The sequence below is a fragment of the Pseudomonas sp. AC193 genome (genome assembly GCF_979258075.1).
The window spans coordinates 5,280,001-5,334,661 of the sequence record NZ_OZ409832.1 but is presented as its reverse complement, the minus strand read 5'-3'; the positions used below and the strand labels follow the sequence as shown (position 1 = coordinate 5,334,661).

General features: G+C 59.4%; 54 protein-coding genes and 5 pseudogenes (2 of these 59 running past the window's edge). 22 read left to right on the top strand and 37 right to left on the bottom strand.

Going from position 1 to position 54,661, the window contains the following annotated elements:
- Positions 1-716: the 3' portion of a homoserine kinase gene (locus ACZZ0D_RS23930; RefSeq protein ID WP_463554445.1), read on the top strand. It extends 238 nt beyond the left edge of the window; the window shows 716 of its 954 coding nt (coding positions 239-954); its start codon lies off the left edge, out of view; it ends in the stop codon at positions 714-716.
- Between the two features lie 101 nt (positions 717-817).
- Here the strand turns inward: ACZZ0D_RS23930 and ACZZ0D_RS23925 are convergent.
- Positions 818-1,739 (bottom strand): annotated as a pseudogene (locus tag ACZZ0D_RS23925) (zinc ABC transporter substrate-binding protein).
- A 66-nt stretch (positions 1,740-1,805) separates the two neighbouring features.
- Here ACZZ0D_RS23925 and ACZZ0D_RS23920 point away from each other — a divergent pair.
- The 4 genes and pseudogenes from ACZZ0D_RS23920 (at position 1,806) to ACZZ0D_RS23905 (ending at position 4,603) form a co-directional block, all read left to right on the top strand.
- Positions 1,806-2,288: a Fur family transcriptional regulator gene (locus ACZZ0D_RS23920; protein WP_053125415.1), complete on the top strand. Its 483-nt coding sequence runs from the start codon at positions 1,806-1,808 to the stop codon at positions 2,286-2,288.
- The gene (gene znuC / locus ACZZ0D_RS23915) at positions 2,288-3,073 is read left to right on the top strand and encodes a zinc ABC transporter ATP-binding protein ZnuC (RefSeq protein WP_053125416.1); all 786 of its coding nucleotides are present in this window, start codon (positions 2,288-2,290) and stop codon (positions 3,071-3,073) included. The genes ACZZ0D_RS23920 and znuC overlap by 1 nt, the downstream gene beginning before the upstream one ends.
- A pseudogene (gene znuB, locus ACZZ0D_RS23910) lies at positions 3,066-3,852 on the top strand (zinc ABC transporter permease subunit ZnuB). The gene znuC and the pseudogene znuB overlap by 8 nt, the downstream one beginning before the upstream one ends.
- A 37-nt stretch (positions 3,853-3,889) precedes the next feature.
- On the top strand, positions 3,890-4,603 hold the full coding sequence (locus ACZZ0D_RS23905; RefSeq protein WP_053125422.1) for a PA5502 family lipoprotein: 714 nt from the start codon (positions 3,890-3,892) through the stop codon (positions 4,601-4,603).
- Between the two features lie 104 nt (positions 4,604-4,707).
- Here ACZZ0D_RS23905 and katE read toward each other — a convergent pair whose 3' ends face one another.
- Positions 4,708-6,849, bottom strand: coding sequence for a catalase HPII (katE, locus tag ACZZ0D_RS23900; protein WP_463554837.1), 2,142 nt, complete (start codon positions 6,847-6,849; stop codon positions 4,708-4,710).
- Between the two features lie 259 nt (positions 6,850-7,108).
- Here katE and ACZZ0D_RS23895 point away from each other — a divergent pair, with 259 nt between their 5' ends.
- From ACZZ0D_RS23895 to ACZZ0D_RS23885, 3 genes are all read left to right on the top strand, one after another.
- Positions 7,109-8,116 carry a methionine ABC transporter ATP-binding protein gene (locus tag ACZZ0D_RS23895; protein ID WP_007911748.1) on the top strand — a complete coding sequence of 336 codons (1,008 nt, stop codon included), beginning with the start codon at positions 7,109-7,111 and terminating at the stop codon, positions 8,114-8,116.
- A 5-nt stretch (positions 8,117-8,121) separates the two neighbouring features.
- On the top strand, positions 8,122-8,832 hold the full coding sequence (locus ACZZ0D_RS23890) for a methionine ABC transporter permease (RefSeq protein WP_172680176.1): 711 nt from the start codon (positions 8,122-8,124) through the stop codon (positions 8,830-8,832).
- A 76-nt stretch (positions 8,833-8,908) separates the two neighbouring features.
- The gene (locus ACZZ0D_RS23885) at positions 8,909-9,679 is read left to right on the top strand and encodes a MetQ/NlpA family ABC transporter substrate-binding protein (protein WP_159813371.1); all 771 of its coding nucleotides are present in this window, start codon (positions 8,909-8,911) and stop codon (positions 9,677-9,679) included.
- Between the two features lie 175 nt (positions 9,680-9,854).
- Here ACZZ0D_RS23885 and ACZZ0D_RS23880 read toward each other — a convergent pair whose 3' ends face one another.
- From ACZZ0D_RS23880 to ACZZ0D_RS23860, 5 genes are read right to left on the bottom strand one after another with little or no spacing between them, the layout of a single operon-like run.
- Positions 9,855-10,490: an SCO family protein gene (locus tag ACZZ0D_RS23880; RefSeq protein WP_463554444.1), complete on the bottom strand. Its 636-nt coding sequence runs from the start codon at positions 10,488-10,490 to the stop codon at positions 9,855-9,857.
- Entirely contained in the window at positions 10,487-11,386 is a 900-nt protein-coding gene (gene cyoE / locus ACZZ0D_RS23875) for a heme o synthase (RefSeq protein WP_038365028.1), read from the bottom strand. The genes ACZZ0D_RS23880 and cyoE overlap by 4 nt, the downstream gene beginning before the upstream one ends.
- On the bottom strand, positions 11,374-12,453 hold the full coding sequence (locus ACZZ0D_RS23870; protein WP_463554443.1) for a COX15/CtaA family protein: 1,080 nt from the start codon (positions 12,451-12,453) through the stop codon (positions 11,374-11,376). The genes cyoE and ACZZ0D_RS23870 overlap by 13 nt, the downstream gene beginning before the upstream one ends.
- A 10-nt stretch (positions 12,454-12,463) precedes the next feature.
- Entirely contained in the window at positions 12,464-13,057 is a 594-nt protein-coding gene (locus ACZZ0D_RS23865; RefSeq protein ID WP_463554442.1) for a hypothetical protein, read from the bottom strand.
- Positions 13,023-13,763, bottom strand: coding sequence for an SURF1 family protein (locus ACZZ0D_RS23860; RefSeq protein ID WP_463554441.1), 741 nt, complete (start codon positions 13,761-13,763; stop codon positions 13,023-13,025). The genes ACZZ0D_RS23865 and ACZZ0D_RS23860 overlap by 35 nt, the downstream gene beginning before the upstream one ends.
- A gap of 71 nt (positions 13,764-13,834) precedes the next feature.
- On the opposite strand from ACZZ0D_RS23860, the gene ACZZ0D_RS23855 reads away from it, so the two are divergent.
- Complete coding sequence (locus ACZZ0D_RS23855) at positions 13,835-14,038, top strand: twin transmembrane helix small protein (RefSeq protein WP_105704780.1); 204 nt, start codon at positions 13,835-13,837, stop codon at positions 14,036-14,038.
- A 9-nt stretch (positions 14,039-14,047) separates the two neighbouring features.
- On the opposite strand, the gene ACZZ0D_RS23850 is transcribed toward ACZZ0D_RS23855, so the two are convergent.
- From ACZZ0D_RS23850 to coxB, 4 genes and pseudogenes are all read right to left on the bottom strand, one after another.
- Positions 14,048-14,935 (bottom strand): cytochrome c oxidase subunit 3, encoded by an 888-nt coding sequence (locus ACZZ0D_RS23850; RefSeq protein ID WP_053125435.1) that lies wholly within the window; start codon positions 14,933-14,935, stop codon positions 14,048-14,050.
- Between the two features lie 25 nt (positions 14,936-14,960).
- Entirely contained in the window at positions 14,961-15,512 is a 552-nt protein-coding gene (locus ACZZ0D_RS23845; protein ID WP_426618736.1) for a cytochrome c oxidase assembly protein, read from the bottom strand.
- Positions 15,513-15,716: 204 nt separating this feature from the next.
- Positions 15,717-17,303: pseudogene (gene ctaD / locus ACZZ0D_RS23840) on the bottom strand (cytochrome c oxidase subunit I).
- 82 nt (positions 17,304-17,385) lie between these two features.
- Positions 17,386-18,516: pseudogene (gene coxB / locus ACZZ0D_RS23835) on the bottom strand (cytochrome c oxidase subunit II).
- A 369-nt stretch (positions 18,517-18,885) separates the two neighbouring features.
- Here coxB and ACZZ0D_RS23830 point away from each other — a divergent pair.
- On the top strand, positions 18,886-19,536 hold the full coding sequence (locus ACZZ0D_RS23830) for a hypothetical protein (protein WP_053125446.1): 651 nt from the start codon (positions 18,886-18,888) through the stop codon (positions 19,534-19,536).
- Between the two features lie 124 nt (positions 19,537-19,660).
- Here the strand turns inward: ACZZ0D_RS23830 and ACZZ0D_RS23825 are convergent, their stop codons facing one another.
- From ACZZ0D_RS23825 to ACZZ0D_RS23815, 3 genes are all read right to left on the bottom strand, one after another.
- Positions 19,661-21,187: a SulP family inorganic anion transporter gene (locus ACZZ0D_RS23825; protein WP_463554440.1), complete on the bottom strand. Its 1,527-nt coding sequence runs from the start codon at positions 21,185-21,187 to the stop codon at positions 19,661-19,663.
- A gap of 90 nt (positions 21,188-21,277) precedes the next feature.
- On the bottom strand, positions 21,278-22,006 hold the full coding sequence (locus tag ACZZ0D_RS23820) for a carbonic anhydrase (protein WP_053116387.1): 729 nt from the start codon (positions 22,004-22,006) through the stop codon (positions 21,278-21,280).
- A 237-nt stretch (positions 22,007-22,243) separates the two neighbouring features.
- Positions 22,244-23,302 carry a PA0069 family radical SAM protein gene (locus ACZZ0D_RS23815; protein ID WP_463554439.1) on the bottom strand — a complete coding sequence of 353 codons (1,059 nt, stop codon included), beginning with the start codon at positions 23,300-23,302 and terminating at the stop codon, positions 22,244-22,246.
- A 245-nt stretch (positions 23,303-23,547) separates the two neighbouring features.
- Here ACZZ0D_RS23815 and ACZZ0D_RS23810 point away from each other — a divergent pair, with 245 nt between their 5' ends.
- Positions 23,548-23,850 (top strand): hypothetical protein, encoded by a 303-nt coding sequence (locus ACZZ0D_RS23810; protein WP_463554438.1) that lies wholly within the window; start codon positions 23,548-23,550, stop codon positions 23,848-23,850.
- A 90-nt stretch (positions 23,851-23,940) separates the two neighbouring features.
- Here the strand turns inward: ACZZ0D_RS23810 and ACZZ0D_RS23805 are convergent, their stop codons facing one another.
- Genes ACZZ0D_RS23805 through ACZZ0D_RS23795 form a run of 3 tightly spaced genes read right to left on the bottom strand, consistent with a single transcriptional unit; the run spans position 23,941 to position 27,767 of the window.
- Positions 23,941-25,221, bottom strand: a complete 1,281-nt coding sequence (locus ACZZ0D_RS23805) for a c-type cytochrome (RefSeq protein ID WP_463554437.1) — start codon at positions 25,219-25,221, stop codon at positions 23,941-23,943.
- 12 nt (positions 25,222-25,233) lie between these two features.
- Positions 25,234-27,018: a GMC family oxidoreductase gene (locus ACZZ0D_RS23800; RefSeq protein ID WP_463554436.1), complete on the bottom strand. Its 1,785-nt coding sequence runs from the start codon at positions 27,016-27,018 to the stop codon at positions 25,234-25,236.
- A 2-nt stretch (positions 27,019-27,020) separates the two neighbouring features.
- Positions 27,021-27,767, bottom strand: coding sequence for a gluconate 2-dehydrogenase subunit 3 family protein (locus ACZZ0D_RS23795; RefSeq protein WP_053116393.1), 747 nt, complete (start codon positions 27,765-27,767; stop codon positions 27,021-27,023).
- 309 nt (positions 27,768-28,076) lie between these two features.
- On the opposite strand from ACZZ0D_RS23795, the gene ACZZ0D_RS23790 reads away from it, so the two are divergent.
- On the top strand, positions 28,077-28,721 hold the full coding sequence (locus tag ACZZ0D_RS23790) for a phosphatase domain-containing protein (protein WP_463554435.1): 645 nt from the start codon (positions 28,077-28,079) through the stop codon (positions 28,719-28,721).
- Here ACZZ0D_RS23790 and ACZZ0D_RS23785 read toward each other — a convergent pair.
- From ACZZ0D_RS23785 to prlC, 4 genes and pseudogenes are all read right to left on the bottom strand, one after another.
- The gene (locus tag ACZZ0D_RS23785) at positions 28,708-30,216 is read right to left on the bottom strand and encodes a M3 family metallopeptidase (protein ID WP_463554434.1); all 1,509 of its coding nucleotides are present in this window, start codon (positions 30,214-30,216) and stop codon (positions 28,708-28,710) included. The two genes, ACZZ0D_RS23790 and ACZZ0D_RS23785, sit on opposite strands and share 14 nt — an antisense overlap.
- Complete coding sequence (locus tag ACZZ0D_RS23780) at positions 30,213-30,755, bottom strand: hypothetical protein (protein ID WP_463554433.1); 543 nt, start codon at positions 30,753-30,755, stop codon at positions 30,213-30,215. Before ACZZ0D_RS23780 ends, ACZZ0D_RS23785 begins: the two co-directional genes overlap by 4 nt.
- 113 nt (positions 30,756-30,868) lie before the next feature.
- On the bottom strand, positions 30,869-31,162 hold the full coding sequence (locus tag ACZZ0D_RS23775; RefSeq protein ID WP_463554432.1) for a YheV family putative zinc ribbon protein: 294 nt from the start codon (positions 31,160-31,162) through the stop codon (positions 30,869-30,871).
- Positions 31,159-33,210 (bottom strand): annotated as a pseudogene (prlC, locus tag ACZZ0D_RS23770) (oligopeptidase A). The gene ACZZ0D_RS23775 and the pseudogene prlC overlap by 4 nt, the downstream one beginning before the upstream one ends.
- A gap of 88 nt (positions 33,211-33,298) precedes the next feature.
- On the opposite strand from prlC, the gene ACZZ0D_RS23765 reads away from it, so the two are divergent.
- Both ACZZ0D_RS23765 and ACZZ0D_RS23760 read left to right on the top strand, forming a co-directional pair.
- Positions 33,299-33,844 (top strand): gamma carbonic anhydrase family protein, encoded by a 546-nt coding sequence (locus tag ACZZ0D_RS23765; RefSeq protein ID WP_400650707.1) that lies wholly within the window; start codon positions 33,299-33,301, stop codon positions 33,842-33,844.
- A 29-nt stretch (positions 33,845-33,873) separates the two neighbouring features.
- Positions 33,874-34,524 carry an HAD family hydrolase gene (locus ACZZ0D_RS23760; protein WP_463554431.1) on the top strand — a complete coding sequence of 217 codons (651 nt, stop codon included), beginning with the start codon at positions 33,874-33,876 and terminating at the stop codon, positions 34,522-34,524.
- A gap of 100 nt (positions 34,525-34,624) precedes the next feature.
- On the opposite strand, the gene ACZZ0D_RS23755 is transcribed toward ACZZ0D_RS23760, so the two are convergent.
- Complete coding sequence (locus ACZZ0D_RS23755) at positions 34,625-35,701, bottom strand: aminopeptidase (RefSeq protein ID WP_463554430.1); 1,077 nt, start codon at positions 35,699-35,701, stop codon at positions 34,625-34,627.
- Between the two features lie 60 nt (positions 35,702-35,761).
- Between ACZZ0D_RS23755 and ACZZ0D_RS23750 the strand changes: the two genes are divergently transcribed.
- Both ACZZ0D_RS23750 and ACZZ0D_RS23745 read left to right on the top strand, forming a co-directional pair.
- Positions 35,762-36,184: a PA0061/PA0062 family lipoprotein gene (locus ACZZ0D_RS23750; protein WP_053116402.1), complete on the top strand. Its 423-nt coding sequence runs from the start codon at positions 35,762-35,764 to the stop codon at positions 36,182-36,184.
- Between the two features lie 40 nt (positions 36,185-36,224).
- A complete protein-coding gene (locus tag ACZZ0D_RS23745; protein WP_008081161.1) occupies positions 36,225-36,644 on the top strand; it encodes a PA0061/PA0062 family lipoprotein in 420 nt (139 codons plus the stop codon).
- A 6-nt stretch (positions 36,645-36,650) separates the two neighbouring features.
- On the opposite strand, the gene ACZZ0D_RS23740 is transcribed toward ACZZ0D_RS23745, so the two are convergent.
- The gene (locus ACZZ0D_RS23740) at positions 36,651-36,890 is read right to left on the bottom strand and encodes a DUF1161 domain-containing protein (protein WP_008081158.1); all 240 of its coding nucleotides are present in this window, start codon (positions 36,888-36,890) and stop codon (positions 36,651-36,653) included.
- Between the two features lie 259 nt (positions 36,891-37,149).
- Positions 37,150-37,581, bottom strand: a complete 432-nt coding sequence (locus ACZZ0D_RS23735; protein ID WP_053116403.1) for an OsmC family protein — start codon at positions 37,579-37,581, stop codon at positions 37,150-37,152.
- A gap of 243 nt (positions 37,582-37,824) precedes the next feature.
- Between ACZZ0D_RS23735 and ACZZ0D_RS23730 the strand changes: the two genes are divergently transcribed.
- The gene (locus ACZZ0D_RS23730; RefSeq protein WP_463554429.1) at positions 37,825-38,826 is read left to right on the top strand and encodes an LLM class flavin-dependent oxidoreductase; all 1,002 of its coding nucleotides are present in this window, start codon (positions 37,825-37,827) and stop codon (positions 38,824-38,826) included.
- 266 nt (positions 38,827-39,092) lie between these two features.
- Here ACZZ0D_RS23730 and ACZZ0D_RS23725 read toward each other — a convergent pair whose 3' ends face one another.
- Together ACZZ0D_RS23725 and ACZZ0D_RS23720 are read right to left on the bottom strand one after the other, a co-directional pair.
- Complete coding sequence (locus ACZZ0D_RS23725; RefSeq protein WP_053116405.1) at positions 39,093-39,317, bottom strand: DUF1161 domain-containing protein; 225 nt, start codon at positions 39,315-39,317, stop codon at positions 39,093-39,095.
- A 128-nt stretch (positions 39,318-39,445) separates the two neighbouring features.
- Positions 39,446-39,661, bottom strand: coding sequence for a dodecin (locus ACZZ0D_RS23720; protein ID WP_053116406.1), 216 nt, complete (start codon positions 39,659-39,661; stop codon positions 39,446-39,448).
- Between the two features lie 157 nt (positions 39,662-39,818).
- Between ACZZ0D_RS23720 and ACZZ0D_RS23715 the strand changes: the two genes are divergently transcribed.
- Positions 39,819-40,145, top strand: a complete 327-nt coding sequence (locus ACZZ0D_RS23715) for an ElaB/YgaM/YqjD family protein (RefSeq protein WP_007911686.1) — start codon at positions 39,819-39,821, stop codon at positions 40,143-40,145.
- Here ACZZ0D_RS23715 and ACZZ0D_RS23710 read toward each other — a convergent pair.
- A complete protein-coding gene (locus ACZZ0D_RS23710) occupies positions 40,118-41,035 on the bottom strand; it encodes a LysR family transcriptional regulator (protein ID WP_463554428.1) in 918 nt (305 codons plus the stop codon). The two genes, ACZZ0D_RS23715 and ACZZ0D_RS23710, sit on opposite strands and share 28 nt — an antisense overlap.
- 114 nt (positions 41,036-41,149) lie before the next feature.
- Between ACZZ0D_RS23710 and trpB the strand changes: the two genes are divergently transcribed.
- The 3 genes from trpB (at position 41,150) to ACZZ0D_RS23695 (ending at position 43,772) form a co-directional block, all read left to right on the top strand.
- Positions 41,150-42,382 (top strand): tryptophan synthase subunit beta, encoded by a 1,233-nt coding sequence (trpB, locus tag ACZZ0D_RS23705; RefSeq protein WP_038365117.1) that lies wholly within the window; start codon positions 41,150-41,152, stop codon positions 42,380-42,382.
- Complete coding sequence (gene trpA / locus ACZZ0D_RS23700; protein WP_159813327.1) at positions 42,382-43,194, top strand: tryptophan synthase subunit alpha; 813 nt, start codon at positions 42,382-42,384, stop codon at positions 43,192-43,194. Before trpB ends, trpA begins: the two co-directional genes overlap by 1 nt.
- Positions 43,195-43,316: 122 nt before the next feature.
- Positions 43,317-43,772 (top strand): anti-virulence regulator CigR family protein, encoded by a 456-nt coding sequence (locus ACZZ0D_RS23695; protein WP_463554427.1) that lies wholly within the window; start codon positions 43,317-43,319, stop codon positions 43,770-43,772.
- Between the two features lie 170 nt (positions 43,773-43,942).
- Here ACZZ0D_RS23695 and ACZZ0D_RS23690 read toward each other — a convergent pair whose 3' ends face one another.
- From ACZZ0D_RS23690 to ACZZ0D_RS23645, 10 genes are all read right to left on the bottom strand, one after another.
- On the bottom strand, positions 43,943-45,904 hold the full coding sequence (locus ACZZ0D_RS23690; protein ID WP_463554426.1) for a DUF7844 domain-containing protein: 1,962 nt from the start codon (positions 45,902-45,904) through the stop codon (positions 43,943-43,945).
- Positions 45,901-46,221 (bottom strand): DUF2388 domain-containing protein, encoded by a 321-nt coding sequence (locus ACZZ0D_RS23685; RefSeq protein WP_007911662.1) that lies wholly within the window; start codon positions 46,219-46,221, stop codon positions 45,901-45,903. Before ACZZ0D_RS23685 ends, ACZZ0D_RS23690 begins: the two co-directional genes overlap by 4 nt.
- Positions 46,222-46,263: 42 nt before the next feature.
- The gene (locus tag ACZZ0D_RS23680) at positions 46,264-46,581 is read right to left on the bottom strand and encodes a DUF2388 domain-containing protein (RefSeq protein ID WP_053116412.1); all 318 of its coding nucleotides are present in this window, start codon (positions 46,579-46,581) and stop codon (positions 46,264-46,266) included.
- Between the two features lie 108 nt (positions 46,582-46,689).
- Positions 46,690-47,007 carry a DUF2388 domain-containing protein gene (locus ACZZ0D_RS23675; protein WP_008081137.1) on the bottom strand — a complete coding sequence of 106 codons (318 nt, stop codon included), beginning with the start codon at positions 47,005-47,007 and terminating at the stop codon, positions 46,690-46,692.
- Positions 47,008-47,383: 376 nt separating this feature from the next.
- A complete protein-coding gene (locus ACZZ0D_RS23670; RefSeq protein WP_053116413.1) occupies positions 47,384-47,599 on the bottom strand; it encodes a DUF1127 domain-containing protein in 216 nt (71 codons plus the stop codon).
- A 322-nt stretch (positions 47,600-47,921) separates the two neighbouring features.
- On the bottom strand, positions 47,922-49,415 hold the full coding sequence (locus ACZZ0D_RS23665) for an acetyl-CoA hydrolase/transferase family protein (protein WP_463554425.1): 1,494 nt from the start codon (positions 49,413-49,415) through the stop codon (positions 47,922-47,924).
- Between the two features lie 213 nt (positions 49,416-49,628).
- On the bottom strand, positions 49,629-51,062 hold the full coding sequence (locus ACZZ0D_RS23660; protein WP_008081130.1) for an NAD(P)(+) transhydrogenase (Re/Si-specific) subunit beta: 1,434 nt from the start codon (positions 51,060-51,062) through the stop codon (positions 49,629-49,631).
- A complete protein-coding gene (locus tag ACZZ0D_RS23655; protein ID WP_003187417.1) occupies positions 51,062-51,382 on the bottom strand; it encodes an NAD(P) transhydrogenase subunit alpha part 2 in 321 nt (106 codons plus the stop codon). The genes ACZZ0D_RS23660 and ACZZ0D_RS23655 overlap by 1 nt, the downstream gene beginning before the upstream one ends.
- Positions 51,383-51,397: 15 nt before the next feature.
- Complete coding sequence (locus ACZZ0D_RS23650) at positions 51,398-52,519, bottom strand: Re/Si-specific NAD(P)(+) transhydrogenase subunit alpha (RefSeq protein WP_463554424.1); 1,122 nt, start codon at positions 52,517-52,519, stop codon at positions 51,398-51,400.
- Positions 52,520-52,953: 434 nt separating this feature from the next.
- On the bottom strand, positions 52,954-53,853 hold the full coding sequence (locus tag ACZZ0D_RS23645) for a LysR family transcriptional regulator (RefSeq protein ID WP_463554423.1): 900 nt from the start codon (positions 53,851-53,853) through the stop codon (positions 52,954-52,956).
- A 158-nt stretch (positions 53,854-54,011) separates the two neighbouring features.
- On the opposite strand from ACZZ0D_RS23645, the gene ACZZ0D_RS23640 reads away from it, so the two are divergent.
- Positions 54,012-54,661: the 5' portion of an acyl-CoA dehydrogenase gene (locus ACZZ0D_RS23640; protein ID WP_159813315.1), read on the top strand. It continues 532 nt past the right edge of the window; 650 of the gene's 1,182 nt are visible here — the first part of the coding sequence; the start codon lies at positions 54,012-54,014; its stop codon lies beyond the right edge, outside the window.

Below are 54,661 nucleotides of genomic sequence, written 5' to 3'. Positions count from 1 at the left end.
ACGCACTGCGCACCACTGACGGTGTGGCGTTGCGCGAGCTGAAAGGCAAACCGGCGCTGCTGCAACCGCGTCTGTCCGGCAAACACATCAAAGTCGCCAATGCCCAGCATTGCGTGCAGGTCGGCGAATTGCAGGCGCATCTGCACCTGGCGACGCAGGGCGAGCGCATGATCAAGCGCAAGACCGATCGTGGCCTCGACTGGATGCTGGAGGAGGGCAACGCGTTTCTCTCGCACCTGAGCGATGAGCCACGGGCCTTGCTGCAAAAGGCGCTGGGTGAAATCAGCGAGCGCAAAGAGAAGATTCTCGCGTTGCCTCGGGCGAACATTCATGCGGATTTGTTTCGCGATAACGCGATGTTCGAAGGCACGCACCTGACCGGGCTGATCGACTTCTACAACGCCTGCTCGGGGCCGATGCTGTACGACGTGGCGATTGCCTTGAACGACTGGTGTTCGGACGAAGAAGGTTTGATCGATGGCCCGCGTGCCCGCGCATTCCTTGGCGCTTATGCGGCGCTACGGCCGTTCACGGCGGTGGAGGCTGAGTTGTGGCCAACAATGCTGCGCGTGGCGTGTGTGCGGTTCTGGCTGTCACGGTTGATCGCGGCGGAGCAGTTTGCCGGGCAGGACGTGTTGATTCACGATCCAAAAGAGTTTGAGCAGAAATTGGCGCAGCGGCAGCAGGTCAATACACCGCTACCCTTCGCCCTTTAAAAGCTTCGCGAGCAAGCCCGCTCCCACATTAGTTCTGTGTCGTTCACAAATCCAATGTGGGAGCGGGCTTGCTCGCGAATGGGTCGACGCCGATGCCGGGGTTACAGAGATTCCAGGCACCCGGCCAAATCATTACCCAACTTTTCCAACACCTGCTCATAGCCCTGAGCCGTCGCCGGGGTGTACCCGCCCAACGCATCCAGCTCAGCGAGTTTCACCGGCAAACCCGCCACCAGCGTCTCCGCCAGACGCGGACGCAACGGCGGCTCGCTGAACACACAAGTTTTGCCGACTTCCTGCAAACGCTTGCGCATCGCCGCGACATGCTGCGCGCCCGGTTGCACTTCGGCGGCCACGCTGAACACCCCAGCGTGCTTCAGGCCGTAAGCCTCTTCAAAGTAATCAAACGCTTCGTGAAAGACGAAGTACGGCTTGCCTTCAACGCTGGCCAGACGCTGCTTCAAACGCTGATCCAGTGCATCCAGACGTTCATCAAACGCCTTGGCATTGCTCTGATAGCGCTCGGCATTGGCCGGATCTGCGGCGCTCAAGTCTGCCGCCATCTTGTCGGCGATCACTCGCGCATTCACCGGCGACAGCCACAAATGCGCATCCAGCGTGCCCGGGCGGTGATCGTGATCATGCTCGTCGGCCTCTTCGGCGTGGGAGTGGCTGTCTTCAGCAAAACGGCGCAGCTTCATCCCCGGCAGATCCTGCACGGCGACGCTCGGCAGCGTACGACCGTTCAGCACGCGTGGCAGGAAACCCTCCATGTCCTGGACCGATCCAGTAGAGCAGATCGACCGATTGCACCTTCCGTACGTCGGATGGCCGCAGCGCGTAATTGTGTGGCGAGGCACCCGGCGGCAGCAGCACTTCGGGAATCGCCACACCGTCCTGCACGGCCGCTGCAATCAGCTGCAACGGCTTGATGCTGGTGAGGACTTTGACCTCGGCCTGAGCCGAACCGATCAGCAGAAAACTGGCGACAAAAGCCACAAAAACAGAAAAAAGTCGGGACACGATGACCACTCAAGGAGGCGAGAACGGGTAACATAATAACGTCTCTATCAAAACTCGTCGCCGCCCATGCCTATTACACCGATTGCCAGCCGTCCCCACGACCACTCACATTGCGTGCACAGCGCTTTGTCCGAGGCCGATACCTTGTGCGCCCAGAAAGGCTTGCGCCTGACCGCGTTGCGCCGCCGGGTGCTGGAATTGGTGTGGCAAAGCCACAAGCCGCTGGGCGCCTACGACATTCTCGCCGTGCTCAGCGAGCAGGACGGCCGTCGCGCCGCGCCGCCAACCGTGTATCGCGCGCTGGATTTCCTCCTGGAAAACGGCTTGGTGCACCGCATCTCTTCGCTGAACGCCTTCGTAGGCTGCGTCCATCCGGAACACGCGCATCAGGGCCAGTTCTTGATTTGCCGTGAATGCCACGCCGCCATCGAACTTGAGCAAAAAGTAATCAGCGACGCGATTATCAACAGCGCCAAAGACGTTGGTTTCATCGTCGAAGCGCAGACCGTCGAAGTCGTCGGCCTGTGCTCCGGTTGCCAGGGGGCTTGATGAGCAATGCGCTGATCCGTCTGGAACAGGTCGCCGTCACGTTTGCCGGGCAGACCGTGCTGGACAACATCGAGCTGAGCGTCGAGCCGGGGCAGATCGTCACCCTGATCGGCCCCAACGGCGCCGGCAAGACCACGCTAGTGCGCGCCGTGCTCGGGCTGTTGAAGCCGAACAGCGGCAGCGTCTGGCGCAAGCCGAAGCTGCGCGTCGGCTATATGCCGCAAAAACTTCACGTCGATCCGACCTTGCCGCTGTCGGTGCTGCGCTTTCTGCGTCTGGTGCCGGGCGTTGACCGTCCGCGTGCGCTGGCGGCGTTGAAAGAAGTCGGCGCCGAACACGTCATCGACAGCCCGGTGCAAAGTGTTTCCGGCGGTGAAATGCAGCGTGTGCTGCTGGCGCGGGCATTGCTGCGCGAGCCGGAATTGCTGGTGCTCGACGAGCCGGTGCAAGGCGTCGACGTCGCTGGGCAAGCCGAGTTGTACAGCCTGATCACACGTCTGCGCGATCGCCATGGCTGCGGCGTGCTGATGGTGTCCCACGATTTGCATCTGGTGATGAGCACCACCGATCAGGTTGTCTGCCTCAACCGCCACGTCTGCTGCTCCGGGCATCCCGAGCAGGTAAGCGGCGATCCGGCGTTTGTCGAACTGTTCGGCAAGAACGCGCAGAGCCTGGCGGTTTATCACCACCATCACGATCACGCTCACGACCTGCACGGTTCGGTGGTCAAAGGGCCGGTGATTGGCCAACCTCACGTTCACGGAGACAACTGCAAGCATGGCTGATTTTCTGTTGTATGCCCTGCTTGCAGGTCTGGCGCTGGCGATCGTTGCAGGTTCGCTGGGTTCGTTCGTGGTCTGGCGGCGCATGGCTTATTTCGGCGACACCCTGTCCCATGCCGCGTTGCTCGGTGTGGCGCTAGGCTTTTTGCTGGATGTCAGCCCGACGGTTGCGGTCACCGTAGGCTGCCTGCTGCTGGCGGTGCTTTTGGTGACTTTGCAACAGCGCCAACCGCTGGCGTCTGACACGCTTTTGGGAATTCTCGCACCGAGCACGCTCTCTCGGCCTGGTGGTACTAAGCTTCATGCATGAAGTGCGGATCGACCTGATGGCTTATCTGTTCGGCGACCTGCTGGCGATCAGCCCGACTGATCTGGCGTGGATCCTCGGCGGCAGCGCGGCGGTGTTGGTCTTGCTGGTGACGTTGTGGCGGCCATTGCTGGCGATCACCGTGCACGAAGAATTGGCCAAGGTCGAAGGCCTGCCGGTCGCCGGACTGCGCATGGCGCTGATGTTGTTGATTGCGGTGGTGATCGCGGTGGCGATGAAAATCGTCGGTGTGTTGCTGATTACTTCATTGCTGATCATTCCGGCGGCTGCGGCACAGCGTCACGCCCGTTCGCCGGAGCAAATGGCGGTCGGCGCGAGCCTGCTGGGTATGGTCGCGGTGTGTGGCGGCCTTGCTTTGTCATGGTTCAAGGACACCCCGGCAGGCCCGTCAATCGTTGTGACGGCGGCCGCACTGTTTCTGCTGAGTTTTGTTCTGCCCCGTCGTGGGGTGTAGACTTGGCCGCTTTTTGCGCAAATAGAGAGTCGCAGGAATGAAGCCGTTCGCCTCCCGTTATCTGCTCCTTGTCGCATTTTCAGTGCTGCTGGGCGCCTGCCAAAGTACCCCACCGGTGGTTGAAGCCCCCGATGCGCGGGCTACGGCCATCGCACAGCTGGAGCAAAGCCTGGCCAGCAGCGAACTGGCCACCGCTGAAGACCAATTGGCTGCTTTGCAGAAAGAAACTCCCAATGATCAATCCCTTGAGCAATACCAGCGGCAATTGGCCGAAGCGTATCTGCGTCGCAGCCAGATCGTGTTGCAGAAGGGTGATGTGAATGCCGCCGCTACGGCGCTGAGCCGTGCCCGCGTGCTGATGCCGAAAGCGCCGGCGCTGACCGGTGGCGTCAACGGCGCGATTACTGAAGCGCGCAAGGCTGAGCTGGAGAAGGCTGAAGCAGCGCTGCTGGCCGCTGAGGCCAAGCCGAAAGCCAAGGTGATCGATCCGACCGCCGAGAGCACCACGGTTGCGCTGAACATCACCGATAGCCACAAACTTCGCCGCCAACTGGATGCGATCGCCGCCGATGTGGTGAATTATGAGTGTGGGGTGACGATTCAGGCACCACGGACGAATGACTATCCGTGGTTGTCGACGTTGCTGACCAAGCGGGTCAAGAAGCTCAACCCGGATTTTGATCTGAAGATCGAGAAGCAGATCGTGCGCACGGTGCCGGCGCAGATGGTTTTGAGTCCGCGTAAACCTTAAAAGCTTCGCGAGCAAGCCCGCTCCCACATTGGATCCGTGTACGAAACAGAACCAATGTGGGAGCGGGCTTGCTCGCGAAGGCGTCCTTTCAGGCAGCCAACAACTTAAGCCGGAATGGCCTTAGCCTTAGGCTCACGATCCCAAACCCGATGCTGCCCAATCGCAGCAAAGAACGGCTTGGTCAGCGCCGGTACATCCTTGCCTTGCAACAACCCGGCATCCGCTTCCAGTTTCAGCAGATCCTGCAGCTGCTTGGCATCACCCTGCAACGCAATCGCCTTCAAATGCTTGTAAGCCTCCAGCACGTAGTGCAACGCCACGCCGTCACCGCTCAAGGCCTTGACCGACGCCGCGCCGCCCGGCACAAACACCGCATCGAAAATCACCGACGGCATGCCTTCCATCGAAGCGTCCACTGGCAACATTTTGCCGTCCGCAGTTTTCACCGGCGCCGAAGTCGGGCCGAGCAATTTCGCGTGCGCACCTTCCGCCGCCAATGCCTTCTTCATCGCATCAATCGCCGCACCATCGACACCGTTGGCAGCAAGAATCGCCACTTTGCGGGTTTTGATGTTCTCTGGCAGCAGATTCGCTTGGCTCAGCGCTGGCGAGTGATCGAACGCCACCTTGCGCGCATCCACCGTGCCTTTTGTAGGTGCTGGCAGACCCAGGTTGGCCGCGACACGCTTGGCCAGTTCCAGATCGATGTTGGCCAGAATCTCGTTCACCTCGCGCGCGCGGATGAACTCGCGTTCAACCTTGCCCAGCTCGAAGCTGTAGGCCGCGATGATGTGCTCCTTCTCGTGGTCGCTCATGCTGTTGAAGAACAACGTTGCCTGAGAAAAGTGATCGCTGAACGACTCGCTGCGCTGGCGGATCTTGTTCGCGTCGATGCGCTCAGGATAACTTTCAAAACCACCGTCCTGCGCGGCAGGCGGGGTTTCTTTCGGCCAGCCGCCATCAATCGAGTTCGGCTCGTAAGAGGCACGACCCTTGTCGATCACCGTACGGTGCTGTGCATCGCGCTGGCCGTTGTGGAATGGCGCGACCGGACGGTTGATCGGCAGCTCATGAAAGTTCGGCCCACCGAGTCGGCTGATTTGCGTATCGGTGTAGGAAAACAGTCGACCTTGAAGCAGCGGGTCATTAGAGAAGTCGATGCCCGGCACGATATGACCAGGGCAGAACGCAACCTGCTCGGTCTCGGCAAAGAAGTTGTCGGGGTTGCGGTTCAAGGTCATTTTGCCCAGCGGCGTGATCGGCACGATTTCTTCGGGGATCAGCTTGGTCGGGTCGAGGATGTCGAAATCGAAGTCATGCTCGTTTTCCTCCTCGATGATCTGCACACCGAGTTCCCATTCCGGGTAGTCGCCCATCTCGATCGCTTCCCAGAGGTCGCGACGGTGGTAATCGGTGTCTTTACCGGCGAGCTTCTGCGCCTCGTCCCACACCAGCGAGCAAGTGCCGGCAGTAGGGCGCCAGTGGAATTTGACGAAGCGCGATTTGCCTTCGGCGTTGATCAGCCGGAAGGTGTGCACGCCGAAGCCTTGCATGCTGCGCAGGCTTTTCGGGATCGCCCGGTCAGACATCGCCCAGATGACCATGTGCGCTGATTCCGGCACCAGCGAGACGAAATCCCAGAAGGTGTCGTGGGCCGAACCTCCGGTAGGGATTTCATTGTGCGGCTCGGGTTTCACTGCGTGGACGAAGTCGGGAAATTTGATCGCGTCCTGAATGAAGAAGACCGGCATGTTGTTGCCGACCAGGTCGAAGTTGCCTTCATCGGTGAAGAACTTCACCGCGAAACCGCGCACGTCGCGTACGGTATCGCCGGAGCCACGCGGGCCCTGCACCGTGGAAAAGCGCACAAACACCGGCGTCTTTTTCCCCGGATCCTGTAGGAACCCGGCCTTGGTCAGTGTCGAATGGTTCTCGTAAGCCTGAAAGAAACCATGCGCGCCAGTGCCGCGCGCGTGGACGATGCGCTCCGGGATGCGTTCATGGTCAAAGTGCGTGATTTTTTCACGCATGATGAAGTCTTCAAGCAGCGATGGCCCGCGCGGGCCGGCCTTCAGGGTGTTCTGGTTGTCAGCAATCTTGACGCCCTGATTGGTGCGCAGGGCTTGGCCAGTGGCGTCGGAGCGGAATTTCTCCAGGCTGTCGAGTTTGGCGTTGGTGTTGGCTCGATCCGGGGCATCGGTTCCGGCCATCTGGCTTTTGTCGGACGTAGGCTTCTTGCTCATCAGTCGTAAACTCCTCGGTTGACCCCGTGTTTGCCGGGGACTCTTGAGTGGTTCCCGGGCACGGCACCCAGGGTTTTCAAGTCGCTTACTTAGTGACTGATGAGGCGCTCGGAGCGTTCCTTTTTTATGACCTTTGATCTTGTTATTGCCAAATCGAAGGTTAATTGCGAAATAAATGCTAAGAACCTCTATACGGACAGGCTAAAATGCGCGCCCGGCTAACCGCTGATCCTTTTCTAACGCGCCCCACAAGGTTCGCTACGTGATCGAGTTTCAAAACGTCCACAAGACTTACCGCGTCGCCGGTAAGGATATTCCCGCGCTGCACCCGACCAGTCTCTCGATTGAGAACGGTCAGGTCTACGGCCTGATCGGCCATTCCGGTGCGGGAAAAAGTACCCTGCTGCGTCTGATCAATCGCCTGGAAGATTCCAGCGGCGGCAAGATCTTCGTCGACGGTGAAGAAGTCACCGCGCTCGACGCCAAAGGCCTGCGCCGTTTCCGTCAGCAAGTCGGGATGATCTTCCAGCACTTCAACCTGTTGGCCTCCAAGACCGTCGCCGACAACGTTGCGTTGCCGCTGACCCTGGCCGGTGAATTATCGACCAGCGAGATCAATCAGCGTGTAGCTGAACTGCTGGCGCGCGTCGGTTTGTCCGACCACGCCAAAAAGTACCCGGCGCAATTGTCCGGCGGCCAGAAGCAGCGCGTCGGCATCGCCCGCGCTCTGGCGACCAAGCCGAAGATTCTGCTGTGCGACGAAGCCACCAGCGCCCTCGACCCACAGACCACAGCCTCGGTGCTGCAACTGCTGGCCGAGATTAACCGCGAGCTGAAACTGACCATCGTCCTGATCACCCACGAGATGGACGTGATCCGTCGCGTCTGCGATCAAGTGGCGGTGATGGACGCTGGCGTGATCGTCGAGCAAGGTTCGGTGGCCGATGTGTTCCTGCATCCGCAGCACCCGACCACCAAGCGTTTTGTTCAGGAAGACGAGCAGGTCGATGAAGGCGAGCAGCGTGATGATTTCGCGCACGTGCCGGGCCGTATCGTCCGTCTGACCTTCCAGGGCGAAGCGACCTACGCGCCGTTGCTCGGTACCGTCGCCCGGGAAACCGGGGTCGACTACAGCATCCTCGCCGGTCGCATCGACCGCATCAAAGACATCCCCTACGGGCAATTGACCCTGGCCGTCACCGGTGGCGACATGGAAGCGGCCTTCGCCCGCTTCACCGCCGCTGATGTCCACATGGAGGTGCTGCGTTAATGGAAATGTTCGACGCTGCAATCAAGAACTACGACGCCGCGATAGAAGCCATCAAGCTGTTCTTCCAGAACATCGACTGGCTGGAAATCGGCCTGGCCACCAACGACACCATGATGATGCTCGGCGGCTCGCTGCTGTTCACCGTGTTGCTCGGCCTGCCGCTGGGCGTGCTGCTGTTTCTCTGCAGCCCGCGCCAGTTGCTGGAAAACCGCGTTCTCTACGCGATCATGTCGTTGGCGGTGAACATCCTGCGTTCGCTGCCGTTCATTATTCTGTTGATCGTGATGATCCCGCTCACCGTGCTGATCACTGGCACGTCGCTGGGCGTGGCCGGTGCGATTCCGCCGCTGGTGGTGGGTGCCACGCCGTTCTTCGCACGTCTGGTGGAAACCGCGCTGCGTGAAGTCGATCGCGGCATCATCGAAGCGACCCAGGCCATGGGCGCGACTACGCGGCAGATCATTCTCAACGCGTTGCTGCCAGAGGCCCGTCCGGGTATCTATGCAGCGATTACGGTGACGGCGATTACACTGGTTTCCTACACGGCAATGGCCGGTGTGGTCGGCGCCGGTGGTCTGGGTGACCTGGCGATCCGTTTCGGCTACCAGCGTTTCCAGACTGACGTGATGATCGTCACCGTGGTGTTGCTGCTGATTCTGGTGCAAGTGCTGCAGATGGTGGGCGACCGTTTGGTCGTGCATTTCTCGCGCAAATAAGCGGTTTTGTATTGAACAGATGAGCCGGCCATTCGCTGGCAGGCGCCAGACGGGCGCCTCATAAGGAGTTAGCTGAATGAAAAAACTGATCGCTGCTTTCGCTGCCGTTGCAGCATTCTCGGCCCACGCCGAAACCCTGACCGTTGCCGCCACTCCGGTGCCGCACGCAGAAATCCTCGAGTTCGTGAAGCCAGCCCTGGCCAAAGAAGGCGTGGATCTGAAGGTCAAGGTCTTCACCGACTACATTCAGCCGAACGTACAGGTCGCCGAAAAGCGTCTGGACGCCAACTTCTTCCAGCACCAGCCGTACCTCGATGAGTTCAACAAGGCCAAAGGCACCAACCTGGTTGCCGTGACCGGTGTGCACCTGGAGCCGCTGGGTGCTTACTCGAGCAAGATCAAAGACCTGAAAGACCTGCCAAGCGGCGCCAACGTGGTGATCCCGAACGACGCCACCAACGGCGGCCGTGCGCTGTTGCTGCTGGCCAAGGCTGGCGTGATCACGTTGAAGGATCCGACCAATATCCTGTCGACCGTCAAAGACATCGCGACCAACCCGAAAGACCTGAAAATCCGTGAACTGGAAGCCGCGACCATCCCGCGCGTGCTGACACAGGTCGACCTGGCGCTGATCAACACCAACTACGCGCTGGAAGCCAAGCTCGATCCGTCCAAGGATGCGCTGGTGATTGAAGGTAATGATTCGCCGTACGTGAACATCCTCGTGTCCCGCCCGGACAACAAGGACAGCGACGCGATGCAGAAACTGGCTGCTGCGCTGCACAGCCCGGAAGTGAAGAAATTCATTACCGAGAAGTACAAAGGCGCGGTATTGCCGGCGTTCTGATTTAGATTGCTGCAACGAAAAAAGGGGACGCCATGAGCGTCCCCTTTTTTGTGTCTGAAATACCGACCCTGTAGGAGTGAGCCTGCTCGCGATTGCGGTATAGCTGTCACATCAATATTGGATGTGCCGACGTCATCGCGAGCAGGCTCACTCCTACAAGGGATCGGCGGTGTTCTTATTTGCGGTTAAGCATGACCGGGAGTTGCGCAACCAGTTTGGCGTTGTTCAACGGCGCCCGAATAAACCCCCGCTGCGTTCCATCCGGCCCGATCACCGCCAGATTGCCGCTGTGATCCACCGTGTAATTCGGCTTACTCGTATCCGCCGGAATAAACGGAATACTCACCGCATTCGCCACCTTCTGCAGCTCTTCAATCGAGGTCGGCGTCAGGCCGACAAACTGCGGATCGAAGTAACCCAGGTACTGCTTCAACTGTTTAGGGTTATCGCGGTTCGGATCAACGCTGACCAGCACGATCTGCAACTTATCCACAGCGTCTTTCGGTAATTCACTCTTGATCTGCCGCAGTTGCGCCAGCGTGGTCGGACAGATGTCCGGGCAGAAGGTATAGCCGAAGAACAGCAGGCTCCACTTACCTTTCAGCTCATTGATCGCCACCGGTTTGCCGTCCTGATCGGTCATCGTCACGTCCGGCAGGGTGCGGCTTTGCGGCAGCAGGATAATGCCGGCGTCAATGAGCGCAGTCGGGTCGCCCTGGCCCTTGCCGCTCAGCACTTTGTTGACGGTAAGTCCCAGGATCAGCGCGATCACGGCGACGAGGATGAAGACGGTTTTCTGGGTTCGAGTCATAGGTTCAACAGTAAGTAGTGGTCTACGAGCAGGGCGATGAACAGTAGAAACAAGTACCAAATAGAGTACTTGAAGGTGTTGATCGCCGCGTGCGGCCGAGTGCCACGGTACAGCACCACGGCCCATTGCAGAAACCTTGCGCCCAGAGCGAGCGCGCAAATCAGGTAGAGCACGCCGCTCATGTGGATCACGTACGGCAGCAGACTCACCGCCAGCAGCGCGAAGGTGTACAGCAGAATGTGCACTTTGGTGTAGTGCTCGCCGTGGGTGACCGGCAGCATCGGGATGTCGGCTTTGGCGTATTCCTCTTTGCGATGGATCGCCAGCGCCCAGAAGTGCGGCGGCGTCCAGGCGAAGATGATCAGCACCAGCAACAACGGTTCGGCGCTGACGTGGCCGGTGGCGGCAGTCCAGCCGAGCAGAGGCGGAGCGGCGCCGGCGAGGCCACCGATGACGATGTTCTGCGGCGTCGCACGTTTGAGGAAACCGGTGTAAATCACGGCGTAACCGAGCAGCGAGGCCAAGGTCAGCCAAGCGGTCAGCGGATTGGTGAAGGTCAGCAACAACGCCTGACCGAGCAGCGCCAGAACCAACGCAAAGGTCAGCGCCGCTGCGGGCGAAACCCGGCCCTCGGCCAACGGCCGTTTATGCGTACGCGCCATCACCGCATCAATGCGCCGATCAACCACATGATTGACCGCCGCCGCGCCACCGGCACACAACGCGATACCCAGATTGCCGAACACCAGCACCGTCCATGGCACCCCGGCGCGGGTCGCGAGGAACATGCCGACCAGCGAGGTGATCAGCATCAACACCACGACTTTCGGTTTGGTCAGTTCCAGATAATCACGCCAGATCGCCTGATGCGGACGTTCGCCAATCAGAATCGCCACGGCGTTTCTCCTTTAATAGTGATGGGCGCGGCCGCGTGTTTGCGCGGGCTCAGGCGCCAGCGCGCGAGCACCGGTTGTTTGACTCGAACCAGACTGGTGCGCGCGTGGTAATTGACCAGCACCATGGTCAGCAACAACGCGGCCCCGCCGGCGTTATGCGCGACAGCTACCGGCAGCGGCAGATGGAACAACACGTTGCTGATGCCGAGGGTGATCTGCGCCGCGAGGGCGACGAGAACCAGACCGGCCAGCCGCGTCATGCCGACCACTTTCAATTGCCACGCCAAACCGAGGAGCACCAAAGTCACCAATAGCGCGCCGATCCGATGAGTCAGGTGAATCGCCGTGCGCGCATCGCTGTCGAGTTGCCCGCCGAGATAATTCGGGCCGATGTGTTGAGTCAGGTGAAAGCCGTTGGCGAAATCCGCCGGTGGCAACCACTGCCCATGGCAGGTCGGGAAGTCGATACACGCCACCGCCGCGTAGTTGGAACTGACCCAGCCACCCAACGCGATCTGACCAATCACCAACAACAATCCCGCCGTCGCCCAATACTGCAAACGCTTGGGCACGGTCAGCGCCGGCAGCACGCCGGATAATCGAAGCGTCTGCAAAAACAGCAGACTCAACGTCGCCAACCCGCCAAGCAAATGCCCGGTGACCACTTGCGGCCAGAGTTTGAGCGTCACCGTCCACATGCCGAACGCCGCTTGCGCAAACACCACCGCCAGGAGAAACAGCGGCAGCTTCAACGGCTGCCCCGGATGACGTCGATTGACCCACGCCCGCCCGGCCAGAACCGAAATGAGCAGGCCGAGGGTGCCGGCGAAGTAGCGGTGGATCATCTCGTTCCAGCCCTTGTGCGCCTCCACCGGCGAGTCGGGGTAATGCAGTTCGGCATGGGCCAGTTGCGCTTCGCTTTTCGGCACGCTGATAAAACCGTAGCAACCCGGCCAGTCCGGACAGCCGAGGCCGGCGTGGGTCAGGCGCGTATAGGCGCCGAGCAGCACCACAATCAGGGCCAGCAGGGTGGCAAACAGCGCGAGGCGAAATCCAGGTTTGGCCATGACGATGCCCTTATCCGATGTTCGACAGTTTCAGCAGATGACGCAGGTCGTTGAGCAGATCCTTGCCCTTCACATTCGGCTCGTAACGCAGCACGAGGTTGCCGTGCGGGTCGATGATCCAAAGTTGCGGCGTGGCTTTGTCGCCCGTGGTTTTACTGAACGTGGTGGCGTCCAGCGGGTAGCGTTGCAGCTGTGGATATTCGCGGTTGAGCTTGGCGTCGTAATCAGCGCTGACCGGTTGAGCAGCGGCGAGGGCATGGCTGGCGCGGCCGGCATCGCGGCCGAGGCCGATCTGGATCTGCCGCGCCAGATACACCAGTTGCTGGCAATCCACCGCGCAATCTTTCGGCGCCGTGACCAGGATCTGCCAACGCTCTTCATCGGCCTGCACACCGAGGTCGGCGCGGGTCTGGCCGTTGCCGATCAGTTCGCCGTGATAGCTGCGACCCTCCGGCACCCAGAACTGCAATTTGTACATGCCGGTGGCGAGTACCATCGGGCCAATCACGCCAAGCAAAATCAGCAGCAGCTGAATGCGCCCGCGACGGCGACTGGCGGCAGGTTTCGCCTCAGACATGCTGGGTGGATTCATGGCCGTTCCCATGGTGTTTCTCCTTTGCGTTGTGCAAGCCCAAATAGACGTAGAGGCCGAGCAGGGCGGTGGCCATGGCGAACCACTGCACGGCGTAACCGAGGTGTTTTTCCGGGCCCATCGCAACCACCGGCCAATCCGCCGCGTAGCTGGCCGGGCCGGGTTCGGCGCGTAATTCGTAGGCGAAGCCGTCGCGGTCGAGGGTTTGCCACAGCTTGGCGGGTTCGACGGCGGTGATGGTTTGTGGCCAGGTGCTGCTGACTGGATCAGCGTGCAACTGAAAAGTGGCGCCGGGGGCGATGTAGACCCAGGCATCGATATTCAACGCCTCAGTGGGCGTAGTGAATTGCGGCGGTACACGGCGATCCGGCCACGGCAACCAGCCGCGATTGACCAGCAGCCACAAACCGCTGCGTTGATCCTGAAACGGTTGCAGCAACTCGACGCCGACCTTGCCGTTACGCTGGCGGTTATCCAGCAACAGACTGTGCGCGGCATCGAACTGGCCGTGCAGGTGCACGCGGCGATAGGCCGGATCGGATGTGTGTGGCAACTCGGTGCTGGCCATCGGTTCGGCCGCGCGACGTTCGGCGTAACTGGCGAGCAGGGCGGTTTTCTCGGCGCCTCGGCTCAGTTGCCAAAAGCCCAAAGACACCAATAGCGGCAGCAATAACGCCACCACCACGGTCGGAATCACGCCCGGACGAAAGCGCTTCATGGCCGCGCCACAAAGTCAGTCGTTGCGCTCGCTATACTCAATTGCATCGCCTGTCCCCCGGAGTTCTTCCCATGCTCAAAACAGCGATCATCCTGATGCTGATTGCCACGGTGATCAGCCTGTTCAGCGGCCTGTTTTTCCTGGTCAAGGACGACAGCAGTTCCAATCGCCTGGTCATCGCCTTGAGTGTTCGGGTGGCATTGGCCGCTGCCACCGTCGGCTTGATCGCCTGGGGCTTTTACAGCGGCCAATTGGTCTCGCATGCGCCTTGGTAGGGTTGTTCCTCAGAGTACGTAAACGAAGATAAACAGGCCGATCCACACCACGTCGACGAAGTGCCAATACCAGCTCGCCGCTTCGAAGCCGAACTGGTGCTCGTTGTCGAAGTGGCCCTTCATGATCCGCATCAGCATCACAAACAGAATGATCGTGCCGATGGTCACGTGAGCGCCGTGGAAACCGGTGAGCATGAAGAACGTCGCGCCATAAATGCCCGAACCGAGGGTCAGCCCCAGTTCGTGATAGGCGTGAATGTATTCCTCAGCCTGGAAACCGAGAAAAGCGCAACCGAGCAGTACGGTGATCGCCAGCCAGATTTTCAGTGCGCCGCGATGGCCCTTTTTCAAGGCATGGTGGGCGATGGTGATGGTCACGCTGGAGCTGACCAGCAGAATCGTGTTGATCAGCGGCAGGCCCCACGGGCTGATGACGTCCTTGGGTGGCGGGAACAGTTTCGGATCCGGCGTGTGCAGCAGCGGCCAGGTGAACTGGAAATTTGGCCAGAGCATATGCGCGATGCCTTTGGTGCCTTCCCCGCCGAGCGCCGGGCCGGAGACGTGGCGCACGTAAAACAGCGCGCCGAAGAAGGCGACGAAGAACATCACCTCGGAAAAGATGAACCAACTCATGCCCCAGCGAAACGAGCGATCCAGCTGCGCGCTGTAGAGCCCCGCGCGGCTTTCCTTGATCACCGCGCCGAACCAGCCGAACAGCATGTACGCCAGCAACAGGCCACCGACGAAAAAGATGTACGGGCCGTGGGATTCCGGGCGCGCTGCCTTCAGATCGTTGAACCAGACGGCCAGGCCGTACACGGTGATGGCCATGCCGAAGGTCGCAATGATCGGCCACTTGCTTTGCGGCGGAACGTAATAATGCTCATGAGTTGCCATTTATTGTTCTCCTTATCGGGCACGCTCAACCGCCAGTGTTTACAGCCACCGGTGGATGTCGGGCGGTGATATCGAACAGCGTGTAGGACAGCGTCAGGTGCTTCACATCCTTGGGCATGTCGCGGTCAACAATGAAGCGCACCGGCATCTCGATCTGCTGACCGGGCTGCAGCACTTGCTGGGTAAAGCAGAAGCATTCGGTCTTGTGGAAATACGCCGCCGCGTTGCTCGGCGCGATGCTGGGCACGGCTTGCGCACTCATCGGTTTGTCGGTGGGATTGCGCGCGATGAAGATCATTTCGTTGACTGCACCAGGGTTGGCGGTGAGTTCGTCATGTTTGGGATAAAAATCCCACGGCATGTCGACGTTGTTGGTCGACAGAAACTGCACGCGCACCTGGCGCGAAGTGTCGACCACTTGCTCACCCTCGTACTGCCCACCGGTCTTGCCGTTGATGCCGAAGGCTTTGCACATCACGTCGTAGATCGGCACCAGAGCAAAACCGAACACGAACATCGCCACCACCACCCCAAGCAGGCGGGTGACGAGCTTCTTCATCGATACCGAGTCAGCCATGGCTTGCACCCCTTATCGGTGATGCCTTTGTGGCGAGGGGATTTATCCCCGTTGGGCTGCGCAGCAGCCCTGAATCCAGCGCACACGGTTTGCCTGATAAATCTCGGTTGCAGATTTTGGGGCTGCTTCGCAACCCAGCGGGGATAAATCCCCTCGCCACAGGGGATCTGTGCCTCTGCACCAATTTCACAAAAGGCTGGATATTCATTTCACTTCCGGCGGTGTGGTGAAGGTGTGGTACGGCGCCGGTGACGGCACGCTCCACTCCAGACCTTCCGCACCATCCCAAGGTTTGGCCGGTGCTGGCGGGCCGCCGCGAATGGTTTTGATCACAATGAACAGGAAGAAAATCTGCGTCGCGCCAAACATGAACGCGCCAATCGACGAGACCATGTTGAAGTCGGCGAACTGCAGGTTGTAGTCCGGAATCCGTCGCGGCATCCCCGCCAGCCCGACGAAGTGCATCGGAAAGAAGGTCAGGTTCATGCCGACGAACGACAGCCAGAAATGCAGCTTGCCGAGGGTTTCGTCGTACATGTGGCCGGTTCATTTCGGCAGCCAGTAATAGGTCGACGCGAAGATCCCGAAGATCGCCCCCGGCACCAGCACGTAGTGGAAATGCGCGACGACGAAGTAGGTGTCCTGATACTGGAAGTCCGCCGGGGCGATGGCCAGCATCAGCCCGGAGAAACCGCCGATGGAGAACAGGATCACGAACGCCACGGCAAACAGCATCGGCGTCTCGAAGGTCAGCGAGCCTTGCCACATGGTGCTCGCCCAGTTGAACACTTTCACCCCGGTCGGCACCGCGATCAGCAGCGTGGCGTACATGAAGAACAACTCGCCCACCAACGGAATGCCGACCACGAACATGTGGTGCGCCCAGACGATGAACGACAGGAACGCGATGCTCGCCGTCGCATAAACCATCGAGGTGTAGCCAAACAGCGGCTTGCGCGAAAAGGTCGGGATGATCGAGCTGACCGCGCCGAAGGCCGGCAGGATCATGATGTACACCTCGGGATGCCCGAAAAACCAGAACACATGCTGGAACAACACCGGATCACCGCCACCGGCGGCACTGAAGAAACTGGTGCCGAAGTGGATGTCCATCAGCATCATCGTTACGCACCCGGCGAGTACCGGCATCACCGCGATCAGCAGGAACGCGGTGATCAGCCAGGTCCAGACGAACAGCGGCATTTTCATCAGGGTCATGCCGGGGGCGCGCAGGTTTAGAATGGTCGCGATCACGTTGATCGCGCCCATGATCGAGCTGATGCCCATCAAGTGGATGGCGAAGATGAAGAAGGTCACGCTTTCCGGTGCGTACGTCGTCGACAGCGGCGCGTAGAACGTCCAGCCGAAGTTCGGCCCGCCACCGGGGGTGAACAGGGTCGACACGAGGATCAGGAACGCCGCCGGCAACAGCCAGAAACTGAAGTTGTTCATCCGGGGCAGGGCCATGTCCGGCGCGCCGATCATCAACGGGATCATCCAGTTGGCGAGGCCGACGAACGCTGGCATCGCCGCCCCGAAGACCATCACCAAACCATGCATGGTGGTCATCTGGTTGAAGAACGCTGGCTCGACGATCTGCAATCCGGGCTGGAACAGTTCGGCGCGAATCACCATCGCGAACGTACCGCCGAGCAGGAACATGGAAAACGCAAACCACAGGTACAGGGTGCCAATGTCCTTGTGGTTGGTGGTCAGCACCCAGCGCATCAGGCCTTTGGCAGGGCCGTGGGCGTGGTCGGCATGACCATGGTCATCGATGACAGCGCTCATGGCCGGTCTCCTTTACGTGAACAGGCGAGTTGGTTCGCGGCGCCGAGCCGCGAACCGTGGCGGGTAGATGCGATAGGCCGGCTCATTTGTCTCCCGCCTGTTTCATCTCCAGCACTTCTTTTGGCGTGACCATGTCGCCCTTGTTGTTGCCCCAGGCGTTACGTTCGTAGGTCACGACCGCTGCGATATCGACTTCCGACAGCTGCTTGCCGAACGCCGCCATGGCCGTGCCCGGTTTGCCGTAGACCACGCGGTGCAGGTGATCGGCCTTGCTGCCCTTCATGATCAGTTCCGAGCCCTTGAGCGCCGGGAACATTGGCGGCAGGCCCTGACCTTCGGCCTGGTGACAGGCGACGCAGGTGGTGTGATAAATCTTGTCGCCGCGCTCTTTGAGTTCGTCGAGCGTCCATTCCTTGCTGGTCAGCTCTTTAAGCTGCGCGGCTTCGGCTTTGCGCTCTGCGAGCCATTTGTCGTAGTCGGCTTTCTCCTTGACCTCGACCACGATCGGCATGAAGCCGTGATCCTTGCCACACAGTTCGGCGCACTGGCCACGGTAGATGCCGGGCTTGTCGATGCGCGTCCACGCTTCGTTGACGAACCCCGGGATCGCATCGCGTTTGACCGCGAAGGCCGGCACCCACCACGAGTGGATAACGTCGGCGGAGGTCACGAGGAAGCGCACCTTGGCCCCGGTCGGCAGCACCAACGGCTTGTCGACCTCGAGCAAGTAGTGCTCGCCCTTGGCTTCCTTGTTGTGGATTTGCTCGGCGGGGGTGGCCAGGTTGCTGAAGAACTCGACGTCCTGGCCCAGGTATTTGTAGTGCCACTTCCACTGATAACCGGTGATCTGGATATCGATATCCGGCTCACTGGTGTCGTACATCTTGATCAGGGTGGCGGTCGCCGGCACGGCCATCGCTACCAGAATCAGGAACGGTACGACGGTTCAGAGAATTTCGACGGTGGTGCTTTCGTGGAATTTTGCGGCGACCTGCCCGGTAGAACGGCGGTGCACCATCATCGACCAGAACATGGCGCCGAAGACGATGATCCCGATCACCACACAGATCCAGAAAATGGTCATGTGCAGGTCGAATACTGCGTGACTGATTTCAGTCGCTCCAGGCGCCATATTCACAGTCCATGCGGCGTGTGCCGGACTGAAAATCGACCACAACAGGAGGCCCATCCAGACGTGTGGATGTCGCATCATTGCGGGTTCCCCTTATCGTTCTTGTTATCCCGCCGGCTTTCGCCTGCGGCAAGGGAGCGGCTGCATCAGACTACGAACTTGAATCGCCGGGCCTTGCTGCGGGTGCAGTCGGGCGTCATCAGCTAACTCCATTCACTGGCGAGTATAGTCAGCGGCTGAGAATTGCAACGTGGCGAGGTAAATGATCTGAAACAGCTGGAACTTGCGTTCAAGGGCACGAATGGAGAAGGATGCAGACGAGTGGTGGCAAATCGATATAACGGAGCTGCATCAAGGATGAAATAATTATGACAAATGCGTCTTAGCAATTTTCGTAAGCCAGCTAAGTTATGTCTTCCCTAATTCATTGCCTTGTTCCCTGGAGTTTTCATGAACACCGCCGCATTGCGCGAGCAGATCCAAACAGCCCAACAGCACGAGAAAGACACCGGCCTGCTGACCCGTCAGCTGGAAAGCAAGCTGCCTCATTTACACCCGGCCATTCAACTGCCGGAAGCCGACGCCCAAGGCGTGCTGACGCGTTTTGTCGCCGCCTACATCGATGAAGTGCCTGACCTGCTGGATGCAGCCAATGAAGTCGCCAGGGAAGCGGGAATCGAATCGCAGATCAAACCGGTGCTGAAAATCGCCGAGCAGTATTTCCTCCAGCCACCCGCCATCATGGCCGGGCACGTTGGCCTGGATAGCCTGCTGGATGAAGCCTATCTGGCGCACCGTTTTGTCGAAGAGGTCAACGACCTGTACATCAAGCATTTCGGCCAGCCACTGATCCCCTTGGACATGACGGTCGCCAACTTGATTGCTCACCAATTGATCGGTGAGGAATTTGCCAACCAACTGGACGAAGCGGTGCATCACGCGATCGACGAGATGCTCAACGACGAAAGTTTTGCGCTGGAATCGGTAGAAGCCTACCGCGAAAAACTCAGCAGCCCGGACACCGGCGCCGCGTGGAAACGCTGGCCGTGCATGAGCCGCCGATTGGGCGTAGGCCTGGAACTCGACCAGCCCGCCGCCTGATTTCACACGATCCAATGTAGGAGCTGCCGCAGGCTGCGATCTTTTGATCTTGTTTTTAAGAAGATCAAGATCAAAAGATCGCAGCCTGCGGCAGCTCCTACAGGGGTTGAGTTCAGCCGGGAATTTAACCGGCTGCGCCGATGCCTGTTGTTGTGCGGATCCGCCCCTCAAGCCTGCGCTTCAACCCGCGCGACTCAATCAACAGCTTCGAGCCCTTCGCCGCATTCGCCCGGCCCCATTCCTCCAACAACTCCAGACACGAATGGTCGATGTAGCTCAAATTATTGAGCGGCACGTGCACCGTCATGCCCGCCGGAATACTGTTGAGCACCTGGGTCAGCGCCGGTACCTTCAGGAAGGTCGCCGCGCCGATCAAACGCAATTCCATCTCGCCGTCCTGCGGCAGATCGATCAGGCTGATCTTCAACCGCGAGGCCTTGAACGCCAGCTTCAACAACGTCAGACCGAAACCCAGCAGCACACCGGTCAGCAGGTCGGTGAAGATGATCGCAAGCGCCGTCGCGGCATAGGTAAACATCGGCATCCGCCCATAACGGCTCAGACCGCGAAAGGCTTTCAGGTCGACCAGTTTGAAACCGGTATACACCAGCACACCGGCCAGACTCGCCACCGGAATGCTTTGCAGCACGCTCGACAGCAACAGCACGAACGCCAGCAGCCACAGGCCATGGAAAATCGTCGAGTAGCGCGTGGTCGCACCGGCCTGAACGTTGGCCGAGCTGCGCACGATCACCCCGGTCATCGGTAGTGCGCCAACCAGACCGCAAAGCATGTTGCCGACCCCTTGCGCCGACAGTTCACGGTCGAAATCAGATCGCACGCCACTGTGCATGCGATCCACCGCAGCAGCGGACAACAGGGTTTCGGCGCTGGCAATAAACGCTACAGCGAACGCCGCGATCAACAGCGTCGGATCAGCCAGACTGAGCAGATCTGTCGGCTTCAACCAGTCGATGGCTTCCGCGAGATTCGCCGGCACCTCAACGCGTTTCACCTGCAAGGCCAGCATCAGGCTGGCACCCGTCGCCAGCCCCACGCCGAGCAGCGCGCCGGGAATAAACCGTAGCGAATGTGGGCGGAATTTTTCCCACAACCACATCACTGCAATCGTCGACAGCCCGAGCAACCCGGCCTGCCAACCGAACGACGGCACGGCCTGAGCCACCGCCGCCGGGAATGCGGCGAGGTTATCCAGCCCGGAAGGTTTCGGTGACGCATCGAGCATCACGTGCACCTGCGACAGCACGATCAACACGCCAATCCCCGCCAGCATCCCGTAGACCACCGCTGGCGCCGTTACCCGAAACCAGCAACCGAGCTTCAAGCGCCCGGCCACCAGTTGCAGAAAACCGGCGAGCAGCAGAATCGGCCCGAGCATCTCGATGCCGTGCTGGCGCACCAGTTCAAAGACCAACACCGCCAGACCCGCCGCCGGCCCACTGACCTGCAACGGCGACCCCGCCAGCCAACCGACCACCAAACCACCGATGATCCCGGTGATCAAACCCTTTGCCGGCGGCAACCCTGACGCAATCGCAATGCCCATGCACAGCGGCAGAGCGACCAGAAACACAACCACGGAAGCGAGCAGCTCCCGTGGCAACACCGCTTTCAATTGAGCCGCACGCATGGCGATTCTCCCGACGTTTTCTTCAGGCATGGCAAGGCCGGGTCGCTGAATCAGCGACCGGCGTCAAACCACACAGATGTTTAGGAAGATTTAGAAGCGCGCTTTGGGCGTCGCCACCGGAATCGGATGGCTGCCGTCGAGCGGCAGGAAACGTCCCTGATCCGCGTCGTAAGCTTTGATTTCGCTGGTTTCGATGTCGTAAACCCAGCCATGGATGAACAGATGACCGTTCGCCATGCGCGAGGCTACCGAAGGATGGGTACGCAAGTGCTGCAGTTGGGCGATGACGTTTTCCTCGGTGAGGATCGGCATGCTTTCTTTTTCGTCGGCGCAGTTACAGTTTTCATGCACCATGGTTTTCGCGACTTCAGCGTGGCGCAGCCAAGCTTTGACCGTCGGCATTTTTTCCAGGCTGTCCGGGTTGAGCACCGCACGCATGGCGCCGCAATCGGAGTGGCCGCAGATGATGATGTGCTGCACCCCGAGCGCCAGTACCGCGTATTCGATCGCGGTGGAAACGCCGCCGTTCATCTGGCCGTAAGGCGGAACAACGTTGCCGACGTTACGGGTCACGAACAGATCGCCGGGCGAGCTGTGCGTGATCAGCTCGGGGACGATGCGCGAGTCGGCGCAGGTGATGAACATCGCTTTCGGCGCTTGGGCCGTGGCGAGTTTCTTGAAGAGTTCTTCCTGCTGCGGAAAAATCTCATGATGAAAATGCAAAAAGCCATCTACGATCTGGCGCAGCGCTGCATCGGCGGATTCCGCTTCTGGGGACGGCGCCGACGCAGCCAGCGGCTGTTTATCCTTATCACTCATGATTCATCCTCTTAGGCGGATTCAGGGAATCTTCCCCGGTATTCCGGTATGAAGCCAGTGGCTGTTTAAACTTTCCCGGTCATCCCGACCGGTCAGTCACTCGATGAACAAGGTAGCCGCCGAAACTTAACTCAAACTGAATCAAACGCTCTAGAACGTATGTTCCAGGTCACAAAAAACGTGACTGAGGTATTTCTGCGAAAGGATTCCAACCCTTCAACCCAGCGTCAATTGTCGCTAAATCAACGACATCTGGCGACCCGGCGGACAGAAGGCGGTGCAATCAAGGTTATAGCCTTCGCGATGATCAAGACCAAGCCGTTTGATGGCTTTGGCAAAGCGTTGTGCGAGCAGGTCGGCAAACGGCCCTTCGCCACGCATGCGGGCGCCGAAACGGCTGTCGTAGAGCTCGCCGCCCCGGCTCTGGCGGATCAGGCTCAGCACATGCGTAGCGCGTTGCGGATAGTGCGCGGCCAGCCATTCTTCGAACAGCGGCGCCACTTCCAGTGGCAGGCGCAACATCATGTAAGCAGCACTTTGTGCACCGGCAGCGTGAGCCTCGTTGAGCAGGTTTTCGATTTCGCTGTCGTTGATCATCGGAATCATCGGCGAACACAGCACGCCGACCGGAATCCCCGCTTCGCGCATCACCCGAATCGCGCGCAAGCGTGCTTTCGGCGCAGCGGCACGCGGTTCGAGGATGCGTTTGAGTTCATCGTCCAGCGTGGTCAGGCTGATCATCACCGCCACCAGCCGTTGCCGGGCCAATTCAGTCAGCAGATCGAGATCGCGAAGAATCAGCGAGCCCTTGGTGACGATGGTCACCGGATGCCGGTAGCGCAGCAGCACTTCGAGGATCTGCCGGGTGATTTTGTGTTCGCGTTCGATCGGCTGATACGGATCGGTGTTGGAGCCCAGATTGATCGGCGCACATTGATAACCGCGTTTGCTCAGCTGTTCTTCCAGCACTTGCGCGGCGTTGGTCTTGGCGATCAGCCGAGTTTCGAAATCCAGTCCCGGCGACATATCCCAATAGGCGTGACTGGGCCGTGCGTAGCAATAGATGCAGCCGTGCTCGCAGCCTCGGTAGGGATTGATCGAGCGATCGAAGGGCAGGTCGGGCGATGTGTTACGGGTGATGATGGTTTTCGCGGTTTCGATCATCACCTCGGTGTTCTGTGTTTCGGGCACTTCCTGATACCAGCCGTCATCCTCAGCCACCGAGCGATTCGGTGCAAAGCGGTTGTGCGGGTTGCTGGCAGTGCCGCGACCGCGTGGGGGCAGGGCGATGGACATCAGTCGGATCCTTTGTCTGTATGTTTATACAGTAATCGCAATAGGCGGTTTTTGGCCACTACCGTTTGGCTGCTGTTTCCGCGCCCCTGCGCAAGCAGGTAAAAAAATGAACGTTCCGGTTATTAGATTAGTTTTTTCGTGCAAACTAAGGACACAAGCAACTGCTGTTCATTCAAGGGGTTGATTTGTAGTATCTCTCCTCGCTGGATGTGTACTTAACCAATAATTAAAAATGGATTTTTGATATGTCGTATTTCAATTCGCGTGGTATTTTTCTGCAACTGATGCTGCCAAGTATTTCTGAGCCAAACACTGTGGTTTCGATGCAGCTTGCCCGCAAGGAAGAGCAATGGGACGCGCAGAACTCTACCGTTCTCGAATGCCTTGTAGACTCGATCATGGTGACTGCGACTTCCGCAGATCGCGGTAAAACCTTCACCCTCGAGGGTCTCAGCCACGATGTGGATCGTGACGGTGTGGTGGGCGAAGGCGATAAAGCCAAGCTCGTGGCACTGGCTCAAGCTTATGTGAAAATTATCAATCCGTAATAGACGTTACAGTTTGATGAGCCAATAAACAAAAAGCCTTGCTTGAATGTTCAAGCAAGGCTTTTTGTTTTAGTTGCGCGGTGCAATTACCTAGCGAGAATCAATAGTTGCTTTGCTCAGGTCGCCTTTGCGCAACTTCGCCACGTCATCAGTCTTTACCGCTGTGCCCTTGTTCCCCCAACTTCCACGAATAAAACTTACCACGTCCGCCACTTCCTGATCCGACAAACGCCAGGCGAAACCCGGCATGGTGAAAGTAGAAGGCGCGGTGTGCGTCGCGGGCAGGGTGCCGCCCTTGAGCACGATGTGAATCAGCGAGGTCGGGTCTTCCGATTGCAGCACCGGATTGCCCGCCAGTGCCGGGAACACACGCGTGTAACCGTGGCCGTCAGTGCGGTGGCAGGCCGCGCAGTTGTCGATGTACACCGAAGCACCGCGCTGGCTGTCGTCACCGTTCCACAGCGCTTTGGCGGCTTTCTCGTCGTACTGATGCGGTTGATCGTTTGGGTCATTGGCCGGCAGCGACTTGAGGTAGCGGGCGATGGCGGTCAGGTCGGCGTCGGTCATGTATTGCATGCTGTGGGTGACCACATCACTCATGCCGCCGAACACGGCGCTGCGATCGCTGCGACCGGTCTTGAGGAATTGCACCAGTTGCTCTTCGCTCCAGCCGCCGAGGCCGTCCTTGTGATCGCCGCGCAGACTCTTGGCGATCCAGCCTTCCAGCGGCGCACTGCCGGCGAGGAAGTTGCTGCCATCGGCTGCGCTCAAGGATTTTTCCTGCATGGTCAGCGCCCGTGGCGTGTGACAGGCACCGCAATGGCCGAGGCCTTCAACCAGATACGCGCCACGGTCGATCACCGGGTCGGTACTCGTTGCTTTGTAGTCCTCGACCTTCGGCGCAAACATCCAGCGCCAGCCCATCAGCGGCCAGCGCATGCTCAACGGCCACGGAATGTCGCTGGCCTTGTTCTCTTGCGCGACCGGTTCTACGCCGTGCATAAAGTACGCGTACAGCGCCTGCATGTCGGTTTCGCTGACACGCGCGTAGGACGGATACGGCATCGCCGGGTACAACGTACTACCGTTTTTGGCGACGCCATGGCGCACGGCCTGATCGAAGTCTGCGAAGCTGTATTCACCGACGCCGGTTTTATCCGGGGTGATGTTGGTCGAGTAAATCGTGCCGATCGGCGTTTCCATCGGCAGACCACCGGCGAACGGCTTGCCGCCCTTGGCCGTGTGGCAAGCCACGCAGTCACCGGCGCGGGCGAGGTATTCGCCTTGTTTGATCAATGCCTGATCAACCTCAGTCGCATGGATCGAGGCGCTGCCGAGCAGGGCCAGGGTCGCGATAACGAAATTCTTCATGGTCATCGCTCCTTAAGCCTGAACCAGCGGGCCGGGGTTTTTCAGGTACTGCTCGCGGATCGCTTTCGCCGACCAGTAGGTCAGTGCAGCCACCAGTCCGGTCGGGTTGTAGCCCAGGCCTTGCGGGAACGCCGAGGCGCCCGGAACGAAGACGTTATGTACGTCCCAGCTCTGCAAGTAGCGGTTCAGCGCGCTCTTCTTCGGATCGGTGCCCATGATCGCGCCACCGTTGAGGTGGGTGGTCTGGTAAGAAGCGGTGTTGAAGTGATCACCGACCTGTTTGCCGATCACCGCGATGGCTTTCGGGCCCATCGCTTCGGCGACCTTGCCCATTTTCTCGACCATGAAGCGGTTCATCTTGATGTCGTTTTCCTGCCAGTCGAAAGTCATGCGCAGCAGCGGTAAACCGTAGGCATCGCGGTACACCGGGTCGAGATCGAGGTAGTTGCCACGGTAGGACTGATGCGCGCCGTGGGCGTCCATCGACACTTGGTGGGTGTAGTAATCGGCGGTCGCGCGTTTCCACGCACTGCCCCACGCGGGTGTGCCCGGCGGGTTCGAGGTACCGGCAATCGGCCGGCTGCCCGCCTGGTTGACCCACATCGGCGAGCCGCCGACGAAGCCGTGCGGGCCGTGGTCGAAGTTGTCGGCGTTGAAGTCGTCCAGCGCCACGCCGTTACCGCCGGCGCCGATGAAGTTGTTGGTGTGGGTGTCCTTGTCAAAGAATGCCTTGATGGTCGCCATGTTCTGGTAGGCGAAGTTACGCCCGACCACGCCTTCGCCGGTCTTCGGGTCGTACGGTTTGCCGATGCCGGAGAGCAGCAGCAGACGTACGTTGTGCAACTGGAACGCGCCGAGGATCACCAGATCCGCCGGTTGCTCCATTTCGCGACCCTGTGCATCGATGTAGGTGACGCCGGTGGCTTTGCTCTTGGTGCTGTCGAGGTTGATCCGCAGCACGTGGGCGTTGGCGCGCAGCTCGAAATTCGGCAGCGGCTTCAGCGCCGGCAGAATGTTCACGTTCGGCGACGCCTTGGAATACATGTAGCAAACATAACCGCTGCAAAAACCGCAGAAGTTGCACGGGCCCATTTGTGCGCCGTAAGGGTTGGTGTACGGCCCCGAGGTATTCGCGGACGGCAGGTTGTAGGGTTTGTAACCGACTTCTGTAGCCGCTTTGCCGAACAGCTGTGCGGAAACCGTATTCTTCTGCGCTTCCAACGGGAACGGGTTGGAGCGATCCGGCGCGTACGGGTTGCCGCCCTTGCCCTGACCGACCAGTTGGCCTTTTACCGTCCAGGCCTGGCCCGAGGTGCCGAAAACTTTTTCGGCGTAATCGAAGAACGGCTCCAGCTCTTCATAGCTGACGCCGAAGTCCTGGATGGTCATGTCCTTGGGGATAAAGCTTTTGCCGTAGCGCTCTTCGTAATGGCTGCGCATGCGCAACTCGATCGGGTCAACCCGGAAGTGCACGCCCGACCAGTGCAGGCCGGCGCCGCCAACACCGTTGCCCGGCAGGAACGCGCCCAACTGGCGGTTCGGCAGGGCGATCTCGTTGACGCTGTGGCGAATGGTGACGGTTTCTTTGGAGATGTCCTGAAAGAGTTTTTTGCGCACGCTGTAGGTGAGTTCGTCAATCACCTGTGGATAGTTGCCGTCGGGGTAGGTGTCCTGCATCGGCCCGCGCTCCAGCGCCAGCACATTGAGACCCGCTTCGGTCAGCTCCTTGGCCATGATCGCGCCAGTCCAGCCGAAACCGATGATGACTGCGTCTACTTTCTTCAATACCGTTGCCATGCTTACGCCCTCTCGCCGCGAATCGACACTGCCGGGAAGGGGTATTGCTCGTTGCGTTCCACCCAATCCATGAAATCGGCGCGGGCGCCGGGGAAACCGATCATCGTCCAGCCAACCATGCCTTTATTGCCACCGTGGATCGGGTCGCAGAAGAAGCCTTCCTTGGTGTTTTGCAGCAGCAGGTTGAAGAAAATCTTCGCCGGAACCGCATCGAACTGCGGCTTGCCGGCTTCGAGCTGCTTGAGCAAATCTTCTCGGGTAGCGCTGTCTTGCTCAGCAAATACTTTACCGTTGAGGGATTTTGCCCACTGATCCGTGGCGGCGATGCCGAGGCGATAGATTTCTTTCGGCACCAGTTTGCTCTGCCAGCCCATTTCCGGCGCAGCGTCGGCATTGAACGGGCCTTGCATGTACCAAAGGGCACCGGCGGCGTACGGCGTGTTCATTTGACGGTCGATGTATTCCGGCACACCGGCTTCAAGCGCGCCCGGGCCTTGGGCATCGTTGGGGATCAACTGCGCGACGGCGGCATTGATGAATGCCCATTCTTCGGCGGTGAAATAGCTCGGTTGATACACCTCGGCGTCAGCGCGAGCGGCTGGCGCGGCCGGTGCAGCGGGCGCCGCTTCAGGCGCGGCTTGCAGGACGCTGCTGCCCAGGCTGGTGCCGGCGAGGGTCACGACCGGAATCAGGGTCAGGGATTTGCGCAAAAACTCACGCCGCGGGTTGTCTCGATCTTGATCAGACATGGGAGGTGTACCTCATCAGGCATCAATGGTGGTCAACCGTTTCTGCGAACGGCTTGAGGATTTTTCGTCGCGACATGGCCGGGAGAAGACCCGGTGAAGGAAAAGCGTCTGCAACATCATGTGACAAATGGTAGCAGGCTAAGCATCGGGATGAACCGATTCAGTGAAAAAAAGCCCGGATTTCTTGGATGAAATCGATGAAACAACGCGGATTCACGTTTCTTTGACAAACGCCTCACGGGGCTTTGACCGCCCAACGACGAAGCTACGGCTCCTATTCTTGAAGAATTCCGACACGGTCACCTCAGCATGTCCCTAGTGCGTTTGTTTCCTGTTTTGTGTTTATCGCTTGTAGCGCTGTTGCAGTGGATGCCGACTCCGGCTGACGCCGCCACCCCGGTTCGCCCGACTGAATGGGCGCAACCGGTTGAAGTGCAATACAACCTGTTTCAGATGTCACCGACGCTCTACCGCAGCGCCTTGCCCGATAGTGGCGCGGTGCCGTTGCTGAAAAATCTCAAAGTCGCCACTGTCATCACTTTCTTGCCCGAATCCGACAAAAACTGGCTGTCGGAGCCGGGGATTAATCAGGTGCAACTGCCTTACCGCACCAACCACGTCGATGACGCTGACGTGCTGAGAACCCTGCGCGCCATTCAAGCCGCCGAAGCCAACGGCCCGGTATTGATGCATTGCAAGCACGGCTCCGACCGCACCGGTTTGATGGCGGCGATGTATCGCGTGGTCGTGCAAGGCTGGAGCAAAGAAGACGCCTTGAGCGAAATGACCCAAGGCGGATTTGGTGAAAGCGGACACTTCCGTGACAGCGTGCGCTACGTGATGCAGGCCGATGCCGACAAACTGCGCACCGCGCTGGCCAATGGTGATTGCAGCACCAGCGCGTTCGCCACGTGCTCGATGAAGAGCTGGTTTCAGTCGGTCAATTTGAAGTAACAGTGGTTGGATCGGGCGCGGTTTCAAACAACTCCGCGCTGACGGGGCGCCCGAGAAATTTTTCCAGAGCACTCAGCAACGTCGGCGAGTCGCCGGAAAAAAATGCCTCGCGAAACGCCCGGCCGGTTTTCGGGTTGAACACGCCGTCGTGCTCGAAGCGTTTGAACGCCTCGGTCGCCAGCACGCCTGACCATTTATAGGCGTACACCGAAGCTTCATAACCGGTGACCAAATAGTCGAAGCTGTTGGCAAACCGGCAGTAGTCCGGCATTTGCAGCTCGGCGAACTGGCGCTGCACCCCATCGAACACCTGCGCAATGCTGCGGCCGTCGCCGTGGCGGTGGTGCAACTCGAAATCGAACAAAGCGCCCATCATTAACATCCCGGTCGCTCGACTGGATTGCGCGCTCAAAGCCGTGAGCGCGGTGTTCACACGCGCTTCAGACAGGCGCTCTGCGGTTTGATGATGCGCCGCCAGCCACAAGATAAATTCTTGCGACGAACACCATTGCTCAAACAATTGCCCGGCGAATTCGGCGGTGTCCCGTGGGAACTGGGAAATGCCCGACAGATTGTGATGCGGCGAGCGCGTCAGCACGTGTTGCAGGCAATGCCCGAATTCATGGAACAGCACCCGCAAATCCTGATGCGACAGCAGGCACGGGTGTGCGGGCGTGGGGGCGGTGAAGTTACTGGACAGCACGGCGATCGGCGTCGACGCCCGACCTTCGGCATCGATTCGCCGATTGCGCACCGTGCCCGTCCAGGCATAGTCCGCAACGTGTTTGCCCGCGTAAGGGTCGAGGTAGATATGCCCGATGACTTGGCCATGCTCGCTGATTTCATACAGGCGGACATACTCATGCCAGCGATCAAACGTGCGCTGCTCGTGAATCGTGATGCCGAACAAATGTTCGCTGAACCGGCATAACCGCTGCACGGTTGCGTCCAGCGGGAAATACTGCCGCAAGCCTTGCAGCGCGCCGTCCAGTTGCTGCACGCGTAACTGTTCGGCGAGGAATTCCTGATCCCAGGCCTGAATGGTTCCGAAGCCCTGCTGATCGGCGAACGCCTGTAGCGCTTTCGACTCTTGCTCCATCAGCGGTTTGGCTTGTGCGACTTGTCGCTGCAGGAAGGCGCTGACCTGCGCGGGGGAGGTGACCATTCGATCGTTGAGGCGCAGTTGCGCGTAGTTATCGAAGCCGAGAATTTCGGCTTTTTCGTGCCGCGATGTCAGCAGCAAACTCAACACTGGCTCATTATCAAACTGGCTCGCCTGCGGGCCTTGATCCGATGCGCGGGTCGTCCAGGCAATGAAATATTCCTCGCGCAAAGTGCGATCGCGCGCGTACGTCATGATTTGGTGGCAGGTGTTTTGATCCAGCGTGAGTAGCCAGCCGTCGAGCCCGGCCTGTCTGGCCTTGAGCGCCAATTGCGCCTGACTGTGCGCGCTCAGACCGTCAAGCCGCGCGGGGTCGGTGATGTGCTGGTTCATGCAGCGTTGGCGAGGTCGATCTGGCTGGCGAAAAGCTGTTCGAGTTGACCGATGACGCGATTCAAACGGGCGAGTTTCTCCTGTTGCGCCGCCGGTAACTCAACTCCGGACAAGCGAAACGTGCGCAGGATTTTGGCCAGTGACGCTTTGCGTGAAGCATCGAAATGGACGGCGACCGCACTGTCTTCCAAGCGTTGAAACGTACGGAACAACGGCACGCTCGCCAACGTGTCAGTCCGGTATTGCCCGGCGATCTGGCTGCACTGCGCGCTGGCTTTTTCCCACGCGCTATCGGCGGACTTGCCCATCGAAAGGTATTCGATCACCGCCATGGCTTCAGCCAATGTGGCATCAGCTTCATCGACGGCGAGGATCAGATCGTCCCAGTTCGGCTGTTCGGTCTGGGTGGCGATTACTTGTTCAATGATCAGTTGGTTGTTGGCCACAATCGTTGTGATCGCAGGCACCAGATGTTCAGCGCGCACGGTTGACCACGGCGGCAGCGTCCAGCGTTGTAACAGCGGATTGGAGTCAGGCATGGCGTCTTCCTTGAGGGATGGCTGAAAGAGCCAGCCTAATCAGGAAGCGCGGGGGAAGGGCGGTACATAGTTACCACCTTTCACCGCCAAAACGGTGAAAGGTGGGTGACACGTCAGTGTTGCTCGTCAGGCTTTTTCTTCAGCTTCGGGTTGGGGAAAAACTGTACCGCTTGCACATTCTTGTCCGGCGCAGGTTTGCTGATAGCACTGGTGTTGACCCGCGTGCCCAACTCTTTTGGCACCGACAACCCTTGCTCGTTGAGCGTGTCGGAGTAACCGCAAGCCACACATTCGCGGTGCGGCACGCTGTCTTCGTTCCACATCATCAACTTGTCCGGCTCGCTGCACGCCGGGCAGACCGCCCCGGCGATAAAGCGTTTTTTGGTAATCACAGGCCCCTCACTCATGCTGCCGCGTCCTCACTCAGGCCGCTGTGGCGCAACAGTGCGTCAATCGACGGCTCACGGCCACGGAAGTCGACGAACAGCACCATCGGTGCCTGCGAACCGCCGCGCGCCAGAATCGCTTCGCGGAAGGCGCGACCGGTTTCTGCGTTGAGCACGCCGTCTTCTTCGAATTTCGAGAAGGCATCGGCCGACAATACTTCAGCCCACTTGTAGCTGTAGTAACCCGCCGCATAACCGCCGGCGAAGATGTGCGCGAAGCTGTTCGGGAAGCGGTTGTAGGCTGGCGGACGCATCACCGACACCTCGTCGCGGATACCTTCGAGTACCTGTGCAACGCTGCGGCCGTCACCGTGAGTGGCGTGCAGTTCGAAGTCGAACAGCGAGAACTCCAGCTGACGCACCATCATCAGGCCGGACTGGAAGTTCTTCGCCGCGAGCATTTTTTCCAGCAGATCCTGCGGCAGCGGCTCGCCGCTTTCGTAGTGACCGGAAATCAGCGCGAGGCCTTCCGGCTCCCAGCACCAGTTTTCCATGAACTGACTTGGCAGCTCGACCGCGTCCCACGCCACACCGTTGATCCCGGAAACACCGGCGTGATCAACGCGGGTCAGCAGGTGATGCAGGCCATGGCCGAATTCGTGGAACAGCGTGGTCACTTCATCGTGGGTCAGCAGCGCAGGCTTGCCGCTGTCGGCCGGGGTGAAGTTGCACACCAGATTGGCCACCGGGCTTTGCAGCACGCCGTCGATGGTGCGACGACGGTCGCGGGCGCCGTCCATCCACGCACCGCCACGCTTGTTGGCGCGAGCATAGAGGTCGAAGAAGAAGCGGCCGACGTGCTGGCCGTTTTCCTTGATCTCGAACAGGCGCACGTCCGGGTGCCAGGTGTCGAAGCCTTTCTGTTCGGCGATTTCGATGCCGTACAGGCGCTGAACAATGGCGAACAGACCGCCCAGAACTTTATCGATCGGGAAGTAGGCGCGCAGGGTTTCCTGAGCAACGCTGTAGCGTTGTTCGCGAAGTTTTTCGCCATAGAAACCGCTGTCCCAGCTTTGCAGATCGGCGCAGCCCTGTTCGGCGGCGTAAGCGCGCAGCTGTTGCAGATCTTGTGCGGCGAACGGTTTGCTGCGCTTGGCCAGATCGCGCAGGAAGCTCAGTACCTGATCGCTGGATTCAGCCATTTTCGTCGCCAGGCTCAGTTCGGAGAAGCTGGCGAAACCCAGCAGCCTGGCCAGTTCCTGACGCAGGTCGAGGATCTCTTCCATCACCGGGCCATTATCGTTCTGGCCGGCGTTCGGGCCTTGATCCGAGGCGCGGGTGCAGTAGGCGGCGTAGACTTCTTCACGCAGCGCACGGTCTTGCGCGTAGGTCATCACCGCGTAGTAGCTTGGGAATTCCAGGGTGATCAGCCAGCCGTCGAGGCCTTTGGCCTGCGCGGCGGCGGCCATTTGCGCCTTGGCCGAATCGGTCAGGCCGGCAAGGGCGGCTTCGTCGCTGACGTGCTTGGCTCACGCCTGAGTGGCGTCGAGCAGTTGATTGGAGAAGCGGCTGCCGAGCTCGGACAGTTTGCTCTGCACTTCGGCGTAGCGTTTCTGTTCGGCTTCCGGCAGGTCGATACCCGACAGACGGAAGTCACGCAGAGCGTGTTCCAGAATAGTCTTCTGCGCCACGTCGAAACCGGCGGCTTCCGGGCTGTTGGCCAGCGCTTCAAACGCCTGGAACAGTTCGCGGTTCTGGCCCATCTCGGTGGAGTAGGCGCTCAAGGCCGGCAGGCACGACTCGTAGGCTTCGCGCAATTCGGCGCTGTTGCACACGGCGTTAAGGTGGCTGACCGGACTCCAGGCAGCGCCGAGGCGATCATTGAGTTCGTCCATCGCCAGTACCAGGCCGGCCCAGGTCGGGTTCTGAACCTGAGTCTTGAGGATTTCGGCGATGGCGGCGCGGTTGTCGGCCAGGATAGTTTCAATGGCTGGCAGGACGTGTTCGGCACGGATCGTGGAGAACGGTGGCAGGTCGTAGGACTGCAGCAGAGGGTTGTTCACGCTCACGGTTGGCACCTTGGCTGGGGAAACATTGCCCCATCTTAATTACAATCGGCATTCACCGCAGCTATCGGCGACAGAGAGAGAAATTATCGTGTCCGTTCGCAAGTACCAGAATCACACCCCCAGCCTGAGCAAAGGCGCGTTTGTCGACCGCTCGGCGGTGGTGATCGGCGATGTGGAAATTGGCGAAGACAGCTCGGTCTGGCCGCTGACCGTGATCCGTGGCGACATGCACCGCATCCGCATCGGTGCGCGCACCAGCGTGCAGGACGGCTGCGTGTTGCACATCACCCACGCCGGCCCGTTCAACCCCGACGGCTTTCCGCTGCTGATCGGCGACGACGTGACCATCGCCCATAAAGTCATGCTGCATGGCTGCAGCGTCGGTAGCCGCGTGTTGATCGGCATGGGCAGCATCGTCATGGACGGCGCGGTGGTTGAAGACGACGTGATCATCGGCGCAGGCAGTCTGGTGCCGCCGGGCAAACGTCTGGAAAGCGGCTTCCTTTATGTCGGTAGCCCGGTAAAACAAATTCGCCCGCTGAGCGACAAGGAACGCGCCTTCTTCACTTACAGCGCCGCCAATTACGTGAAGCTCAAGGATCTGCATCTGGCCGAAGGCTACGACACACTCTGAACTGAATTGGCGACTGCCCAGGAATTCCCATGCATTACCAAACCGTACTGTTCGACCTCGATGGCACCCTCACCGACCCGCGTGAAGGCATCACCCGTTCCATTCAGTTTGCCTTGGCCAAACTTGGCATCGATGAGCCGGACCTGACCAAGCTCGAACACTTCATCGGCCCGCCGCTGTTGCAGGCGTTCATGCAGTTCTACGATTTTGATGAAGCCAAAGCGTGGGAGGCGGTGAATTTCTATCGCGAGCGCTTCAAGGTCACCGGTCTGTATGAAAACCGCGTGTTTGATGGCGTTACGCCGTTGCTGGAAACCCTCGGTGGCCAAGGCCGGCAGCTGTATATCGCGACGTCCAAGCCGTGGATGTTCGCCCGCGAGATCGCCCGGCACTTTGATTTCGCCCGGCACTTCAAAGTGATCTACGGCAGCGAACTGGACGGCACCCGCACCAATAAGGTTGAGTTGATTGCGCATCTGGTGAAGGAAGAAGGGCTGGATCCGGCGAATACGCTGATGATCGGCGACCGTAAGCACGACCTGATTGGCGCACGCAGCAATGGGCTGGATGCGGCGGCGGTCGGTTATGGATTTGGCAGTTTTGAAGAGCTGAATGCCGAGGCGCCGGCTTATCACTTTGAAACGCTGGATGAGTTACATCAGGCGTTTTTGCGGCGCTGATCAGTCCGTCTTCGCGAGCAAGCCCGCTCCCACATTTGGAATGCATTCCCCCTGTGGGAGCGGGCTTGCTCGCGAAAGGGCCGGCCCAGCCAATGCAAAATCAGGATTCCGCCAATGCCTTGAGCGCCGCCTTACGCTCAGTCACCGGCAACCCACCCAACCGCTCAGCCTCGGCATAAAACCTCAGCCAATCCCCCCCGACCTGTTTGAACAACGCCGAAAACGCCGGCACCCACTGGTCGTACAGTCCAAACGGCAACAACCGCGCATTGTTCAGCGGCGCGTTCACCCAGGCGTCATAGCGTTTATCCCCAGCCCACTGGCTATCGCGCATCACGCGATAATCCCGACGAAACTGTTCGAACTCAGCCGCTTTACGTTCGCGCATTTGCTCAGCCGGCAATGGCTGTGCATACAGCTTCTCCAGCCGTGAGCGCACATCCAGCACCAGCTCAATGAATTGATCCCGCTGCTGCAACCGCGAGTCGGTATCCGCCGGCAACCCGCGAAACGCGCGCCATTGCCGCGTGCCTTCCTGTTCGACGAACGTGGCGAAAGACTCGTTGAACTCGGTGTCGTCCTTCACATAAAAGCGCTGATGCGCCAGTTCATGAAAGATCAGCGTGGCCAGGCGTTCGTCGCCCCAGCCCATCATCGTGTTGATGATCGGATCGTTGAACCAACCCAGCGTCGAGTAGGCCTCGACGCCGCCAATCGATACGTCCATGCCCTGCAAGCGCTGGATCGCCGCTTCGCCTCGCACCGCGCCCTGGCTGTAATAGCCGCGATAAGCCACACACCCGGCAATCGGGAAGCAATGGTTCTGCGGCGTCAGGGAAAACTCCTGAGTGGCGAACACATTCCACACCACGAACGGCCGGCCAATGTCGGCGTACAGGCGATAGCTTTGGTTGTCGGGCAAGTGCAGATGTTCGCTGGCGAAGGCACGAGCCTTTTGCGATTGGCTCAGGTGTGCGCGCAACTTCGCATCGCGGCCCGGGTCGGCAATCACCTCGGCCACTGGCTCGCGCGCCCGCAGCAGTTGCAGCTGCCCGCTGGCCAACTGGCTGTAATAGCTGACGCTGGCGCAACCGTTGAGCAACAAAAACATCACACCCGGAAACAAAATCCGAAAAACGCGATCAAGTAACCCATGGCTTGCAAACGGCCTGATCACAATAAGAAATCCCCCCGGAAAGTCTGCTCGCAAGACTATCCCGCCTTAAGGAGCACCGCTATGCGCATGTTGATGCTGACGGGAGGCCTGCTGACGCTGGCCGGTTGTGCCAATTTCGGAATGCCCGACCCCGACCCTTCACAAGCCTGGATCGATCTCGATGCCCGGCAACAGGACACGACTCTGCAAGCGCTGAAGGTCGACAGCCAGGCCGCGATTGATAAACGCTATTTTGAAGTCGAGCCCGGCAGCCATGAATTGAAGGTGCGCTATCAGTTCCCGGTAGACGCCAGCAACATCGGCCCCGACGCCGAACCGCTGTGGCGCGATTGCCAGTTGAATGTGAAATTCAAGGATTTCAACGCCGGCCAGCGCTATCAGTTGCAGGCGGGCAGTATTGGTTTCCGGCCATGGGCCAAACTTTATGATGAGCAGCGCAAAGTCGTCGGGCAGGGCACACCGGCGGGCTGCCAGAAGACTTGATCGGCGGTATGCTGGCTGTCCACATCAAAGGACATTGATCATGCGCAGGTTGACGTTGTTGCTGGTAGGAAGTGTGCTTGCCGGCTGTCAGAGCCCGCTGCCCGCGGTCGATCCGCAAATGGCCTGGGTCGACTTTTCGATGCCGACACCCGGCGGCAAAGTGTTGATGGCTGAACGCCTGGATAATCAGCGTCTACGCGACGGGCGTTTTTTCCAGGTCACGCCGGGCAGCCATGAATTGACGGTGCGCTTCGATTTCGAGATTTTCGGCGGCGGTCAGGGCATGGATACCGATCCGCAGGAGCGCCTGTGCTACATGACCGTGCCCTATGACCACTTCGAAGCCGGGCAACGCTACCGGCTCGAAGCACGGTCGCTGGCCTTCACGCCAAGCGCCCGGTTGATCAATCGTCAGGGGCAGATCGTTGCCGAAGAACGGCAGATCAACTGCGTGCCTTAAGCGTTATCAGGAGTCGTTCTTCTGATAGATGATCGCTTTGGTGCCGTTCTCACACGAACCCACCACCATGGCGATATCGTGCTTGGCCGCCTCTTCCTTGCTGACAATTTCCAGCGTGTACGAAGGCACGGCTTTGGCCTGGATCTTGATCTCGATTTCTTTTCTCAGTTCTTCGCAGTCTTTCGGTGCCGCAACTACCGAGGTGGCCAGTGCACTGCAAAGGATCGCCAAGCCAATACGTTTCATGAGTGAAGCTCCCTGAGGCAGCGCGCACGGGCGTGCGCTGAAGCTGCTGTCACGTATTCGACCATATTTTCGTGAAGCGAGTTCTGACTTTGCGCACAAGATGTACGCACGGTTTCTGATTCGCGGTGATGTTGAGATCGCTATCGCGAGCAGGCTCACTCCTACATTTGATCACCGGCGGACACAATTTCTGTGATCGACCGAAATCCCCTGTAGGAGTGAGCCTGCTCGCGAAAGCGTCAGACCTGCTAATTCCGAATTAACTGACCAGCGTTGCTTCTAGGCTGATCTGCGCATTCAGCACTTTCGACACCGGGCACCCTTCCTTGGCCTTTTTGCTCAGTTCATCAAACTGTGCCTGCGTCGCCCCCGGGATTTTCGCCTTGAGAATCAGCTTTACCGCGGTGATCGCAAACCCGCCGTCCACCTGATCAAGGGTCACTTCCGCTTGAGTGTCGATGCTGTCAGCCGTCAGGCCCGCATCGCCGAGAATCATCGAGAACGCCATGGAGAAACAGCCGGCATGCGCAGCGCCGATCAGTTCTTCCGGGTTGGTGCCCTTGCCGCCCTCGAAGCGGGCCTTGAAGCCGTAGGGTGCTTCTCTGAGGACACCGGTTTCGGTGGAGATCGAGCCGATGCCGGTTTTCAGATCGCCTGCCCAATGTGCGGATGCTTTCTTCACGATAGCCATGTCTGCCTCCTCAAGATCTGACGCGGAAACGCCGCGTCGTCGTGGTTTTTGCTTGCAAGGCTTCTGAGGATAGACGTCGGAACAAAGTTCAGCCCGTCTGAATCGTTGACTTTTTTAGTAGGAAATATCTTCGCTGCTATTGAAACTCGGGTATATGCCCTCATTGCATGAAACACGCTTATGGATTCGGCAGGATTTCGTTCGCTAAGAAAAACCTGCCGCCTCACTCGGAGACGCAGGTTTATGAAACAACTGTCCGACGTAAAATTTTCTACTCTCGATCTGGTGCCGGTACGCGAAAACGGCAGCCCGGCGCAAGCGCTGCGCAATTCGCTGGATCTGGCGCAGCACGTCGAGAAATTCGGCTACACAAGGTTTTGGGTGGCGGAACACCACAACATGGACGGCATCGCCAGCTCGGCGACCTCGGTGCTGCTCGGCTATCTGGCCGGCGGTACGTCGACCATTCGCGTCGGCTCCGGCGGCGTGATGCTGCCCAACCATGCGCCGCTGGTGATCGCCGAGCAGTTCGGCACCCTGGAAAGCCTGTATCCGGGGCGGATTGATCTGGGCCTGGGCCGTGCGCCTGGTTCCGATCAGATGACCGCGCGGGCGCTGCGCCGCGAGCGTTCAGGCAGCGCTGATGATTTCCCCGAAGATGTCGCCGAACTGGCGCGCTTCCTCGGCCCGCGCACCCCGGATCAACGGGTGATCGCGATGCCGGGCACGGGCACCAATGTGCCAATCTGGTTGCTCGGTTCCAGCCTGTTCAGCGCGCAACTGGCCGGTGAACGCGGTTTGCCATACGCCTTCGCCTCGCACTTCGCCCCGCGCTTCATGCACGAGGCGATCCGCGTTTATCGCAATCACTTCAAACCGTCGGCAGTGCTCGACAAGCCGTACGTGATGCTCGGTGTGCCGTTGGTGGCCGCAGACACCGATGAGCAGGCGGATTATCTGGCGACGTCGGTGTACCAGCGCATTCTGGCGCTGATGCGCGGGCAGAGCCTGGTGCAGCGTCCGCCGGTGAAAACCATGGACGGCCTGTGGCTGCCGCATGAGCGTGAGGCGGTAGGTGATTTCCTTGGGCTGGCGATGGTGGGTGGCCCGCAGAAAATTCGCGCGAAGCTGGAAGTGCTGATTGAGCAGACGCAGGCGGATGAGCTGATTTTTACCAGCGATTTGTATGAGCATGCTGATCGCGTGCATTCGTACGAACTGCTGGCGCAAGTCATGAAGGGCTGAAAAGCCCCTCACCCTAACCCTCCCGAAACGTCTGGACCGCCCGGAGGGAGAGGGGACTGACCGAGGTGGATGTTCGAGATACGCCGACGTGAAATTCTTCGGTCGAACTCAGGTTCTGAAAACCATGAAGATCTGCTCCCTTTCCCCTCTACCCCTTGGGGGAGAGGGCTGGGGTGAGGGGGTTCGATTTCAAACCCACCAAAAATCCCAAACCCGGACACAAAAAAGCCGACGCATTCACGTCGGCTTTTGTATTTCAGGCGCAATCAACCGCGCTTGTAGACGATTTCCTTGGTACCACCTTCGCAGGTGCCAACAACTTTAGCGCCAGCATCTGCGCCCTTGTCGACAATCTCCAGCGAATACCCGGAAGCACCCTTGGCATCAATCTTCGCCGCGATCTCGCTTTTCAGCTCTTCACATGGCTTACCGGCAGCAAACGCACCACCCGCAAGGCTCAACAAACCTACCGCCAACATAAACTTCTTCATCGGTCGCACTCCCTGGTCGGATTGAAAGAGGCGGGCATCGGGTCATCCACCCGATGCGCTCACCCTATAGCGCTTTGCCATTCCTATGGCACTCGGCCAGCGCGCAAGTTCAGAAGACTAGACCAAACTCAGCTGCTGGCAATCTTGAAGCCGACTTTCAACGTCACCTGAAAGTGCGCGGCCTTACCGTTTTCGATATGACCACGGGTTTCGGTGACTTCAAACCATTCCAGGTTGCGAATGGTCTTGTTGGCTTCGGCAATTGCGTTGTTGATGGCTTCTTCGATGCTAGTGGTCGAGGAACCGACCAGCTCGACTTTCTTGTACGTGTGATGGTCACTCATAACGAACTCCTTGGCGTGTGGGATTGAGACTAGCAGTGAATCTGCACTGTTGATTTCGGCGGCGCTGAGCAGGCGAAGTTCAGATTTTCTGCACTTTCTCAAACCGCTGAAGTCCCAACCAACACACGCCACTCATCACCAATGCAGGAGAGCCACCATGGCCAACACCTCTTTACGTAAAGCCTCGTTGCAAAGCATGGAAGCCGAGATCGAGAGTCTGCTCAAGTCGTTGGAAAGCCTGAAGGACGACGCTTCGGACGAGTCGCGCAAGACCCTCAAGGCGCTGAAAAGCAATGCCGAAAGCGCGCTGAAACATTCGCGTCACCTGCTCAGCGATGCCTATGAAGAAGTCAAAGTGAAAACCCGCGAAACCGGGATCGCCACCCGCGATTACGCGCAGGAACATCCGTGGACGACCGCCGGTGTCGCGGTCGGTGCAATCGGTCTGCTGGCCGCTTACTTGCTGTTCAAGCGCGGCGAGTGATCGCTCTGGTGCAGCTCGTTCTTGAGCCATTGCGCCAGTTGCCGAGCGCGTCCGTCTGCGGCGCGCTTGGGTAGCCACAACGCCAGTTGCGCCGGGGTTTCACTGAAGCCCCACGGCGCAACCAGGCGACCGGCCTTCAAATCTTCCGTCACCAGCGGCTCCGGCGCGATGGCCACGCCGAGACCAGCGACGGCTGCCTCCAGCAAATAATACAAATGCTCAAAACCTTGCCCGAGCTTCAGCGCTTTTGCGTCGAGGTCGCTTTGCTGTGCCCAGCTTGGCCACGCTTGTGGGCGCGAGGTGGTGTGCAGCAGCGGTTCATTGAGCAGGGCCGAGGCTGGCGCGGCTTGCAGGCGCTGATAGCCGCTGAACAGGGGGCTCATGACCGGGCCGATGCGTTCTGCGGCCAATTCGTAAACCTGCATATCTGCTGGCCACGGCGGTTCGGCGAACAGCAGCAAAGCATCCAGCCCCGGACGACGTGGATCGAGATCGCCTTCACCCGCCGACAGATGCAGGCGCAAATCCGGCAGATCAGCATTCAATCGCCCCAAGCGCGGAATAAACCATCGCGCCAGCAAACTCCCAGAACAGCCGAGTACAAACGGCGCATCGGCGGTGCTCTGGGTTAACTCGGCGCAAACACTGCGCAGCCGATCAAAAGCCTCACCACTGGCATCACGCAAACGCATGCCGGCATCTGTGAGTTTCAAGCCGCGACCATCCTTGACGAAAAGGCTGACGCCGAGGTGCTCCTCCAGCACTTTGAGCTGCCGACTGACCGCGCCATGGGTGACGTGCAATTGCTCGGCAGCCTGACTGACACTGTTCAGACGGGCGGTCGCTTCGAACGCGCGCAGGGCGTTCAGCGGAGGAAGGTCGTGGCTCATGGTATCTGTGAGTTTTCCTGACAGGTTGTGGCGATCTTATCGGTTTTCAGCATAGAAGGTCAGGGGTAGAGTGGTCGTCATTGTCTTATCACCCGAATTCACCTGGAGCGACTCATGACCCAGACTTCGAACACCTCTGATCTGCGTAATGGCCCGGACGATAACGGCCTGTTCGGCTCGTTCGGTGGCCGCTACGTGGCGGAAACCCTGATGCCGTTGATCCTCGATTTGGCCCGCGAATACGAAGCGGCCAAGGAAGATCCGGCCTTCAAAGAAGAATTGGCCTACTTCCAGCGCGACTACGTCGGACGTCCGAGCCCCCTGTATTTCGCTGAACGCCTGACCGAGTTCTGCGGTGGCGCGAAGATTTATCTCAAGCGCGAAGAGCTGAACCACACCGGCGCGCACAAGATCAACAACTGCATCGGCCAGATTCTGCTGGCGCGGCGCATGGGCAAGAAACGCATCATCGCTGAGACCGGCGCTGGCATGCACGGCGTGGCCACGGCCACCGTCGCCGCACGTTTCGGTCTGGATTGCGTGATCTACATGGGCACCACTGACATCGAACGTCAGCAGGCCAACGTCTTCCGCATGAAACTGCTGGGCGCTGAAGTGATTCCGGTTGTTGCCGGCACTGGCACCCTGAAAGACGCGATGAACGAAGCCTTGCGTGACTGGGTGACCAACGTCGACAACACCTTCTACCTGATCGGCACCGTGGCCGGCCCGCATCCATACCCAGCAATGGTTCGCGACTTCCAGGCCGTGATCGGCAAGGAAACCCGCGATCAGTTGCAAGCGCAGGAAGGTCGTCTGCCGGACAGCCTGGTGGCGTGCATCGGTGGCGGTTCCAACGCGATGGGCCTGTTCCACCCGTTCCTCGACGACAAGAGCGTTGAGATCATCGGGGTTGAAGCCGCCGGTTACGGCATTGAAACCGGCAAGCACGCGGCGAGCCTGAATGGCGGCGTTCCGGGTGTGTTGCACGGCAACCGTACCTTCCTGTTGCAGGACGACGACGGCCAGATCATCGATGCCCACTCGATTTCCGCCGGCCTCGACTACCCGGGCATCGGCCCGGAACACGCTTGGTTGCATGACATCGGCCGCGTTCAGTACACCTCGGTGACCGACGACGAAGCGCTGGATGCGTTCCACAAATGCTGCCGCCTGGAAGGGATCATTCCTGCACTGGAAAGCGCCCACGCCTTGGCTGAAGTGTTCAAACGCGCACCGAAGCTGCCGAAGGATCACCTGATGGTGGTCAACCTGTCGGGCCGTGGCGACAAAGACATGCAGACCGTCATGCATCACATGGAACAGTCTAAGCAGGAGAAACACTGATGAGCCGCCTGCAAACCCGTTTTGCCGACCTCAAAGAACAGAACCGCGCCGCGCTGGTGACCTTCGTCACCGCCGGTGATCCGGACTACGACACTTCGCTGGCGATCCTCAAAGGTTTGCCGGGTGCCGGCGCCGACGTGATCGAGCTGGGCATGCCGTTCACCGACCCGATGGCCGATGGTCCGGCGATCCAGTTGGCGAACATCCGTGCCTTGGGCGCCAAGCAGAACCTGGTGAAAACCCTGCAAATGGTTCGCGAATTCCGCGAAGGCAACAGCGACACGCCGCTGGTGCTGATGGGTTACTTCAACCCGATCCACATGTATGGCGTTGAGCGCTTCATCGCTGACGCGAAAGAGGCCGGCGTCGATGGCCTGATCGTGGTCGACATGCCGCCTGAGCACAACGCAGAACTCTGCGATCCGGCGCAGGCTGCCGGTCTGGACTTCATCCGTCTGACCACGCCGACCACTGACGATGCGCGTCTGCCGCGAGTGCTCAATGGCAGCTCCGGTTTCGTTTACTACGTGTCGGTGGCCGGTGTGACCGGTGCTGGCGCTGCGACGCTGGAGCACGTCGAAGAGGCGGTGACCCGTCTGCGTCGTCACACCGATCTGCCAATCAGCATCGGTTTCGGCATCCGCACGCCGGAGCAAGCGGCGGCCATCGCGCGTCTGGCTGATGGTGTGGTGGTGGGCTCGGCGTTGATCGATCACATCGCCAATGCGACCACTCCGGCTCAGGCCATCGACGGCGTGCTGGGCCTGTGCTCGGCACTCTCCGAGGGCGTGCGTAAGGCCCGCGTCAGCTGAAGGTAAAGTTCCTGATACAGAGGAATTAGCACCTCAAAGCGCAGACTAATCCAGCAAGACCGAGGGCTTCAGAACATCGTTCTGCAGCCCTTTTTGCTGTTTGTGCCGTGAGGAAAGACCCGATGAAAATGCCGAAACGTCTGATAGCCGGACTGGGCGTACTGATGATCAGTGCAACGCCGCTGCTGGCCAGCGCCGATCAGCGCGACGATCACGACCACGGCGGCCCACAGCAGGGCCAACACGACAACCGCGGTGACAACCATGGTGATGATCACCACGGCCCGCAGAACAACCACCGTGGTGGCCCGCCACCGCACGACTTTGGCCCGGTGCGCCAGACCATTCGTGACAATCATGGCTACTTTGTGCGCGGGGCGCCGCCGCCTCCGGGGATTCATCTGGAGCGTGGCCGGCCGTTGCCGCACGGCTATTACGGCGAGCGTCTGGACAGTCGCGCGTTGGGTCGCTTGCCGGTGTATCCGGGCTACGAATGGCGCCGGACTGGCGGCGATATCGTGCTGATCGCGGTGGGCACCGGGATCGTTTACGAAATCCTCGATGGCGTCCTGTATTGATCTGACACACATCACCTGTGGCGAGGGGATTTATCCCCGTTCGGCTGCGCAGCAGTCGCAATTCAGCGGACTCGGTTTATCTGATTGACCGGGTTCGCTGATTTTGGGGCCGCTTCGCCACCCAACGGGGATAAATCCCCTCGCCACAAGGTATGCACTCAGCATCAGGTTCAGGGCAGTTCCAGCCCACCCGAGGCCTTGTGCAATTTGCGCAAATGCGCGCCAATCTGCTTCACGTTCTCCTCACTCGCCGCAATCTCGGCAGCGCGCTTCGGCTCCAGCAGCTTGCGCACTTCCGCATCGAGATCCCCGGACAGCACCAGCAACTTCTTCTGCCGCTGGCTGCTTTCATCTTCCAGTCGCTTGAACTCGCTCGGCTGTGGCAACCCATAACCACGACTATCAAGAAGCTCTGCCGGGCGACTGAGGAAACCACTGTTAGCGAGGATTTCCTGCAACGTCGCGTTGGCCTTGTCCATACCGCCATTTTCAAGCTCGCGCGCGCCGAGGTAGCGTTGCTTGACCTCATCCTGCGCCAACAACAACTGACGTCGATAACTCGCCTGCTCCAGCAACAACAACGCGGCGCTGGTGCGCAGATCCGCACGCTCGAACCACTCGCGGCGTTCTTCGGCGGTGAGCGACAGCCATTCCTCAACGGTGGTCTGTTTGATCGGCAGCTGCTTCTTCAACACATCAAACATCGCCTGATAGCGATCGCGGAACGAGTCGAAACGATAACCCAGACGCAGCGCTTCTTTCGGATCATCGAGGACGCTGGTATCCGCCAGACCACGGCCCTTCATCACTTCCAGCAAGCCGTTGGGCATGATGCTGTCGAGTCCAACGAACCGGCTGTTATCACTGCCGCTGCGCAACAGTTTCAAACCTTCCACCGCGCAGTTGTTGGAGAGGAAGAAGTAGTTGCCGTCGTAGCTCCAATGCATCTCGGCAGCGTGTTCGACCACGCCTTCGATCTCTTCCCGTGACAGGTTGATCGGCACGGAGGCGAGGCTGCGTAATTCGGTCTTGGTGTATTCGTCGATCACCTGTGCGAGCGGCAGCACAAACAGTCGCGAAGGGTATTTGCCGACCAGTCCGTCCCAACTCGATAGCTGCACATCGCCGACAAAGGCACGGTACGACAACACCAGATGCTGATCGAGATCGAGTCGGCAATCCGGCCCACGCGGACGGCCCGGCGCGCAGATTACCAGGCGCAACATGCTGTGGCCCCAGCGGCTGACCCAGTTCTGATTGGCCTCTGCGAGCAAGTAATCAACCGCGTAAACCCGCTCCGGATCGACGTGCCCCAGTGGTTGTTTGGCGAAGTCGTTACCGGCGTTCAAAAACGCGAAGGTCTTGCTGCAAGTGTCTTTGGCCGGTGGCGCCCAGCCGAAATGTTGCTGGTAATAGCGGTACAGCGCGGGGCGGCGGCAGGCGTAGCTCGGGTCGAGAAGGAAGTACTCCATGTTGACCGCGACGAACTCTTTCGGGCTGGAAATCTCGTAGAGATCGGGGCTGCGGGCGATCTGCCGATTGTGCTGCTCACGCTCACCGCGACGGCCGACGTATTGCTGCCAACCGGCGAGGTCGAGCAAGCGCGGATCATCACTGAGAGTGAAACGACGGCCGTTCTGGCCACGGCATTCATCTGGGATGCCTATCAGCCCGGCGCTGTTGAAGCGGCGGGTGCAGCGCTGGATCAGCGTGCGCTCGGCGTCCGGCCACAAGCGGGCGCGGTCATAAATGTGGGTAATTTCGTGCAGCACCGTGGCGAGCAATTCCTGGCGCACAGTGCCGTGGGGGCGATTGGTTTTTTCTTTCGCGGCGCTGCCATCGGTGAGGCCGGCGAGCAGTTTGCGGTTCAGATCGAGTTCGGCAACCAGCGTCGCCTGGCCGTAGGCATTGGCGGGCATGTCGTCAGTCCAGCCGACATCGATGCGCCGATCCAGCCGCTCGATAAAGCTCGGCGGCAGTTTTTGCATCGCCTCATCGATCAGCGCCTGGCTGGCCTGTTGTTGGGCGGGGCTCAGACCTTCGGTCTTGAGCCGCAATTGCAGGCCGGCGTGGGCGCTGTTGCCAAGTAGCAACAACGCGCCGGCCAGCAGCCAGGCACCGAGTGACTTCACAGTGCGAGGATGGCTTCGGCGAGTACCTGATCACTGGCGTCGCGGGCTTCCGGGACGCGCGTGCGCAATGTGTTGAGGGCGGCTTCAAGGTGCGCGCCACGGATATCACCGTTGGTGGCGACGAAGCTGGCGGCGTCATCGTGCGCTTCGCGGATGATTTTCGAGTCGCGGATCGAGGTGGTGGTGTCGGAGGTGAAATCGATGGTGCGCTGGGAGGCACGAACGATGATGTTACTGGTGGCTACCAGGGTGTGCGCCTGGGCCACGTCGGCCAACAAAAACAGGCCAAGGGCGGCAGCAATCAGCGGGCTACGCATGGAACGACTCCGGAGGGACAGGTTAACTAAGGGCTAGGTTAGCTATTGGACGAGAATTGCTTCTGCCAGTTCAAGGTCAGAGACATGAAGTTTCGGCCGTTTTTTACGCAGGTAATTCAGCGCGGATTCCAGCTGCGCCCCGCGCAATTGGCCGTCACTGGCCACGAACGCTGCCGCGTCATCGTGAGCGGCGAACAGCAGTTTACGGTCGAAAGGCGCGGAAGACACCATGCTGGTGGCGTAACCACTGACGACAATGCCTTGCGTCGACGCGTTGAAAGCATCATAGGCATCGACCGACGTCGCCCAACAGGCGCTCAGCAAAACGGAAGGGATCAGCAGATTTGGAAGAAAACGCATCGGACTCGGTAACTGTTAGCGAGCCGCAAGGCTAGCGCAATGCCCGGGCCAGAGCCAGTCTCGAAACATCGGGACACGCCCGGCGTGTCCCGTAATGCCTTGCAGCGATTAGATCGTCAGGATGGCCTGAGCCAGCTCTGCGTCGGTCGCGTTCAGTTGTGGAGCCTGGTGGCGGATGTGATCCAGCGCGCTTTCCAGTTTCACGCCACGGATATCGCCTTGGGTAGCGACGAAGCTGGCCGCGTCATCACGGGCAGCGAGGACGATTTTGTCGTCACGGAACGACGAAGTCACATCGGAAGTGGCGTCGGACGAAGATTTCAGCGCACCGACGACGGCGTCAGTGGTAACGATGAAACTGGTGGCGCTGGCGTTGGCAGCAACGGCCAAAAGGGCAGCAGCGCTGAGCAGGCGAAGACGGGACATGATGTAACTCCTGTGAATAAACCGTATTGAGAGGTGGCTCGGTATCTGAGGAGTCAGACGCCTGTTGCGCATCATTCGCCACGTTCTGTGTGGATATTAGGCTCAGATGCGTTCGCCAAACCAGCATCCAGACGAAAAACCTGTAGGAGCTGCCGAAGGCTGCGATCTTTTGCTTTGGATTTTCAAGATCACAAGATCGCAGCCTTCGGCAGCTCCTACAATTGTACTGGTTGGTATTCAGCGTATCTGAACTGTACTGGTTTGGGTTTTTCAGGGGCTGAAACGACAAAACCCGTCGTGGTTTCCCACGACGGGTTTTGCTTGTGCAATTCGGGTTGCTGGCGGTGGGTCTAACGACCAGAGCCAGCGACGCTGTTTAGCGCCAGAACGGCTTGCTCAGCTCTTCGTAGCGTTGAGCTTCGCTGATACCGGCGTCTGCCAGCAAACGCGAATCCAGACGGGCCAATTGGTGGCGGCTGGAGATGCGGCGCTGCCACAACATCAGGTTGGCGAGAACGCGCAGAGGCATGGAAGCCTGGTTTTTTGCAGCTTTGTCTTCGAAGAACAGTTCGGAACTGAGTGTACGTTCCATGGTTGACATCCTTCCGCTTGTGGCGGGATCAGGTAGTGGTTTGACTGGTGCCCATGATCCTCTCGTTTGCCTAGTCTCTCTAGATACAGTTCAACTGTATTGTGAGTGACCAGTTAACTGTTTATAGGCGGTGTACGGGTCGAAATAGAGCAAACTGTACCTGTCCGCACTTAAGTAGTGCGTTTTTGCTCAATTCGTCAGGAAAGGTAGGCAAATGCTGTAGGAAATGACCAGTACAGCAGTACAGTTTTTGTCAGGCGGGGGGGCTTGCGAGAGTCCGCTGACACAAACTGTGTTTGCATCAGCGGTTTATCTGTGTGAATTACACAGCGAGCATGCGCCCGGTTTCTTCCAGATTCATGTGCCAGCTCAACGCTTCACGCAGGATGTGCGGGGTGTGGCCACCGATTGCACAAGCCGCCGTGAAGTAATCGTTGAGCGCCTGGCGGAAGTCCGGGTGCACACAGTTATTGATGATCACCCGCGCGCGTTCCCGTGGCGCCAGGCCACGCAGGTCGGCGAGGCCGACTTCGGTCACCAGAATGTCGACGTCGTGCTCGGTGTGGTCAACGTGGCTGACCATCGGCACTACGCTGGAGATCGCGCCACCCTTGGCGATCGACTTGGTCACGAACACCGCCAGGTGCGCGTTGCGCGCGAAGTCACCCGAGCCACCGATGCCGTTCATCATCCGCGTACCGCAGACGTGGGTGGAATTGACGTTGCCGTAGATGTCGAACTCCAGCGCCGTGTTGATCCCGATAATGCCTAAGCGGCGCACCACTTCCGGGTGGTTGGAGATCTCCTGCGGACGCAGCACCAGTTTGTCTTTGTACTTCTCGAGATTGCCGAACACGTCGCTGTTGCGGCGCTCCGACAAGGTGATCGAGCTGCCCGAAGCAAAGCTCAGCTTGCCGGCGTCGATCAGGTCGAAGGTCGAATCCTGCAACACTTCGGAGTACATGGTCAGGTCTTCGAACGGCGAATCGATCAGGCCGCACATCACCGCGTTGGCAATGTTGCCGATCCCGGCCTGCAACGGGCCGAGCTTGTTGGTCATGCGCCCGGCGTCGACTTCCTGTTTGAAGAAGGTGATCAGGTGCTCGGCGATGGCGTTGGTATCGACGTCCGGCGTCGACACGGTGGACGGCGAATCCGACTGCTGGGTAATAACGATGGCGACAATCTTCTCCGGCGGGATCGGAATCGCCGTGCTGCCGATGCGGTCGTCGACTTTTACCAGCGGGATCGGCGTGCGCGTCGGGCGGTAGGTCGGGATATAGATGTCATGCAAGCCTTCGAGATTAGCGTTGTGCGCCAGGTTGATTTCGACGATCACCTGTTTGGCGAAAATCGCGAAGCTCGCCGAGTTGCCCACTGAGGTGGTCGGCACGATGTGGCCCTGTTCGGTGATGGCCACGGCTTCGATGACCGCGATGTCCGGCAGCTTCAGTTGCTGATTACGCAGTTGCTCAACGGTTTCCGACAGATGCTGATCGATGAACATCACCTGGCCGGCGTTGATCGCCTTGCGCAAGGTGCTGTCGACCTGGAACGGCATGCGCCGCGACAGTACGCCGGCCTCGGTCAGTTGCTTGTCGAGGTCGTTGCCCAGGCTGGCGCCGGTCATCAGGCTGATCTTCAGCGGCGTGACCTTGGCGCGCTCGGCCAATGCGTGAGGGACGGCTTTGGCTTCGCCGGCACGGGTGAAACCGCTCATGCCGACGGTCATGCCGTCCTCAATCAGAGCGGCTGCGTCGGCGGCGCTCATCACTTTGTCCAACAACGAAGGCAGGCGAATACGGTCACGGTACATGGATTATTATCTCGGGAAGCGAGTAGCAGGATGCGCAGTCTAGTGAATATGACGGGCGCCTGTCCCGCTACCAAGGTCGCAAACGAGGCGTCTATTCAGCGGGTTTCAAGTAAAACACCGTTACTGGATCTGCAACAACGCGGCAAATTGTCCGACTGTTTGCGCAAACAAAACGCCCCGACAAGTCGGGGCGTTCGGTGTTGCAGCGGGGAATTATTCGACCGCTTTAACCATGTCTTCGATGACTTTCTTCGCGTCGCCGAACACCATCATGGTCTTGTCCAGATAGAACAGCTCGTTGTCCAGGCCGGCATAGCCGCTGGCCATCGAGCGCTTGTTGACGATGATGGTCTTGGCCTTGAACGCTTCGAGAATCGGCATGCCGGCAATCGGCGACTTCGGATCGTTCTTCGCGGCCGGGTTGACCACGTCGTTCGCGCCGAGCACCAACACCACGTCGGCCTGGCCGAACTCGGAGTTGATGTCTTCCATCTCGAACACCTGATCGTAAGGCACTTCGGCCTCGGCGAGCAGGACGTTCATGTGCCCCGGCATACGGCCGGCAACCGGGTGGATCGCGTATTTCACGGTCACACCACGGTGGGTCAGCTTCTCGGTCAGCTCTTTCAGCGCATGTTGTGCACGCGCTACTGCCAAGCCATAACCCGGCACGATAATCACGGTGTCGGCGTTGGTCAGCAGGAAAGTCGCGTCGTCAGCCGAACCGGATTTTACCGGGCGGGCTTCTTTCGCACCGGCAGGGCCTGCATCGGCTGTGTTGCCGAAACCGCCGAGCAGTACATTAAAGAAGGAACGGTTCATCGCCTTGCACATGATGTACGAGAGGATCGCACCGCTCGAACCCACCAGCGAACCGGCAATGATCAGCATCGAGTTGTTCAGCGAGAAGCCGATACCTGCCGCCGCCCAGCCCGAGTAGCTGTTGAGCATCGACACCACGACCGGCATGTCTGCACCGCCAATCGGGATGATGATCAGCACGCCCATCACGAACGCCAGCGCCAGCATCAGCGCGAACGCGGTGAGGTTGCCGGTGAACATGAAGGTCAGGCCGAGCGCCAGTGTCGCCAGGCCCAGTACCGCATTCAACTTGTGCTGACCGGTGAACTGTACCGGTGCGCCCTGGAACAGGCGGAACTTGTACTTCCCCGACAACTTGCCGAACGCAATCACCGAACCGGAGAAGGTGATCGCACCGATCGCCGCGCCGAGGAACAGCTCCAGACGATTGCCCGCCGGGATCGAGTCGCCCAACTGTTTAACGATGCCCAGCGATTGCGGCTCAACCACCGCAGCGATGGCGATGAACACTGCCGCGAGGCCGATCATGCTGTGCATGAAGGCGACCAGTTCCGGCATCTTGGTCATTTCAACGCGTTTGGCCATGATCGAACCAGCCGTGCCGCCGACCAGCAGGCCAACGATCACGTAGCCGATACCGGCAGTCGCGAGCTCAGCGCCGAGCTTATAGATGAGGCCGACGGTGGTGAGGATCGCCAACGCCATGCCGAGCATGCCGAACAGGTTGCCGCGTCGCGAGGTGGTCGGGTGCGACAGGCCTTTGAGGGCCTGGATAAAGCAGATCGACGCGATCAAGTAGAGCGTCGTGACGAGATTCATGCTCATTACTTCGGCGCCTCTTCTTTTACTTTCGGGGCTTTCTTCTTGAACATCTCAAGCATGCGGCGGGTGACCAGGAAGCCACCGAACACGTTGACCGCGGCCAGTGCCACGGCGAGGGTGCCCATGGTTTTGCCCAGCGGCGTGACAGTTAATGCCGCCGCGAGCATGGCGCCGACAATCACGATCGCCGAGATGGCGTTGGTCACCGCCATCAACGGCGTGTGCAGCGCAGGTGTAACGTTCCAGACCACGTGGTAACCGACATAAATCGCCAGCACGAAGATGATCAGGTTGTAGATACCGGGGGAGATAAGCTCTTCCATCGTCTGAATCCCTGCTTAGGCGTTTTTGCGGATGACTTGGCCGTCGCGGCACATCAGGCACGCGGCGACGATGTCGTCTTCGAGGTTGACGTCGAACTGGCCTTCTTTGGTGAAGACCAGCTTCAGGAAGTCCAGCAGGTTGCGTGCGTACAGTGCCGAAGCGTCTGCAGCGACTTCGCCGGCCAGATTGGTCGGGCCGCAAATGGTCACGCCATTCTCGACCACGACCTGATCAGCCACGGTCAGCGGGCAGTTGCCACCCTGAGCCGCCGCGAGGTCGATGACCACCGAACCCGGTTTCATCTGCGCCACGGTGTCCGCGCTCAACAGCGTCGGTGCCTTGCGGCCCGGAATCAGCGCGGTGGTGATGACGATGTCAGCCTGCTTGGCGCGCTCGTGCACGGCCTGGGCCTGACGCTGCATCCAGCTGGCCGGCATTGGTCGTGCGTAACCGCCGACACCGACGGCGCATTCGCGCTCTTCATCGGTCTCGTACGGCACGTCGACGAACTTCGCGCCGAGGGATTCAATCTGCTCTTTTACCGCCGGACGTACGTCAGACGCTTCGATCACCGCACCCAGACGTTTCGCCGTGGCGATCGCCTGCAACCCGGCCACGCCGGCGCCAAGAATCAGCACGCGCGCCGCTTTCACGGTGCCCGCAGCGGTCATCAGCATTGGCATGAAGCGCGGATAGTGGTGAGCGGCCAGCAACACAGCCTTGTAGCCGGCAATGTTCGCCTGCGACGACAACACATCGAGACTCTGCGCGCGCGAGGTGCGCGGCGCCGCTTCGAGGGCGAACGCGGTAATGCCGCACTCGGCCATCTTCGCGATGGTTTCGTTGTTGAACGGGTTGAGCATGCCGACCAATACCGTACCGCGCTTGATCAGCGTCAGTTCGGCATCGCTTGGCGCGACCACTTTGAGAATCAGCTCGGCGCCAAACGCGTCATAGGCACTGCCAATGGTTGCGCCTGCCGCTTCATAGGCACTGTCGACCACACTGGCGTTAACGCCGGCGCCGGTTTGCACAGTGACCTTATGACCTTGGCTGATCAGCTTTTTAATGGTTTCCGGGGTTGCAGCAACCCGTGTTTCACCGGTCTGGGTTTCGAGAGGAACACCAATGTGCACGTCAAATCTCCTGCGTGATCTTATTGAGTAAACCCATGCACTACGGATGGTGCGACTGGGGCGGCCGATCAGCACGATCCCGCCAAATCAGGGCGGGGCGCGGCATTTTGCAGGCGAACTTTATGCCCTTCAAGGGATTATGACGGGTGACGGAAAATTAACTACAAGTCATGCCGTGACCGAATGTCGCACATGCCCGGTCGAATCCCTTACAGGCCGTGCCCTGCAAGGATTCTGGCGCAATATGGAAAAATTTCTCATCGGTGACGTGAATAGGCCGCAATGCGTCGTGAATGGAGGCTCAAAGCCACGTCCGCAGGCGCTTGTAGGACGTCTGTACGACTTTCGGATACAGTCTGTGCATATGCGACAAATAGTTATATCTGTAGGGCTTTGGTTTTTCTGACTACGAGGTCAGCAAGCGCTGAAAGCCCCTAGCCTTCAAGGCTGTAGCTCTGTGCCTGATTTACCAGCCAGTCACGAAAAGCCTTCAGAGACGCCGATTCGACCTTTCGTTCGGGAATCATCAAGTAATAGGCCTTGATGCTGGAGAGTGCCTGGGGGTTAGCAATCACCAGGCGTTTCTCGGCCAACTCGCGCTGAATCAGGAACGGTGGAATCAGCGCAATCCCCATGTCGTGCATGGCCGCTTGGGCGAGCATGGAGAATAGCTCGTAGCGCGGACCTGTCATGTCGCGGGGGATATTCAGCTGTTGCGAGTTGAACCACTGTCGCCAGGCGTAAGGGCGGGTGGTCTGTTGCAGCAGCGGCAGATCGGCAATTTCATCGGCTGTCAGAGGCGTCTTGTTGCCGAGTAGGGCGGGGCTGCACACCGGCATCGGATTTTCACCCATCAGTCTGTGGTATTCGGTACCCGACCAATCGGCATCGCCGAAGTAGATCGCCGCATCGAACTCAGTGTCGGCAAACAGGAAGGGCCGCGTGCGGTTGGTCAGGTTGACCGTGACTTCCGGGTGCTTGAGCTGGAAATCCTTGAGGCGCGGCAGCAGCCATTGCGTACCGAAGGTTGGCACCACCGCCAACTCGATCACATTGGTGCCTTGCTGGCCCATCACCGACAACGTGTCGCGCTCCACTGCATCCAGTTGCGTTGCGACCCGACGACTGTAGGAAAGTCCTGCTTCGGTCAGTTTCACTCCCCGTCGCGAACGTCGGAACAGTTCGACGCTGAGGAATTCCTCAAGGCTGGCGATTTGTCGGCAAATGGCGCCTTGGGTGAGGGAAAGCTCTTCAGCGGCACGGGTGAAGCTCTCGTGGCGTGCAGCGGCTTCAAAGCTGATCAGGGCGGTGGTGCTGGGGATCTTCCTGCGCATGTACGTCAACCTCACTAATGCGCCGCATAAAAGGCATTTCGCGACGTTTCGGAGTGAGAAATTAGCACAACAGAATGCGAAATCCTCGTTTGCCGCGACGGCGAACCGCGCCTAGGATCAATGCCACGTTAATTCACCCGATTTACGAGGACACACTCATGGGCGGTAAAGCTAGCTTCAACTGGATCGATCCCCTGCTGCTGGATCAACAGCTCACCGAAGAAGAGCGCATGATCCGCGACACCGCCGAGCAGTTCGCTCAGCAGAAGCTCGCGCCGCGTGTTCTTGAAGCTTTCCGTCATGAGAAGACTGATCCGGCGATCTTCCGCGAAATGGGCGAAGTCGGCCTGTTGGGCGCGACCATCCCTGAGCAGTACGGTGGCAGCGGCCTCAACTACGTCAGCTACGGCCTGATTGCTCGTGAAGTGGAGCGGGTCGACTCCGGCTATCGCTCGATGATGAGCGTGCAGTCCTCGCTGGTGATGGTGCCGATCAACGAATTCGGTACCGAAGCCCAGAAACAGAAATACCTGCCGAAACTGGCGTCCGGCGAATGGATCGGCTGCTTCGGCCTGACCGAGCCAAACCACGGTTCCGACCCGGGCGCGATGATCACCCGTGCACGCAAAGTCGAAGGCGGCTACAGCCTGACCGGCGCGAAAATGTGGATCACTAACAGCCCGATCGCCGACGTGTTCGTGGTCTGGGGTAAGGACGATGCCGGCGACATCCGTGGCTTCGTCCTGGAGAAGGGCTGGAAAGGCCTGAGCGCTCCGGCGATTCACGGCAAGGTCGGCCTGCGTGCATC

What these genes read in the sequence shown, in the direction of transcription:
- ACZZ0D_RS23920 (WP_053125415.1), top strand. Translation starts at nt 1,806, where the DNA reads ATGCCTATTACACCGATTGCCAGCCGTCCCCACGACCACTCACATTGC.
- znuC (WP_053125416.1), top strand. Translation starts at nt 2,288, where the DNA reads ATGAGCAATGCGCTGATCCGTCTGGAACAGGTCGCCGTCACGTTTGCC.
- ACZZ0D_RS23905 (WP_053125422.1), top strand. Translation starts at nt 3,890, where the DNA reads ATGAAGCCGTTCGCCTCCCGTTATCTGCTCCTTGTCGCATTTTCAGTG.
- ACZZ0D_RS23890 (WP_172680176.1), top strand. Translation starts at nt 8,122, where the DNA reads ATGTTCGACGCTGCAATCAAGAACTACGACGCCGCGATAGAAGCCATC.
- ACZZ0D_RS23885 (WP_159813371.1), top strand. Translation starts at nt 8,909, where the DNA reads ATGAAAAAACTGATCGCTGCTTTCGCTGCCGTTGCAGCATTCTCGGCC.
- ACZZ0D_RS23880 (WP_463554444.1), bottom strand. Translation starts at nt 10,490, where the DNA reads ATGACTCGAACCCAGAAAACCGTCTTCATCCTCGTCGCCGTGATCGCG.
- ACZZ0D_RS23870 (WP_463554443.1), bottom strand. Translation starts at nt 12,453, where the DNA reads ATGGCCAAACCTGGATTTCGCCTCGCGCTGTTTGCCACCCTGCTGGCC.
- ACZZ0D_RS23865 (WP_463554442.1), bottom strand. Translation starts at nt 13,057, where the DNA reads ATGGGAACGGCCATGAATCCACCCAGCATGTCTGAGGCGAAACCTGCC.
- ACZZ0D_RS23860 (WP_463554441.1), bottom strand. Translation starts at nt 13,763, where the DNA reads ATGAAGCGCTTTCGTCCGGGCGTGATTCCGACCGTGGTGGTGGCGTTA.
- ACZZ0D_RS23855 (WP_105704780.1), top strand. Translation starts at nt 13,835, where the DNA reads ATGCTCAAAACAGCGATCATCCTGATGCTGATTGCCACGGTGATCAGC.
- ACZZ0D_RS23850 (WP_053125435.1), bottom strand. Translation starts at nt 14,935, where the DNA reads ATGGCAACTCATGAGCATTATTACGTTCCGCCGCAAAGCAAGTGGCCG.
- ACZZ0D_RS23845 (WP_426618736.1), bottom strand. Translation starts at nt 15,512, where the DNA reads ATGGCTGACTCGGTATCGATGAAGAAGCTCGTCACCCGCCTGCTTGGG.
- ACZZ0D_RS23830 (WP_053125446.1), top strand. Translation starts at nt 18,886, where the DNA reads ATGAACACCGCCGCATTGCGCGAGCAGATCCAAACAGCCCAACAGCAC.
- ACZZ0D_RS23825 (WP_463554440.1), bottom strand. Translation starts at nt 21,187, where the DNA reads ATGCGTGCGGCTCAATTGAAAGCGGTGTTGCCACGGGAGCTGCTCGCT.
- ACZZ0D_RS23820 (WP_053116387.1), bottom strand. Translation starts at nt 22,006, where the DNA reads ATGAGTGATAAGGATAAACAGCCGCTGGCTGCGTCGGCGCCGTCCCCA.
- ACZZ0D_RS23815 (WP_463554439.1), bottom strand. Translation starts at nt 23,302, where the DNA reads ATGTCCATCGCCCTGCCCCCACGCGGTCGCGGCACTGCCAGCAACCCG.
- ACZZ0D_RS23810 (WP_463554438.1), top strand. Translation starts at nt 23,548, where the DNA reads ATGTCGTATTTCAATTCGCGTGGTATTTTTCTGCAACTGATGCTGCCA.
- ACZZ0D_RS23805 (WP_463554437.1), bottom strand. Translation starts at nt 25,221, where the DNA reads ATGAAGAATTTCGTTATCGCGACCCTGGCCCTGCTCGGCAGCGCCTCG.
- ACZZ0D_RS23800 (WP_463554436.1), bottom strand. Translation starts at nt 27,018, where the DNA reads ATGGCAACGGTATTGAAGAAAGTAGACGCAGTCATCATCGGTTTCGGC.
- ACZZ0D_RS23795 (WP_053116393.1), bottom strand. Translation starts at nt 27,767, where the DNA reads ATGTCTGATCAAGATCGAGACAACCCGCGGCGTGAGTTTTTGCGCAAA.
- ACZZ0D_RS23790 (WP_463554435.1), top strand. Translation starts at nt 28,077, where the DNA reads ATGTCCCTAGTGCGTTTGTTTCCTGTTTTGTGTTTATCGCTTGTAGCG.
- ACZZ0D_RS23785 (WP_463554434.1), bottom strand. Translation starts at nt 30,216, where the DNA reads ATGAACCAGCACATCACCGACCCCGCGCGGCTTGACGGTCTGAGCGCG.
- ACZZ0D_RS23780 (WP_463554433.1), bottom strand. Translation starts at nt 30,755, where the DNA reads ATGCCTGACTCCAATCCGCTGTTACAACGCTGGACGCTGCCGCCGTGG.
- ACZZ0D_RS23775 (WP_463554432.1), bottom strand. Translation starts at nt 31,162, where the DNA reads ATGAGTGAGGGGCCTGTGATTACCAAAAAACGCTTTATCGCCGGGGCG.
- ACZZ0D_RS23760 (WP_463554431.1), top strand. Translation starts at nt 33,874, where the DNA reads ATGCATTACCAAACCGTACTGTTCGACCTCGATGGCACCCTCACCGAC.
- ACZZ0D_RS23750 (WP_053116402.1), top strand. Translation starts at nt 35,762, where the DNA reads ATGCGCATGTTGATGCTGACGGGAGGCCTGCTGACGCTGGCCGGTTGT.
- ACZZ0D_RS23745 (WP_008081161.1), top strand. Translation starts at nt 36,225, where the DNA reads ATGCGCAGGTTGACGTTGTTGCTGGTAGGAAGTGTGCTTGCCGGCTGT.
- ACZZ0D_RS23740 (WP_008081158.1), bottom strand. Translation starts at nt 36,890, where the DNA reads ATGAAACGTATTGGCTTGGCGATCCTTTGCAGTGCACTGGCCACCTCG.
- ACZZ0D_RS23735 (WP_053116403.1), bottom strand. Translation starts at nt 37,581, where the DNA reads ATGGCTATCGTGAAGAAAGCATCCGCACATTGGGCAGGCGATCTGAAA.
- ACZZ0D_RS23730 (WP_463554429.1), top strand. Translation starts at nt 37,825, where the DNA reads ATGAAACAACTGTCCGACGTAAAATTTTCTACTCTCGATCTGGTGCCG.
- ACZZ0D_RS23725 (WP_053116405.1), bottom strand. Translation starts at nt 39,317, where the DNA reads ATGAAGAAGTTTATGTTGGCGGTAGGTTTGTTGAGCCTTGCGGGTGGT.
- ACZZ0D_RS23720 (WP_053116406.1), bottom strand. Translation starts at nt 39,661, where the DNA reads ATGAGTGACCATCACACGTACAAGAAAGTCGAGCTGGTCGGTTCCTCG.
- ACZZ0D_RS23715 (WP_007911686.1), top strand. Translation starts at nt 39,819, where the DNA reads ATGGCCAACACCTCTTTACGTAAAGCCTCGTTGCAAAGCATGGAAGCC.
- ACZZ0D_RS23710 (WP_463554428.1), bottom strand. Translation starts at nt 41,035, where the DNA reads ATGAGCCACGACCTTCCTCCGCTGAACGCCCTGCGCGCGTTCGAAGCG.
- trpB (WP_038365117.1), top strand. Translation starts at nt 41,150, where the DNA reads ATGACCCAGACTTCGAACACCTCTGATCTGCGTAATGGCCCGGACGAT.
- trpA (WP_159813327.1), top strand. Translation starts at nt 42,382, where the DNA reads ATGAGCCGCCTGCAAACCCGTTTTGCCGACCTCAAAGAACAGAACCGC.
- ACZZ0D_RS23695 (WP_463554427.1), top strand. Translation starts at nt 43,317, where the DNA reads ATGAAAATGCCGAAACGTCTGATAGCCGGACTGGGCGTACTGATGATC.
- ACZZ0D_RS23685 (WP_007911662.1), bottom strand. Translation starts at nt 46,221, where the DNA reads ATGCGTAGCCCGCTGATTGCTGCCGCCCTTGGCCTGTTTTTGTTGGCC.
- ACZZ0D_RS23680 (WP_053116412.1), bottom strand. Translation starts at nt 46,581, where the DNA reads ATGCGTTTTCTTCCAAATCTGCTGATCCCTTCCGTTTTGCTGAGCGCC.
- ACZZ0D_RS23675 (WP_008081137.1), bottom strand. Translation starts at nt 47,007, where the DNA reads ATGTCCCGTCTTCGCCTGCTCAGCGCTGCTGCCCTTTTGGCCGTTGCT.
- ACZZ0D_RS23670 (WP_053116413.1), bottom strand. Translation starts at nt 47,599, where the DNA reads ATGGAACGTACACTCAGTTCCGAACTGTTCTTCGAAGACAAAGCTGCA.
- ACZZ0D_RS23665 (WP_463554425.1), bottom strand. Translation starts at nt 49,415, where the DNA reads ATGTACCGTGACCGTATTCGCCTGCCTTCGTTGTTGGACAAAGTGATG.
- ACZZ0D_RS23660 (WP_008081130.1), bottom strand. Translation starts at nt 51,062, where the DNA reads ATGAGCATGAATCTCGTCACGACGCTCTACTTGATCGCGTCGATCTGC.
- ACZZ0D_RS23655 (WP_003187417.1), bottom strand. Translation starts at nt 51,382, where the DNA reads ATGGAAGAGCTTATCTCCCCCGGTATCTACAACCTGATCATCTTCGTG.
- ACZZ0D_RS23645 (WP_463554423.1), bottom strand. Translation starts at nt 53,853, where the DNA reads ATGCGCAGGAAGATCCCCAGCACCACCGCCCTGATCAGCTTTGAAGCC.